This window comes from Micromonospora matsumotoense (assembly GCF_900091525.1).
Classification (GTDB): Bacteria; Actinomycetota; Actinomycetes; order Mycobacteriales; family Micromonosporaceae; genus Micromonospora; species Micromonospora matsumotoensis.
Genome location: NZ_FMCU01000016.1, coordinates 57502 through 114244, shown reverse-complemented (window position 1 = coordinate 114244; position 56743 = coordinate 57502). Strand labels below are relative to the sequence as shown.

Annotated in this window: 51 protein-coding genes, 1 pseudogene and 1 riboswitch (2 of these 53 running past the window's edge); of the genes and pseudogenes, 15 read left to right on the top strand and 37 right to left on the bottom strand. The window is 73.6% G+C overall.

The features are described from left to right. Together GA0070216_RS25565 and GA0070216_RS25560 are read right to left on the bottom strand one after the other, a co-directional pair. Positions 1 to 602, bottom strand: the 5' portion of a protein-coding gene (locus tag GA0070216_RS25565; protein ID WP_091251392.1) for a DNA polymerase domain-containing protein. Its footprint begins 370 nt before the window's first position; the window shows 602 of its 972 coding nt (coding positions 1-602); the start codon lies at positions 600 to 602; its stop codon lies beyond the left edge, outside the window. A 96-nt stretch (positions 603 to 698) separates the two neighbouring features. Next, a complete protein-coding gene (locus GA0070216_RS25560) occupies positions 699 to 935 on the bottom strand; it encodes a GntR family transcriptional regulator (protein WP_091251250.1) in 237 nt (78 codons plus the stop codon). Between the two features lie 183 nt (positions 936 to 1118). On the opposite strand from GA0070216_RS25560, the gene GA0070216_RS25555 reads away from it, so the two are divergent. Further along, positions 1119 to 1319, top strand: a complete 201-nt coding sequence (locus GA0070216_RS25555) for a hypothetical protein (RefSeq protein WP_091251249.1) — start codon at positions 1119 to 1121, stop codon at positions 1317 to 1319. Positions 1320 to 1329: 10 nt separating this feature from the next. Continuing rightward, positions 1330 to 1950: an L-threonylcarbamoyladenylate synthase gene (locus GA0070216_RS25550; RefSeq protein ID WP_091251248.1), complete on the top strand. Its 621-nt coding sequence runs from the start codon at positions 1330 to 1332 to the stop codon at positions 1948 to 1950. A gap of 126 nt (positions 1951 to 2076) precedes the next feature. Here the strand turns inward: GA0070216_RS25550 and GA0070216_RS25545 are convergent, their stop codons facing one another. After that, entirely contained in the window at positions 2077 to 2631 is a 555-nt protein-coding gene (locus tag GA0070216_RS25545; protein WP_176739127.1) for a hypothetical protein, read from the bottom strand. A 458-nt stretch (positions 2632 to 3089) separates the two neighbouring features. Here GA0070216_RS25545 and GA0070216_RS25540 point away from each other — a divergent pair, with 458 nt between their 5' ends. The 4 genes from GA0070216_RS25540 (at position 3090) to GA0070216_RS25525 (ending at position 5734) form a co-directional block, all read left to right on the top strand. Beyond that, complete coding sequence (locus GA0070216_RS25540) at positions 3090 to 3821, top strand: histidine phosphatase family protein (RefSeq protein ID WP_091251247.1); 732 nt, start codon at positions 3090 to 3092, stop codon at positions 3819 to 3821. Continuing rightward, positions 3805 to 4674: an NAD(P)H-hydrate dehydratase gene (locus GA0070216_RS25535; RefSeq protein WP_091251246.1), complete on the top strand. Its 870-nt coding sequence runs from the start codon at positions 3805 to 3807 to the stop codon at positions 4672 to 4674. Before GA0070216_RS25540 ends, GA0070216_RS25535 begins: the two co-directional genes overlap by 17 nt. Before the next feature lie 89 nt (positions 4675 to 4763). After that, positions 4764 to 5273 carry a hemerythrin domain-containing protein gene (locus GA0070216_RS25530; RefSeq protein ID WP_091251245.1) on the top strand — a complete coding sequence of 170 codons (510 nt, stop codon included), beginning with the start codon at positions 4764 to 4766 and terminating at the stop codon, positions 5271 to 5273. Between the two features lie 98 nt (positions 5274 to 5371). Beyond that, the gene (locus tag GA0070216_RS25525) at positions 5372 to 5734 is read left to right on the top strand and encodes a hypothetical protein (protein ID WP_091251244.1); all 363 of its coding nucleotides are present in this window, start codon (positions 5372 to 5374) and stop codon (positions 5732 to 5734) included. Between the two features lie 9 nt (positions 5735 to 5743). Here the strand turns inward: GA0070216_RS25525 and GA0070216_RS25520 are convergent, their stop codons facing one another. Next, positions 5744 to 6613: a metallophosphoesterase family protein gene (locus tag GA0070216_RS25520; protein WP_091251243.1), complete on the bottom strand. Its 870-nt coding sequence runs from the start codon at positions 6611 to 6613 to the stop codon at positions 5744 to 5746. A gap of 177 nt (positions 6614 to 6790) precedes the next feature. Beyond that, positions 6791 to 6880, top strand: a riboswitch (ZMP/ZTP riboswitch). Positions 6881 to 6898: 18 nt separating this feature from the next. Here GA0070216_RS25520 and GA0070216_RS25515 point away from each other — a divergent pair. After that, positions 6899 to 8335 carry a glycine hydroxymethyltransferase gene (locus tag GA0070216_RS25515; protein WP_091251242.1) on the top strand — a complete coding sequence of 479 codons (1437 nt, stop codon included), beginning with the start codon at positions 6899 to 6901 and terminating at the stop codon, positions 8333 to 8335. Positions 8336 to 8517: 182 nt separating this feature from the next. On the opposite strand, the gene GA0070216_RS25510 is transcribed toward GA0070216_RS25515, so the two are convergent. The 6 genes from GA0070216_RS25510 to GA0070216_RS25485 form a co-directional block, all read right to left on the bottom strand. Further along, positions 8518 to 8769, bottom strand: coding sequence for a hypothetical protein (locus GA0070216_RS25510; protein ID WP_091251241.1), 252 nt, complete (start codon positions 8767 to 8769; stop codon positions 8518 to 8520). A 181-nt stretch (positions 8770 to 8950) separates the two neighbouring features. After that, positions 8951 to 10270, bottom strand: coding sequence for an aminotransferase-like domain-containing protein (locus tag GA0070216_RS25505; RefSeq protein WP_245722721.1), 1320 nt, complete (start codon positions 10268 to 10270; stop codon positions 8951 to 8953). A gap of 4 nt (positions 10271 to 10274) precedes the next feature. Further along, a complete protein-coding gene (locus tag GA0070216_RS25500; RefSeq protein WP_091251388.1) occupies positions 10275 to 11342 on the bottom strand; it encodes an alpha-hydroxy acid oxidase in 1068 nt (355 codons plus the stop codon). Between the two features lie 116 nt (positions 11343 to 11458). Next, on the bottom strand, positions 11459 to 12541 hold the full coding sequence (locus GA0070216_RS25495; RefSeq protein ID WP_091251240.1) for an alpha/beta hydrolase: 1083 nt from the start codon (positions 12539 to 12541) through the stop codon (positions 11459 to 11461). 10 nt (positions 12542 to 12551) lie between these two features. Then, the gene (locus GA0070216_RS25490; protein ID WP_091251239.1) at positions 12552 to 13769 is read right to left on the bottom strand and encodes a cytochrome P450; all 1218 of its coding nucleotides are present in this window, start codon (positions 13767 to 13769) and stop codon (positions 12552 to 12554) included. 64 nt (positions 13770 to 13833) lie between these two features. Then, positions 13834 to 15120: an SGNH/GDSL hydrolase family protein gene (locus GA0070216_RS25485; RefSeq protein WP_176739131.1), complete on the bottom strand. Its 1287-nt coding sequence runs from the start codon at positions 15118 to 15120 to the stop codon at positions 13834 to 13836. A gap of 357 nt (positions 15121 to 15477) precedes the next feature. On the opposite strand from GA0070216_RS25485, the gene GA0070216_RS25480 reads away from it, so the two are divergent. The 3 genes from GA0070216_RS25480 (at position 15478) to GA0070216_RS25470 (ending at position 19199) form a co-directional block, all read left to right on the top strand. Beyond that, positions 15478 to 17064 (top strand): class I adenylate-forming enzyme family protein, encoded by a 1587-nt coding sequence (locus GA0070216_RS25480; RefSeq protein WP_091251237.1) that lies wholly within the window; start codon positions 15478 to 15480, stop codon positions 17062 to 17064. Continuing rightward, complete coding sequence (locus GA0070216_RS25475; RefSeq protein ID WP_245722720.1) at positions 17061 to 18368, top strand: MFS transporter; 1308 nt, start codon at positions 17061 to 17063, stop codon at positions 18366 to 18368. Before GA0070216_RS25480 ends, GA0070216_RS25475 begins: the two co-directional genes overlap by 4 nt. Positions 18369 to 18515: 147 nt before the next feature. Next, entirely contained in the window at positions 18516 to 19199 is a 684-nt protein-coding gene (locus GA0070216_RS25470) for an SGNH/GDSL hydrolase family protein (RefSeq protein WP_091251236.1), read from the top strand. 171 nt (positions 19200 to 19370) lie between these two features. Here the strand turns inward: GA0070216_RS25470 and GA0070216_RS25465 are convergent, their stop codons facing one another. The 17 genes from GA0070216_RS25465 to GA0070216_RS25385 all read right to left on the bottom strand — a co-directional run bounded on the left by GA0070216_RS25465 (position 19371) and on the right by GA0070216_RS25385 (position 36977). Beyond that, on the bottom strand, positions 19371 to 20729 hold the full coding sequence (locus tag GA0070216_RS25465; RefSeq protein WP_176739125.1) for an ATP-grasp domain-containing protein: 1359 nt from the start codon (positions 20727 to 20729) through the stop codon (positions 19371 to 19373). Continuing rightward, complete coding sequence (locus tag GA0070216_RS25460) at positions 20726 to 21700, bottom strand: alpha-ketoacid dehydrogenase subunit beta (RefSeq protein WP_091251235.1); 975 nt, start codon at positions 21698 to 21700, stop codon at positions 20726 to 20728. The genes GA0070216_RS25465 and GA0070216_RS25460 overlap by 4 nt, the downstream gene beginning before the upstream one ends. Next, positions 21700 to 22668, bottom strand: coding sequence for a thiamine pyrophosphate-dependent dehydrogenase E1 component subunit alpha (locus GA0070216_RS25455; RefSeq protein ID WP_091251234.1), 969 nt, complete (start codon positions 22666 to 22668; stop codon positions 21700 to 21702). The genes GA0070216_RS25460 and GA0070216_RS25455 overlap by 1 nt, the downstream gene beginning before the upstream one ends. Next, on the bottom strand, positions 22665 to 23462 hold the full coding sequence (locus tag GA0070216_RS25450; RefSeq protein ID WP_091251233.1) for a DUF3050 domain-containing protein: 798 nt from the start codon (positions 23460 to 23462) through the stop codon (positions 22665 to 22667). The genes GA0070216_RS25455 and GA0070216_RS25450 overlap by 4 nt, the downstream gene beginning before the upstream one ends. A gap of 2 nt (positions 23463 to 23464) precedes the next feature. After that, positions 23465 to 24388, bottom strand: coding sequence for a phytanoyl-CoA dioxygenase family protein (locus GA0070216_RS25445; RefSeq protein ID WP_091251232.1), 924 nt, complete (start codon positions 24386 to 24388; stop codon positions 23465 to 23467). Continuing rightward, entirely contained in the window at positions 24385 to 25494 is a 1110-nt protein-coding gene (gene hppD / locus GA0070216_RS25440; protein WP_091251231.1) for a 4-hydroxyphenylpyruvate dioxygenase, read from the bottom strand. The genes GA0070216_RS25445 and hppD overlap by 4 nt, the downstream gene beginning before the upstream one ends. A 70-nt stretch (positions 25495 to 25564) precedes the next feature. Beyond that, the gene (locus GA0070216_RS25435) at positions 25565 to 26824 is read right to left on the bottom strand and encodes a beta-ketoacyl-[acyl-carrier-protein] synthase family protein (RefSeq protein ID WP_091251230.1); all 1260 of its coding nucleotides are present in this window, start codon (positions 26822 to 26824) and stop codon (positions 25565 to 25567) included. Continuing rightward, positions 26821 to 28437: a class I adenylate-forming enzyme family protein gene (locus GA0070216_RS25430; protein ID WP_091251229.1), complete on the bottom strand. Its 1617-nt coding sequence runs from the start codon at positions 28435 to 28437 to the stop codon at positions 26821 to 26823. Before GA0070216_RS25430 ends, GA0070216_RS25435 begins: the two co-directional genes overlap by 4 nt. Beyond that, on the bottom strand, positions 28434 to 28958 hold the full coding sequence (locus tag GA0070216_RS25425; RefSeq protein ID WP_245722735.1) for a beta-ketoacyl synthase chain length factor: 525 nt from the start codon (positions 28956 to 28958) through the stop codon (positions 28434 to 28436). Before GA0070216_RS25425 ends, GA0070216_RS25430 begins: the two co-directional genes overlap by 4 nt. A gap of 26 nt (positions 28959 to 28984) precedes the next feature. Further along, complete coding sequence (locus GA0070216_RS25420) at positions 28985 to 30181, bottom strand: beta-ketoacyl-[acyl-carrier-protein] synthase family protein (RefSeq protein WP_091251228.1); 1197 nt, start codon at positions 30179 to 30181, stop codon at positions 28985 to 28987. After that, positions 30174 to 30419, bottom strand: coding sequence for a hypothetical protein (locus GA0070216_RS25415; RefSeq protein ID WP_091251227.1), 246 nt, complete (start codon positions 30417 to 30419; stop codon positions 30174 to 30176). The genes GA0070216_RS25420 and GA0070216_RS25415 overlap by 8 nt, the downstream gene beginning before the upstream one ends. Beyond that, positions 30419 to 30685, bottom strand: a complete 267-nt coding sequence (locus GA0070216_RS25410) for an acyl carrier protein (RefSeq protein WP_091251226.1) — start codon at positions 30683 to 30685, stop codon at positions 30419 to 30421. Before GA0070216_RS25410 ends, GA0070216_RS25415 begins: the two co-directional genes overlap by 1 nt. Positions 30686 to 30846: 161 nt before the next feature. After that, entirely contained in the window at positions 30847 to 32238 is a 1392-nt protein-coding gene (locus tag GA0070216_RS25405; protein ID WP_091251379.1) for a class I adenylate-forming enzyme family protein, read from the bottom strand. 1083 nt (positions 32239 to 33321) lie between these two features. Further along, positions 33322 to 34611: a beta-ketoacyl synthase N-terminal-like domain-containing protein gene (locus GA0070216_RS25400; protein ID WP_245722719.1), complete on the bottom strand. Its 1290-nt coding sequence runs from the start codon at positions 34609 to 34611 to the stop codon at positions 33322 to 33324. After that, positions 34608 to 35876 (bottom strand): beta-ketoacyl-[acyl-carrier-protein] synthase family protein, encoded by a 1269-nt coding sequence (locus GA0070216_RS25395; RefSeq protein WP_091251225.1) that lies wholly within the window; start codon positions 35874 to 35876, stop codon positions 34608 to 34610. The genes GA0070216_RS25400 and GA0070216_RS25395 overlap by 4 nt, the downstream gene beginning before the upstream one ends. Then, positions 35873 to 36277, bottom strand: a complete 405-nt coding sequence (locus GA0070216_RS25390) for a cupin domain-containing protein (RefSeq protein WP_091251224.1) — start codon at positions 36275 to 36277, stop codon at positions 35873 to 35875. The genes GA0070216_RS25395 and GA0070216_RS25390 overlap by 4 nt, the downstream gene beginning before the upstream one ends. After that, positions 36270 to 36977, bottom strand: a complete 708-nt coding sequence (locus GA0070216_RS25385) for an SRPBCC family protein (protein WP_091251223.1) — start codon at positions 36975 to 36977, stop codon at positions 36270 to 36272. Before GA0070216_RS25385 ends, GA0070216_RS25390 begins: the two co-directional genes overlap by 8 nt. A 372-nt stretch (positions 36978 to 37349) precedes the next feature. On the opposite strand from GA0070216_RS25385, the gene GA0070216_RS25380 reads away from it, so the two are divergent. From GA0070216_RS25380 to GA0070216_RS25365, 4 genes are all read left to right on the top strand, one after another. Continuing rightward, positions 37350 to 38234, top strand: a complete 885-nt coding sequence (locus GA0070216_RS25380; RefSeq protein ID WP_091251222.1) for an AfsR/SARP family transcriptional regulator — start codon at positions 37350 to 37352, stop codon at positions 38232 to 38234. Next, positions 38231 to 38578: a TcmI family type II polyketide cyclase gene (locus GA0070216_RS25375; RefSeq protein WP_091251221.1), complete on the top strand. Its 348-nt coding sequence runs from the start codon at positions 38231 to 38233 to the stop codon at positions 38576 to 38578. Before GA0070216_RS25380 ends, GA0070216_RS25375 begins: the two co-directional genes overlap by 4 nt. A gap of 266 nt (positions 38579 to 38844) precedes the next feature. After that, complete coding sequence (locus GA0070216_RS35765) at positions 38845 to 40125, top strand: hypothetical protein (protein ID WP_245722718.1); 1281 nt, start codon at positions 38845 to 38847, stop codon at positions 40123 to 40125. 346 nt (positions 40126 to 40471) lie between these two features. Beyond that, a complete protein-coding gene (locus tag GA0070216_RS25365) occupies positions 40472 to 40678 on the top strand; it encodes a hypothetical protein (protein ID WP_091251220.1) in 207 nt (68 codons plus the stop codon). A gap of 331 nt (positions 40679 to 41009) precedes the next feature. On the opposite strand, the gene GA0070216_RS25360 is transcribed toward GA0070216_RS25365, so the two are convergent. From GA0070216_RS25360 to GA0070216_RS25340, 5 genes are all read right to left on the bottom strand, one after another. Beyond that, positions 41010 to 43118, bottom strand: coding sequence for an APC family permease (locus GA0070216_RS25360; RefSeq protein WP_245722717.1), 2109 nt, complete (start codon positions 43116 to 43118; stop codon positions 41010 to 41012). A 275-nt stretch (positions 43119 to 43393) separates the two neighbouring features. After that, positions 43394 to 43804 carry a hypothetical protein gene (locus tag GA0070216_RS25355; RefSeq protein WP_091251219.1) on the bottom strand — a complete coding sequence of 137 codons (411 nt, stop codon included), beginning with the start codon at positions 43802 to 43804 and terminating at the stop codon, positions 43394 to 43396. A 124-nt stretch (positions 43805 to 43928) separates the two neighbouring features. After that, positions 43929 to 44678: a phosphotransferase gene (locus tag GA0070216_RS25350; RefSeq protein ID WP_091251218.1), complete on the bottom strand. Its 750-nt coding sequence runs from the start codon at positions 44676 to 44678 to the stop codon at positions 43929 to 43931. 74 nt (positions 44679 to 44752) lie between these two features. Then, complete coding sequence (locus tag GA0070216_RS25345) at positions 44753 to 45523, bottom strand: DUF5995 family protein (protein WP_091251217.1); 771 nt, start codon at positions 45521 to 45523, stop codon at positions 44753 to 44755. Positions 45524 to 45639: 116 nt separating this feature from the next. Then, positions 45640 to 48618: a helix-turn-helix transcriptional regulator gene (locus tag GA0070216_RS25340; protein WP_091251184.1), complete on the bottom strand. Its 2979-nt coding sequence runs from the start codon at positions 48616 to 48618 to the stop codon at positions 45640 to 45642. A 185-nt stretch (positions 48619 to 48803) separates the two neighbouring features. Here GA0070216_RS25340 and GA0070216_RS25335 point away from each other — a divergent pair, with 185 nt between their 5' ends. After that, positions 48804 to 51374, top strand: a complete 2571-nt coding sequence (locus tag GA0070216_RS25335; protein WP_091251181.1) for an AAA family ATPase — start codon at positions 48804 to 48806, stop codon at positions 51372 to 51374. A gap of 89 nt (positions 51375 to 51463) precedes the next feature. Here the strand turns inward: GA0070216_RS25335 and GA0070216_RS25330 are convergent, their stop codons facing one another. The 5 genes and pseudogenes from GA0070216_RS25330 to GA0070216_RS25310 form a co-directional block, all read right to left on the bottom strand. Beyond that, positions 51464 to 52483: an ABC transporter ATP-binding protein gene (locus GA0070216_RS25330; RefSeq protein WP_091251178.1), complete on the bottom strand. Its 1020-nt coding sequence runs from the start codon at positions 52481 to 52483 to the stop codon at positions 51464 to 51466. 110 nt (positions 52484 to 52593) lie between these two features. Then, positions 52594 to 53616, bottom strand: a pseudogene (locus GA0070216_RS25325) (ABC transporter ATP-binding protein); the annotation flags it as partial. Then, complete coding sequence (locus GA0070216_RS25320; protein WP_245722716.1) at positions 53613 to 54626, bottom strand: ABC transporter permease; 1014 nt, start codon at positions 54624 to 54626, stop codon at positions 53613 to 53615. The pseudogene GA0070216_RS25325 and the gene GA0070216_RS25320, both read right to left, overlap by 4 nt. After that, positions 54623 to 55567: an ABC transporter permease gene (locus tag GA0070216_RS25315; RefSeq protein WP_091251171.1), complete on the bottom strand. Its 945-nt coding sequence runs from the start codon at positions 55565 to 55567 to the stop codon at positions 54623 to 54625. Before GA0070216_RS25315 ends, GA0070216_RS25320 begins: the two co-directional genes overlap by 4 nt. 9 nt (positions 55568 to 55576) lie before the next feature. After that, on the bottom strand, positions 55577 to 56743 hold the 3' portion of the coding sequence (locus GA0070216_RS25310) for an ABC transporter substrate-binding protein (RefSeq protein ID WP_091251372.1). It continues 369 nt past the right edge of the window; 1167 of the gene's 1536 nt are visible here — the last part of the coding sequence; its start codon lies beyond the right edge, outside the window; its stop codon occupies positions 55577 to 55579.

Genomic DNA, 56743 nt, shown 5'->3' with positions numbered 1-56743 from the left:
CCGAAGCTCCACCGGGGCTCGATGGACAGATAGACGTGCAGGCCGCGCCCACCGGTGGTCTTGGGGTAGCCGACCATGCCCAGCTCGGCGAGGAAGGCCCGGACCTCGTGCGCCACCGGCACCACCTGGTCGAAGCCGACGCCCGGCATCGGGTCCAGGTCGATCCGGAGCTGGTCGGGGCGCTCCACGTCGGCCGCCGTCACCGGCCAGGGATGGAAGCGCAGGGTGCCGAGGTTGGCCGCCCAGATCACCACCGCCAGCTCGCCCGGCGCGACCTCGTCGGCGGTACGGCCGCTGGGAAAGGTGAGGTGTGCGGTGCGCACCCAGTCGGGAGCACCGGCCGGGAGCCGTTTCTGATAGAAGGCGTCACCCCGGTTGTCCTGCCGGGTGCCGATCTTCGCCCCCTCGAACACGCCGCGCGGCCAGCGCTCCAGCATCGTCGGCCGGTCCCGCAGGGCGCGCAGGATGCCGTCGCCGACGGCCAGGAAGTAGCCGACCACGTCCCGCTTGGTCAGCCCGCGCTCGGGAAAGTAGGGCTTGTCGGGACTGGAGACGCGCACCAGCCGCTCCCCCACCTGGATCTCCTCGGCCGCCGTCGCCACGCTCACACGGTAACGGCCACCCCCGACACCCTGCGGCAGCTCACCCGATCGAGAAGCCGGGTGGGCCATACTGCCCCGCCTCTCGGTGCGGGGTGGTCACGCCTCGGGCTGTCCGACATAGGTCCCGCGCTGCGGCACGGTGTAGACCAACCCGCGCTCCCGAAGCTCCGCGACGGCACGGCGGGCGGTTCCCCGGGCCACCCCGAACTCCTGCACGAGCGCCGCTTCGCTCGGAATCGGCCGGTGCGCCGCAAGATCACCCTTGGCGATCCGCTCGGCCAGGATGTCAGCCACCTGGCGATAGACCGGCACCGGGCCGTCTGGATCGATCATGAGACGACGCTAATCGAGCCAGAACGAGACGGGTTTTTTAGCTACGTTCCTAGACGTTCATGCTTGTATACTTCTACGCTCGGTGTCAGCTCGTGACGCTCAGCGAATCACGGGTTGCCGGTAGCGGTCCGGGTGCCTGATCGGGGATCGGTGCCCGGACCTGCCTGTCAACGGGAGGCCCTCATGCCGATGGACGACGGACCGGCCACCCCCGCCCTGGTCCTCTGGACCGCGCAGCGGGTGCTGGCCCAGCACCACGAGGCAGCGGACGAGCCCCGACCGCTCCGCCGCTGCTTCCAGTGCGGCAACGACGGCTGCCACATGCTGACCTGGGCGCGTGACGTGCTCCGGGCTCACCGGCAACCGCCGCCGCTGCCCCACTAGGCTCGCCGCCATGGCGATCTATCTCGACGTACACCCGGAGAACCCGCAGCCACGGACGATCGCCCGGGTGGTCGACCTGCTGCGCGCCGACGGCCTGATCGCCTATCCGACCGACTCGTGCTTCGCGCTCGGCTGCCAACTGGGCAACCGGGACGGTCTCGACCGGATCCGGGAGATCCGACACCTGGACAGCAAGCACCACTTCACCCTCGTCTGCCGGGACTTCGCGCAGCTCGGCCAGTTCGTGCACATCAACAATGCGGTGTTCCGGTCGCTGAAGGCGGCCACCCCGGGCAGCTACACCTTCATCCTGCCCGCGACCAAGGAGGTGCCGCGCCGACTGCTGCACCCCCGGAAGAAGACCGTCGGGGTACGCATCCCCGACCACCCGGTCGCGCAGGCGCTGCTGGCGGCGCTGGGTGAACCGTTGGTGTCCAGCACCCTGCTGCTGCCCGGCGAGACCGAACCGATGACCCAGGGCTGGGAGATCAAGGAACGACTCGACCACACGATCGACGCGGTGATCGACTCCGGCGAGTGCGGCACGCTGCCCACCACCGTGGTCGACTTCTCCGCCGACGAGCCGGAGATCGTCCGCTACGGCGCGGGCGACCCGACCCGCTTCGAGTAGCCGCGCATCGGCCCGCCGCTGACCCACCGGCTCCGTTGCGTGGTCGGACCGTCCGGGTCGTCCGCGCCTTCTCCGCCAGCCGTCGCCGACCGATGCGGCGGATCGTGGGGCCCCGCCGTTGCCGGGTCAGGAACCGGGTTCGACAGGTGGCAGCGGCAGCGGCTCGACGACCGGGTCGACGTCACGGGCGGAGTGGACGGGTGCCGGCCGGGCCGGACCCGAGGCCCGGCTGTGCCGGCGGCCCGCGCCCGCCGGCCCGGCGTGTCGGGACACCTCGCAGGTGACCAGGTGGATCGGTGCCGGCGGCACGGCGAACCGCCCCGGACCCCAGCGCACCCAGAGGACCACCCGGCCGGCGGCGGCCTCCGCCGTGAGCTTCTCCCAGGTGCGCCGCCGGTCGGTGTGGTCGACCTCGATCACCACGGGCGGGCCGTCCCGGCGGGCACACGCCACGTCCAGCACCGAGTGCCGGTCGGTCATCGGCGGGGGCAGCGGCAGCACGCTCGCCGCCCGACGGTAGGACCGCCAGCCCTGCTCGGCGGCCCAGGCCAGCACGGCGTCGATAATCCGCGCGGTCACCTCGTCGGTGCCCAGGTCGGTGAACTCCAGCCGGGCCAGCCATCCGGTGAGCGATGCCGCCACCCGTTCGCCGCCCGCCCCGCCGCCCGCCCCGCCGTCCACGGGGGCAGGGTATCGGCCCACCGGCGACGGGCCGACCCCGGACCAACGAACACGGCACCCCGACCAGCGGGGCACGACGGGCGCTCCGAGACGACGCCGCCCGGGAATACGGCTGGGCCTTCCTCGTCGAGGCCACCGCATGATCAACTCCATGTCACCGAAACAGCGCTATCCGCCTGCTCCGATACCGCTATCTCAGCGACATTGCGAGCGCCCGCCGCCCGCCCGCTGGCCCACCCGGACCGGCAGGGCAATGGCCGCCCTGCTGCGGCGACACGTGATCGACTCCATGTCACCGATGTAGCGGTATCCGTCGGCCTTTGATACCGCTACATCAGCGATATTGCGGGCACCCCTCCCGCTCGGGGCGGGGCGGGGCGGGGCCGGGCGGGGCGGCAGGGCGCTGCGCCGGTCGGGCGGGCGATTATCCGGGGCGGGGCGGGGGTAGGCATGGGGCCATGGCGGAACTGGGGGCGCTGTGGATCGTCCGGCACGGTGAGAGCACGGCGAACGTCGCCGCCTCGGCGGCCGAGTCGAACGGCGCCGAGCTGATCGACCTGACCCACCGGGACGCCGACGTGCCGCTGTCGGACACCGGCGAGCAGCAGGCACGGGCCACCGCCCGCTGGCTGGCCGGCCTGCCGGCGGACCGCCGACCCGACGTGGCGGTCGTCTCGCCCTACCTGCGCGCGATGCGTACGGCGGAGTTGGCGCTGGCCGACACCGGCATCCCGGCGAGTGTCGACGAACGGCTGCGCGACCGCGAACTGGGCATCCTCGACGGGTTGACCGGGCACGGGGTGGCCCGCCGGTTCCCCGACGAGGCGGCCCGGCGGCACCGGCTCGGCAAGTTCTACTACCGGCCGCCGGGCGGCGAATCCTGGACCGACGTGGCGCTGCGGCTGCGTACCCTCCTCGGCGACCTGCGCCGCGACCACCAGGGGCGGCGGGTGCTGCTGTTCGGGCACGACGCCCTGGTCTTCCTGCTCCGCTACCTGGTGGAAGGGCTGTCCGAGGCGGAGCTGATGGGGCTGACCCGGGAACACGTGATCGCCAACTGCTCGGTGACCGGCTGGTCGGCGGACGCCGCCGGCCGGCTCACCCCGGACATCTTCAACGACGTCACCCACCTGCACGCGCAGGGCGCCCCACCCACCACGGAGGACGAGATCCATGCCGAACCGGTCTGACACCCGGGTCATCACCCCGGGACTGCTGCGCGACTGGGCCCTGCCGGTGCCGACCGGCGGCAAGGACAACCGGGGCACCGTCCTGGTGATCGGCGGCTCCCGGTTCACCCCGGGAGCGGTGCTGCTGGCCGGGGTGGCCGCGCTGCGGGCCGGCGCGGGGGTGCTGCAACTGGCCGCCGCCGAGTCCACCGCCGCCGCGCTGAGCATCCAGGTGCCCGAGGCGATGGTGGTCGGCCTGCCGGAGACCGACGACGGCGCGGTCGCCGGTGACCCGGGCGACCGGCTCGGCGACCTGGTCGCGCAGGCCGACGTGGTCGCCGTCGGGCCGGGCCTCAACGACATCGACCAGACCCGCGCGCTGCTGCGCCTGGTCCTTTCGGCGGCCGGGCCGCGCACGGCGCTGGTCTTCGACGCGTACGCGCTGGGCGCGCTCAGCCACGAACCGGACCTGCTGGTCGGCGCGGACCGGCGGGTGGTGCTGACCCCGAACCTCACCGAGGCCCGGCACCTGCTCGGCCGGGACCCCGGCGACGACCTGGACGCCGACTCCCGCGAACTGGCCCGCCGGTACGAGGCGGTGGTCTCCCTCTACGGCCACATCGCCACCCCCGACGGCCAGGGCTGGCGGGAGGAGAGCGGCGACGCCGGGCTGGGCACCTCCGGCAGCGGCGACGTGCGGGCCGGACTGCTCGCCGGACTGCTCTCCCGGGGCGCGGAACCGGCCCAGGCGGCCTGCTGGGCGGCGTGGGTGCACGCGGTCAGCGGTCAGCGGCTGGTGCCCCGGTTCGGCCGGATCGGGTTCCTCGCCCGCGAACTGCTCGACGAGATCCCGCACACCATCGCCACCGTCTGACGCCCCCGGACATTCGTCGACCGCGATCCGTTTCCGCAGCTCATCCCGGGGTACCGGGATTCCCGTCAGCCGATCAAGGAGGTCTGCCGGTGTCCACCGACGCCATCGTCCTGCTCAAAGAGGACCACAAGGAGATGCGCCGCCTCTTCCGCGAGTTCGAGAAGGCGCAGGAGGGGCCGGAGGGGCCGGCCAGTCGCCGCCGCAAGCTGGTCGACGAGATCGTGGCAGCCCTCACCACGCACACCTACCTCGAGAACGAGGTGATGTACCCGGAGGTCCGCAAGCTCGTCCCGGACCTGGAGGACGACATCCTGGAGTCGTACGAGGAGCACCACGTCGCCGACGTGCTCTGCGCCGAGTTGGCCGCGATGGACGCCTCCGACGACCACTTCGTCGCCAAGACCACGGTGCTGATCGAGAACGTCGAGCACCACATCGAGGAGGAGGAGCAGGAGTGGTTCCCGAAGGTGCGTGAGGCGCTCGGCCGCAACCCGCTCCAGGAGATCGGCGAGCGGATGATCGCGCTGCGCCCGGACGCGCCCCGCTCGCCCAGCGACCCGAAGGCGATCAAGAGCGCCCGGCACGCCATCACCGCCTGACCTGACCGGCGACACCCGCACCGGAGTACGTCAGAGGGGCCCGACCGTCCGGTCGGGCCCCTCTCGATCCCGCCGGGGCGGTCACCCGCAGGTACGGCATGGTCGACGCGCAGTTGCAGGCCGGGCGGGCGAACGACCTGCTCGGGGTGGACTTCGCGGCACGCTCCGGCGCGCGGGCCCGGTACGTGCTCTACCACCCCGGCTTCACCCGCAGCCGCGACCTGTCCACCCTGCCGACACCGATCCGTGGGGTGATCCGGGCGTCGTCGGTCTTCGCCAGGCGGGTCGGGAAATCGGTCCACCCCATCGTGGCGTGGATCGACAAACCGCCGCCGGACGCCCTGACCGCCAGCGACCGGGGCCGACCCGTGCCCCTGTCGACCGGGACGCTCGATCCGGCCGCCGCCCGCCGCCTCGGGGCGGTGACCGACGCGCTACTCACCCGCCTCGACGCCGGCTGAGCCGCTGGTTCACCAGAGGGTCGCCGGTGTGCCCGTCGGCGCGGGCAGGATCTGCCGTACCCGCCCGGGGGCCACGCTGCGCTGCCGCCACTCCCGGGGGTAGCCCACCGACACCTCCTCGAACCGCACCTCGTCCTTCCAGGTGGTGCGGGGGATGTGCAGGTGCCCGTAGACCACTGCGGCGGCGGCGAACCGGCGGTGCCAGTCGGCGGTGGCCTCCGTCCCGCACCACTGCGCGAAGATCGGATAGCGCAGCACCTCGGTCGGGTGGCGGTCCAACGGCCAGTGGTTGACCAGCACGGTGGGCAGCGCCGGGTCGCGGTCGGCCAGCCGGCGGGCGGTTTCCTCCAGCCGGGCCGCGCACCACGCCTGCCGGCTCGGGTACGGGTCGGGGTGCAGCAGGAACTCGTCGGTGCAGACGATCCCGGTCCGGTACGCCTCGGCCAGCGCCGCCTCCCGGGTGTCGAACCCCGGCGGTCGCCAGCTGTAGTCGTACAGCAGGAACAGCGGGGCCACCAGGGCGGGACCGCCCGGCCCCCGCCACACCCGGTAGTCGTCCTCCGGGGTGACCACGCCCAACTCCCGGCAGCGGCGCACCAGCAGCTCGTAGCGGTCCACCCCGCGCAGGGTCACCGGATCGGCCGGCGGGGTCCACAGCTCGTGGTTGCCGGGTGCCCAGATGACGGTGTCGAAGCGTTCCGCGAGCAGGCCGAGCGCCCACTCGATGTCGGCCACGGTGTCCGCCACGTCACCGGCGACGATCAGCCAGTCCCGTGGCGAGGCGGGTCGCAGCGCCTCGACCAGGGCACGATTCTCCGCGTACCCGACGTGCAGGTCGCTGATCGCGACCAGACTGCCCTCGGTGTCCTCCCCCAGCATCCGCCGATCGTACGCAGCCGAGCGCCCCACGTGGGAACACCCCGACGACCGCGCAACGGCGGTGGCCGGCCGCCCGATCCGGTCCAGGGACACCGGATCTCCGCACGATCGGAGAACCGGCCGACGGCGGGCACCGGAGGTACGCACAGGCGGTCCGGACGGCACCCGGTAGGATCGTCGGCGGGCCGTGACTGGCGCGTGGGGATGGATCACCATCGGGAAGCGGCCCCGTCATGAGGACGCACGCCGAGCGCCTGGGCCTTCCGCACGTCACCTGGAGGTCGCATGTCGCTGAACGCCGAATCCACCGCCTTCCGCAGCGCGCTCGAGGTGATCCGGGCCGTCGAGCCCCGGGTGGCCGACGCGATCGGCGCGGAACTGGCCGACCAGCGCGAGTCGTTGAAGCTGATCGCCAGCGAGAACTACGCCTCCCCGGCCACCCTGCTGACCATGGGCAACTGGTTCAGCGACAAGTACGCCGAGGGCACCGTCGGTCGTCGCTTCTACGCCGGTTGCCAGAACGTCGACACCGTCGAGGCGCTCGCCGCCGAGCACGCCAAGGAGCTTTTCGGGGCGTCCCACGCGTACGTGCAGCCGCACTCCGGCATCGACGCCAACCTGGTCGCCTTCTGGGCGATCCTGGCCGACCGGGTGGAGTCCCCGGCGTTGAAGAAGGCCCAGGTACGCCACGTCAACGACCTGACCGAGGCGGACTGGTTCGCGCTGCGCCGCGAGCTGGGCGACCAGCGGATGCTGGGCATGTCGCTGGACGCCGGCGGCCACCTCACCCACGGTTTCCGGCCGAACATCTCCGGCAAGATGTTCGACCAGCGCAGCTACGGCACCGACCCGGCCACCGGCCTGATCGACTACGACCGGGTCGCCGAGGCCGCCCGGGAGTTCAAGCCCCTGATCCTGGTCGCCGGCTACTCGGCGTACCCCCGGAAGGTGAACTTCCGGATCATGCGGGAGATCGCCGACTCGGTCGGGGCCACCTTCATGGTCGACATGGCGCACTTCGCCGGCCTGGTCGCCGGCAAGGTCTTCACCGGCGACTTCGACCCGGTGCCGCACGCGCACATCGTCACCACCACCACCCACAAGTCGCTGCGCGGCCCGCGCGGCGGCATGGTGCTCTGCGGCCCGGAGCTGGCCGACCAGGTCGACCGGGGCTGCCCGATGGTGCTCGGCGGGCCACTGCCGCACGTGATGGCGGCCAAGGCGGTCGCGCTGGCCGAGGCCCGTCGGCCCGACTTCGCCGACTACGCCCAGCGGATCGTCGACAACGCCCAGGCCCTCGCCGAGGGGCTGCTGCGCCGGGGCACCACCCTGGTCACCGGCGGCACCGACAACCACCTGGTGCTGCTCGACGTCTCCAGCTACGGCCTCACCGGCCGGCAGGCCGAGCAGGCGCTGCTCGACTCGGGCATCGTCACCAACCGCAACGCCGTCCCGCAGGACCGCAACGGCGCCTGGTACACCTCGGGCATCCGGATCGGCACCCCCGCGCTGACCACCCGGGGCCTCGGCACCGCCGAGATGGACGTCACCGCCGAGCTGATCCACACCGTGCTCAGCCAGACCACGCCGGGAGCCAACGCCGACGGCACCCCGTCGAAGGCCAAGTACGTCCTCGACCCGGCGACCGCCGACAAGATCAGCAAGCAGGCCACCGACCTCCTCGCCACCTTCCCCCTCTACCCCACCATCACCCTGACCTGACCCCCGCCCCGCCCCGCATCGTCGTGTTGATCAAGAGGTTTAGGTCACGAGAACCTTCACCAGTGACCCAAACCTCTTGATCACCGACCCTCACCAACTCGCCGACCCAGACCGGGGACAGCGGGAGGGTGGGGGCGGGGCGGAGACCGGGGGCCGAGAGGACCGGGGGGACCGGGGGGCGGTCAGGGGAGGGGGCGCTTGAGGTGGTAGCGGTGGACCTCGGTGCTGCCCTGGACGTTGTTGACGTCCTCGGCGGCGGAGACCAACTCCCAGCCCTCCCGACCGACCCGGTTGAGATGGGCTACGGCGGTGTCGCCGTAGGCCGTGACGTCGGTGCGTGAGCCGTCCGGGCCGTACCAGACGAACGAGACGTGGAACTGGCGTCCCTGCCCCTGGTAACGGCGGACCAACAGGGCGTACTCCCAAGCGATCATGCGTCCATTATGGCCACCGGATCTTCCGTCGCACAGCACAGCAGGTGGCGGCTCGGCGACACCGGGTGTCGGTCCCGTCGGAAGTGGGCCGACCACAGAGGCGGCCCAGCGGGTCGGTCCCGACGGCGCCTCCCTCGGCCGGCAGTCCGGCGGGGAGCCGAGCGGCCAGGGTGGCGGGCCGTCAGGGGGTGGGGGCGGGCCGGCGGGTCAACTCGTCGGTGATCAGGGCGGCCAGCCCGTCCAGCCCGAGGTCGATCTGCTCCGGGGTGACGGCGCTGACCGAGAGCCGCAGCGCGTCGACCGGGCGGCCGTCGTCATAGAAGTGCGCCATCGGCGTCCAGAGCACGCCGTAGCGTTCGGCGGAGCGACGCAACAGCACGTCGTCGACCGGGAACGGCACGGTCACCACCACGAAGAAGCCGCCCGCCGGGGCGTTCCAGCGCACCGGCGAGCCGGCCGGAAAACGTCGCCGCAGGCCGGCCAGCAGGTGGTCGCGGTTGCGGGTGTACGCGGCCCGCTCCCGCCGGTTCGCGGCGACCAGCGAGCAGTCGTGCTCCAGCAGCGCCCCGCCGATCACGGCCTGGGCCAGCGGAGAGGTGTTCACCGAGACCATACTCTTGATCTTGGCGAGCTGGTCGGCGAACAGCCCCACCGCCCCGTCCGCACCACCGACCCGCTGGTCGGCCACCAGGTAGCCGATCCGCGCGCCGGGGAGCACCGTCTTGGCGAACGAGCCGAGATAGACCACCCGACGCCGGGTGTCCAGCGCCTTCAGCGTCGGCACCCGGTCGGCGTCCCCGGCCGGGAAGAGGCCGTACGGGTTGTCCTCGATCAGCAGCAGGTCCTCCTCGGCGGCCAGGTCGAGCAGCCGCCGCCGGTCGGCCACCCCGATGCTGGTGCCGGAGGGGTTGGCGAAGTCGGGCATCACGTAGCAGGCCCGGGGCCGCAACCCCTCGTCCCGCGCCTGACGCACCTGGGCCCGCAGGTCGGCCAGGTCGATCCCGGCCGGACCGGCGGCGACCGGCCGGACCGGCAGGTCGACCAGCCGGGCCGCGCCGGTCAGCCCCACGTACGTCGGGGCGACGGCGAGCAGCACGTCGGCCGGGCCCGCCCGCAACGCCCGCAGCACCAGCAGCATCGCCTCCTGGCAGCCGACGGTCACCACCACCGCCTCTGGGTCGACGTGGACGTCCTCGTCGACGGCGAGGTTGCGGGCGATCAGGTGGTGGATGATCCCCTTGGTCCGGCCGTACTGGAACAGGGTGCGCCGGACCTGTTCGGGGTCCTGCCCGAGGTCGTCGGCGAGGTGCCGGCGGAACCGGTCCAGCCAGCGGCCCGGCGCGTCGTCGTCGAAGAACTCCTCGTAGGGCCGGCCGGCGGCCAGCGACACCGCGTCGGGCCAGTGCTGGGAGACCTCGTTGAGGAAATTCATCGAGTTCAGCGCCGGGTCGTCGACCGCCGGGTGCAGGGTCGCCAGGTCCAGGTCCACCAGATGCTCCAACGGGTCAGCCTCCGGTCAGGGTACGCAGCCGCCGGGCCTGCGCCGGGTCGGCGCAGCCGGTCAGGGTCAACGCGTCGCGCAACTCCACGGCGAGCAGGTCGAGGGCGGCCCGCGCGCCCGACCGCCCACCGGCCGCGAGCGCCCAAAGCATCGGGCGGCCGAGCAGCACCCCGGTCGCGCCGAGGGCGAGCGCGCGCAGCACGTCGGTGCCGGACCGTACCCCGCTGTCCAGCAGCACCTCGACCCGGTCGCCGACGGCCGCGACCACCTCGGGCAGCATGGTGGCGGTGGCCGGCGCCCCGTCGAACTGCCGGCCGCCGTGGTTGGACACCACCACGGCGTCCACCCCGACGTCGGCGGCGCGGACCGCGTCGCGCGGATCGAGGATGCCCTTGACCAGCAGCGGCAGTCGGGTGCGCTCCCGCAGCCAGGCCAGGTCCGCCCAGGTCAGCGCGGGGGCGAAGACGGCTTCGGTGTGCGCGGCGATGGCGGACACCCCGGGCGTGCCGGTGTGCGCCAGGTCGTCCCGGCCGGTGGGCAGGTTGGCGGTGGTCACCTCCGGGGGCAACGCGAAGCCGCCGCGCACGTCACGCAGCCGCCGCCCGAGCACCGGCACGTCGACGGTGACCATCAGCGCGGCGCAGCCGGCGGTGTGCGCCCGGTCGAGCAGGTCGGCGACCAGCCCCCGGTCGCGCAGCCAGTAGAGCTGGAACCAGACCGGCCCGTCGGTGGCGGCGATGACCTCGTCGATCGGGGTGCTGCTCAACGTGCTGAGCACGTAGGGCACCCCGGCCGCGCCGGCCGCCGCCGCGAGCGCCGGTTCGCCGTCCGGGTGCAGCAACCGTTGGTACGCCATCGGCGCGACCGCCACCGGCAGGGCCTGTTCCCGGCCGAGCAGCACCGCGTCGGTGCGGGGTCGCTCCACCCCGGTGAGCACCCGGGGCAGCACGGCGACCCGGTCCAGGGCGGCCCGGTTGGCGGTCAGGGTGGTCTCGACGCCGCTGCCCCCGTCGATGAAGTCCCAGATCCCGGGCGGGAGCGTCGCCCGGGCCAGGTCGGCGAAGTCCGCCAGGCTGACCGGTGGCCGGTCCGCCTCCCCGGTCGACCCGGCGGCAGCCGACCCGACAGCGGACGACCCGACGCTGGTCGACCCGACAGCGGTCGACCCGACGGTCCGGGGGGACTCCGTCACCGCTCGCCACCGACCGGGGCGGCGACCGGGGCGGGTAGCCCGAAGACCTCCCGTAGGAAGGCGGCAGCCTCGTCCTGGGCCCGACGGCCGGCGTCGAAGACCCCGGGCATGGCGAAGAACCCGTGGATCATGCCGGGATAGCGGCTGGCCCGCACCGGCACCCCGGCCTCGCGCAGCCGCTGGGCGTACCGCTCCCCCTCGTCGCACAGCGGGTCGTGCTCGGCGGTGACCACCAGGGCCGGCGGCAGGCCGGACAGGTCGTCGGCCAGCAACGGCGACGCCAGCGGATCGGCCGCGTCCGCCGGATCGGCCAGGTAGTGACCGCGGTACCAGTCGACGGAGTGCCGGTTGAACAGCAGCAGGTCCTGCTCGTCGGCGACCCGGCCGGTGTCGGCACGAGGCGCGGCGTCCCTTGCCAGGCCCGCGTCCCTTGCCAGGCCCGCGTCCCTTGCCAGGCCCGCGTCGGTTGCCGGGTAGGCGTCCCGGCCGGGGCGCGGGCGGTCGGCCCGCTGGTCGGTGTTCGGGTAGACCAGCAGTTGCCCGGCCAGCCGGGGGCCACCCTCGGCGCGGGCCAGCAGGGTCACCGCCGCCGCCAGGTTGCCACCGGCGCTGTCCCCGCCCACCACCAGCCGGTCAGGGTCCACCCCGAGGTCGACGGCGTGCTCGGCCAGCCACCGGGTGGCGGCGTGGCAGTCGAGCACGGCGGCCGGGAACGGGTGCTCCGGGGCCAGCCGGTAGCCGACCGTCACCACCTGGCAGGGGGTGGCGTTGGCCAGCCGGCGGCAGATCCCGTCGGCGGTCTCCACGCTGCCCAGCGTCCAACCGCCGCCGAAGAAGTAGACCAGGGTGGGCAGCGGCCCGTCCCCGGCCGGCCGGTGCACCCGTACCCGCAGGTCTCCGGCGGGGCCGGGCACGGTCGTGTCGCGTACCTCGTGGACCGGCTCGACGTTGCCGCCGCCGGCCCGGATCGCGGCCAGGTCGGCGGCGCGGGCCTCGGCGAGGGTCTGGGTGTACAGCGGTGGGATGCCGGCGGCGGCCCGCGCGGCCCGGTACGCCACCACCTGGGGATCGAGGGACATGGGCTGGCTCCTATCCGCCGGTGTTGACGAAGAGCTTGTCGATGCCGCGCAGGAACAGGCTCCCGCTGTAGTCGGCCGGCTGGCTGACCGCGAGCCGGGGGAACCGGGCGAAGAGTCGGGGCAGGCCGATGCGACCCTCCAGCCGGGACACCGCCGAGCCGAGGCAGAAGTGCGGGCCGACGCCGAAGGCCAACGACGGTGGGCCGTCCCGGCGCGGGTCGAACCGCTCCGGCTCGGGAAAGCGGTGCGGGTCCCGGTTGGCGCCCGCGATGATCAGCAGCACGTTCTCGTCCCGGGCGACCGGTACGCCGCCCAGCACGGTGTCCCGGGGCGCGGCGCGGGCCAGGAAGTGCACCGGGCTCTCCAGCCGCAGCACCTCGTCGACGCAGCCCTGCGCCAGGGGCTCGTCGCCCGGCAGCGCGGCCACGGTGTCCGGGTGGGCCAGCAGCACCGGCAGGCCGTTGCTGAACATATAGACGGTGGTAACGAAGCTGGCGTTGAACAGCACGATCAGATTGCTGATCAGCTCCTCCTCGGTCAGGTCGACGTCGCCGGAGTCCAGCGCCTCGACCAGCCCGGAGATCAGGTCCTCGCCGGGGTGGTTCCGGCGGTGCGCGATCAGGTCCCGGTACCACGCCCGCAGCTCCTCGGCGGCCTGGTTGGCCAACGCCAGCCGCTGCGGGGTCTTGCCGGCGACGTCGAGAAACTCGTCGATCCAGTCGACCCGCTGCCGGTACCAGGCCAGCTCGCTCTCGGGCAGGCCGATGAACTCGGCCATCACCAGGGCCGGCACCGGGTAGGCGAAGTCCGCGACGAAGTCGACCTCGCCGCCGTCGGCACCGGCGTCGGCCATCCTGTCCAGCAGGGTGTCGACCACCCGGACGATCACCGGTTCCAGCGCGCCGAGCCGGCGCGGGGTGAACGTCCGGGCGAACACGCCGCGCATCCGACCGTGGTCCGGTGGGTTGACGAACATCATCGACGACTGGAAGGTCCGCAGGATCTCCTGGTCCTGCCAGCCCGGTGGGGCCTGCTTGTACCACTCCGGGTCGCGCAACACCTGGTCGACCAGGTCGTAGCCGACGGCCACCGCGCTGACCGTGCTGTGCTCCGGGCGGTTCGGGATGGTGCTGATCGGGCCGTGCTCGTGCAGGGCCGCGTACCACGGATAGGGGTCCTGCCGGCCGGCCTCGCTGTAGAGACCGGACAGGATCTGGTCGACGTCCACGATGGTGCTTCCTCCCCAGGAATGACCGGTGGGACGGCGGGTCACCCCCGCCGCCCCACCGGTGTCACAGACCGAGCAGTCGAAGTGGTACGGCGTCCGCCAACGCCTGGTTGCCGGCGTCGTTCGGGTGGATGTGGTCACCCGCGTCGTACGCGGGCAGCAGCCGGCTCGGCTGGGCCGGGTCGCGCAGCACCGCGTCGAAGTCGAGCAGCCCGTCGAACTCGGCCGCTCCCGGGCCCCGCAGCCAGGTGTTCACCGCCTGCCGGGTGGTGTCCTTCTCCGGGGTCCACACCCCCGGGTTGCCGTGCCCCTCGTACGGGGTGAGGGTGACCGCGAGGCTACGCAGGCCACGGGCCTTGGCCTGCTTGTTGATCTGCCGCAGCGAGGCGATGATCCGGTCGGCGGAGTCGTCGGACATCCAGATGTCGTTGATGCCGAGGTGGGTCACCAGGGTCTTCACCCCGGTCTGCGGGAAGACGTCCTCGTTGAGCCGGGCCAGCGCGTTCGGGCCCAGCTCGTAGTAGCCGGGGAAACCGCCCGCGCCGGGCTCGGTGCCCTCGTGGTTGAGCCGGTTGCCGGCCAGGCTCAGGTTGAGCACCCCCGGGGTACGCACCTCGGGACGCGCGGCGACCAGTCGCCCGGCCAGCAACTCCGGCCAGCGCTTGTTGGCGTTGACGGTGCTGCCGTTGGCGTCCCCGATCGAGTCGCTGAGCACCACCACCGCACCGGGGCTCTTCGGGCGCAGCACGTCGATGCCGGACAGGAACATCCAGCAGCAGTCCGGACGGATGGTGAAGCCCGCGCCGTCGGCGGCGGTGGTCAGGTCGTTGGCCCCGATGAAGGTGGTGACCTTGGACTGGCCGTGGAAGGTGACCGGCCCGGTGAGCACCGGGAAGTGCAGGGTGACGACCAGGTCCTCCTGCTCGGCCACCTGATAGGTCAGCGGGTCGCTGAGCAGTTCGGCGCCCTTGTTCATGGTCGCCGAGGTGGACCCGCCGAACTTCAGCTCCCGCAGGGTGCCGGGGACGATGTCCGACCGGTCGGTGATGGTGGCCTTGTCGGGGCGGGCGACGGTGGCGTGCCCGACCTGCACCGCCTGCTCACCGTAGAGGTTGCTCAGCCGGACCCGCAGCCGCTCCCCACCCACGGTGGTGCGCACGGTCATCCGGATGCTCTGGTTGTTCAGGCCGGTGTTGGTCAGCCCGGCGGTGTTGCCACGGGTGAGGGCCGCGGCCCACGTACCCGCCCACTGCGGACGGGCGGCTGCCTCGCCGCCGTCGGAGTCGGACGGACCGGCGCTGGCCACCACCGCCGGGGCGCTCACGACCAGCAACACGGCCGCGGACGCTATGACCTGCCATCTCTTCGGAGTCGACATTGAACCTCCAGGTTGGGCCGCCCAGGGCCGGCACCCATTGACGGCACCGCCCGGACGATGGTCCAGAAACCTAGCCGCGACGTCTGACAGGCGTCAATCAACCCGATAGACATGATCAAGTGTCCATGGTGGCTGGTCGTTCGCCGTTCGGCCCTGTCCCCCGGCGACGCCGTCGGCCTAGGCTCGCTAGCGGCGGCGGTGCGGTCGCCCATGGCGCGCACCCCCGTCGCGGGCCGGGCTCTGAACTGCTCGGACGCCAACCCGGCCGGTCGCCACGGCGGGTCCCACCGGGCCGCCGACGACCCGCCGCATCGACCTGGGGGCTGTGCGATGACCGACGGGGCCGACCGACCCACCACCTACGTGCACGACGCGCTGGAGCTGTTCGCCGGGTTCGGCGACCGGGAGGCGCTGGTCGGCGACGGACGCCGGCTGACCTACCCGCAGGTCGCCGCCGAGGTACGCGGGCTGGCCCACGCCCTCACCCGCCACGGGGTACGCCCCGGCGCGGCGGTGCTGGTGATGCTCGGCAACGCCGTGGAGGGCCCGCTGCTCCAGCTCGCCCTGCACCTGATCGGCTGCCGGACGATGTGGATCGCCCCGGTGACCTCCCGGCGGGAGATCGACGAGTTCGCCCGGTTGGCCCGCCCCGACGTGTTCGTGCACCACGCGTACGCTCCCGACGGGCTGGGCGACCAGATCGCCGCCTCGCTGCCCGGGGTGCCGGTGCTGCGGCTGGGCGTCGAACTCACCGCCGACACCCCGCCGGCCGGCGCGGAGCCCACCGCCGACACCCCACGGGCCGGCCTGCCGGCCGAGGTGCCGGTGCCCGAGTCGTTCCTGCAGACCAGCGGCACCACCGGTACCCCCAAGCTGGTGCACCACCGGGAGAGCTTCTACCGGCAGGTGCTGGCGCTGGCGGCGGAGTTCCGCGCCGCCGGGTTCCCGCTGCTGCGGCACCTGTCGCACTCCCCGATGTGGCTGGCCAGCGGGCAGATCACCACCCTGTTCAACCTGTTCACCGGCGGGGTGCTCTTCCTGCGTCAGCAGTGGGACCCGGCCGCGTTCATCGCCACCGTGGACGCCGAGCGGCTCACCTCCACCTTCGTCACCCCGCCGATGCTCTACGAGGTGCTCGACCATCCGGCCCTGCCCGGTGCCGACTTCTCCGCGATGTTCATGTTCAACGTGGGCGCGGGACCGGCCGCGCCCGCCCGGTTGCGCCAGGCCATCGCCCGGTTCGGCCCGTGCCTGCGCATCGTCTACGGCCTCAGCGAGGCGGTGGTGATCTGCGCCCAGCCCGGCCTGACCGAGGACCCGGCGCACCCGGAGCGGCTGGGCTCCTGCGGCCGGCCGTACGGCGACGTGACGGTGGAGATCCGCGACGCCGACGGGCGGGTGCTGCCGGCCGGCGCGGACGGCGAGGTCTGGGTGCGGACCAAACTCAGTTTCCGCGGCTACCACGGTCAGCCCGAACTGACCGCCGAGACGCTTGTCGACGGCTGGGTGCGCACCCGCGACATCGGCCACCTCGACGCCGACGGCTTCCTCTATCTGGTCGACCGGTTGCAGGACCGTATCCTCACCCGGCAGCGCAGCTGGCCGATCTACTCCCGGCCGATCGAGGACGTCCTCGCCGCACATCCGCAGGTGCGGGCGGCGGCGGTGATCGGGGTGCCCGACCCGGTCGCCGGGGAGCTGCCGCACGCGTACGTGGTGCGGACGCCGGGGGCCACGGTGACCGGGGCGGAGCTGATCGGGCTGGTCACCACCGAGCTGAGCGACACCTGGGCGCCGGGTGCGGTGGAGTTCGTCGACGCGCTGCCGCTGAACCGGTCGGCGAAGGTGGACAAGCGGGCGCTGCGCGACCGGTACGCCGCCGGCACCCCCGCCGACCCGGTCGGCACCCCGTCATGACCGCCGACGCCGACACCGGCCCCCGCACGACCACCGGCTCCGACGGCGGGTCGCCGGCCGCGCCACCGGGTCCCGAGCGGCGGGCCGCCCGGCGGGAGCTGGTCACCCTGGTCGCCGCCGACCTGATCTCCAACCTGGGCAGCCGCATCTCGGTGATCGCCATCCCCTGGCTGGTGCTCACCACCACCGGCAGCCCGGCCAAGATGGGCATCGTCGCGGCGGCCGAGTTCCTGCCGTACATGCTGTCCAGCTCGTTGGCGACGCCCTGGGCGGACCGGTTCGGGGTACGACGTACCTCCATCACGGTGGACGCGGCGAGCGCGGCGGTGATCGCGGTGGTGGCGCTGGCCCCGTGGCTCGGCTTCGGGGCGCTGGTCGCCCTCGTCGCGGTGGCCGGCGGGCTGCGCGGCATCGGCGACCGGGTCAAGCACGTGATGTTCCGGCCGGCGGCGCAGCGCGCCGGGGTGGAGCTGATCCGGCTCACCTCCGCCTACGACGGCCTGGCGCGGGGGGTGGCGCTGTTCGGGACGGTGATCGGCGGCCTGCTCATCGACTGGGTGGGGGTGACCCGGGCGATCTGGATCGACGCGGCCACGTTCGCGCTCTGCGCGCTGCTGGTGGGGGTGCTGGTGCGCCCACCCACCCGCGACGCGCCGGCCGCACCCCGGGAGGGCTACTTCCAGGCGCTGCGCACCGGCTTCGGCTATCTGCGCACCGACCGGGTGTTGCTGACCATGCTGGTGGTGGTCTCCGCGTTGAACATGTTCGCCGCCGCCAACACGGCCGTCTGGGTGCCGTTGTGGGTCCGCGACGAGTTCGGCGACCCGGCCGGCTTCGGCCTGGTGCTGGGGGTGTTCGGTGGTGGCGCGCTGCTCGGCAACCTGGTCTTCACGATGCTCGGCCCGCGACTCCCCCGGACCATGGTGTTCGCCGTCGGGGCGGCGCTCAGTGGTGCGCCCCGGCTGCTGGTGCTGGCGCTGACCGACCATCTGGTGGTGGTGCTGGTGGTGACGTTCCTGTCCGGGATCGGGATCGCGGCGGTCAACCCGCTGCTCGGCGCGGCCCTCTATGAACGGGTGCCGGAGGAGTTGCAGACCCGGGTGCTGGGGATCTCCGGGTCGTTGGCGTTCGTCGGGCTGCCCGTGGGGGCGCTGCTCGGCGGCTGGTCGGTGGCGGCCCTCGGGCTGCGGCCGGCGCTGCTGGTGATGGCGGTGGTGTGCGCGGTGCTGACCGTGGCGCCGCTGGTCGTGGGGCCGCTGCGGATGGGCCGGGCCAGGTCCGCGCCGCCCACCGCCGGGGGCTGACCCCGGGCCGGAAAGGCGGCCCCGGCACGGGTCGGCGCGCCGGGCGGGCCGACACCCCGGGCGGGTCGGCGCACCAGGGCGACCATCAGGCGATCCGCCCGGTCAGTGTGATCGACGGCACGGGCCCGGTCGGTTACATTGCCGGCCATGTCATCGATGTTGACCGAGGCCACCGATCCGTACTGCCTGCGTGAGGGGGAGAGTGCCGCACTGCTGCGCGACCATCCGTGGCACCGGTTCGTGGTGGTCGGCGACAGCGTCGCGGAGGGCATGTGCGAGCCGGTCGAGGGCTACCCGGACGTGCAGTGGGCGGACCGGGTCGCGGCCGAGTTGTCGGCGGTACGGCCCGGGTTGGCGTACCTCAACCTGGGTCGGCGCGGGCTGCGGGCGCAACAGGTCCGGGCGGGCCAGCTGGACCGGGCGCTGGCCTTCTCCCCCGATCTGGCGCTGGTGGTGTGCGGCGGCAACGACGCCTTCCGGACGGCGTTCGACCCCGACGCGGTCGACACCGAGCTGACCGCGATCGTCGGCGCGCTGCGCGACGCCGGGGCCGACGTGCTCACGGTGGGCATGTTCGACGTCTCGCACAGCCCGGCGGTGCCGGCGGCGCTGCGTCCCGGGCTCGGTGCCCGGATGCGGCTGCTCTCCTCCCGTACCGGCCGGCTCGCCGACCGGTTGGGCGCGCTGCACGTGCACCTGACCGACCATCCGGCCGGCACCGACCCGTCCATGTACAGCAGCGACGGCCGGCACGGCAGCGCCCGCAGCGACGCCATCGCCGCGGCGGAAACCATCCGCCGCCTCGGCGCCCACCTCGGCAACCACCCCTGACCCCACCCCACCCCTGCGCCCCCAGTCCACCCACCACCCCGCCGGCCTGGCGGAGTGGATCAAGAGGGTTGCGTCATCCGGGGCCGCGAACAGGTGACGCAAACCTCTTGATCACCGGGGCAGGGGCGGGCGGGTGGGAGGCGGGACGGGAAGGGTGGGAGGGGTCGGGGGTCAGTCGGTGAGGAGGATGCCGGTGAGGAGGACGCCTCGGGCCAGATTGAGGACCTCGTCGCAGCCGGGGAAGCCGACCCGGGCCAGTGCGCCGGAGCCGGTGCGGCCGAACAGGTACGGGGCGATGCTGTACGGCACCTCGGCGGTGACCGTCTCGCCGGTCTCGATCTGGACGAAGTCCATCGCGAACCGGTCGGCGGGCATGTAACGCTGGAGGATGTCGCCGCCCCGGTCGAGGGCGGCACGCAGCCCGTCGGCCCACTCCCCCGGGCTCAGCTCCCGGCCGATGAGCACCCCGTGGCCGGCCGAGCCGTCGGCCGGCTTGACGACCAGGCTCTCCCGGTCGGCCAGCGCCCGGTCCAGCTCGGCGGCGGTGAACGCCACGGTGTGCGGCACGTACCGGCGGATCAGGGCCTGGTCGTCGGCGGAGAGCAGGTCCAGGTCCTCGTAGAGCCAGGCAAAGTTGATCTTGTTGCCGAGCAGCCAGGCGGCGGTGCTGACGAACATCGGCAGGGTGCCCGCGTCGAGCGCCCCGGCCACCGCATCCAGCCCGGCGCTCGGGGTGACCCGGTTGGGCACGAAGAGCCGGAACAGCGCGTCCACCGGTGCGCCGCCGACCACCAGCCGCCGGTCGGCGTCCAGGGTGGCCCTGGCGACCGGGGCGATCACCAGGTCGATGCCGAACCGGCGGGCCTGGTCGATCAGCGGCGAGAGAATCTTGATGAAGTCGTCCGGTGTCTCCAGGCCGGGGTAGTCGGCGTCGAAGTCGAGCAGCAGCGCCACCCGGGCCCCGTCGGCCAGGGACAGACCGTCCCGGATCGCCACGAACCTCTGGTCCAGCAGGGACGGGGCCGGCCGCACCGGCAGCCCGTCGAGGATGCCCTGCTCCTGGTAGAGCCGCGCGTAGCGGCGGACCACCGTGTCGGCGTCGAAGCCGCCGCCCAGGCTGCTGTCGATGTTGTATTCGACGATCCTCGGCACCCCACCGGAGATCAGCACGTCGGGCCGGTAGGCGGCGAGCAGCGCCTCGGACAGCTCCTCGGACTCGTCGAGCAGCATCGTCGCACCCTCGGGCACCCCGAGCAGCCGGCGCAGCTCCCCGGCGGTACGGGCCCGCCGCTGGCAGGCCTCCAGGATGAGCTGGGCGAGCCGGTCGCAGACCTCGTTCAACTCGCGGAACGCGTCCGCCGGCATGACCGGGGGCCGGGCCAACCGCCACTGCTTGTTGTACGTCGCGCAGCCGTGGAAGATCTCCCGCCAGGCGGCGGCCCCGCTGGCCACCATCGCCGTACGGGTCGGCTCCGGCAGCTCGCGCCACGCCTGACCCGCCTCGGGCCAGCGGTAGTTCGGATCGATCATCGTCTGTCCTTCATGGTCAGTTGGATGGCGGCGGCGAGTTGCTCGCGGCCCGGCTGCACGGCCCGGTCGAGCACCGGCGCGAAGGGCAGCACCGCGCCGTCCGGCCGGGTGACCCGGCGCGGCGGCGCGGTCAGCGGCACCCGCTCCAGCACCGAGGTGATGATCTCGGCGGCGATGCCGCAGGACCGGTTGGAGTCGTCGATCACCACGAGCCGGCCGGTGCGGGACACCGAGTCGACCAGAGCGTCGAGGTCGAACGGGTAGAGCGTGCGTGGGTCGAACACCTCCACCGACACCTGGTCGGCCAGCTCCTCGGCGACGGCCAGCGCGTCGTGCACCAGGTGCCCGACGGCGACCACGGTGACGTCGTCACCGGCCCGGCGGACCACCCCCCGCCCCAGCGGCACCGGGGCGAGGGTGGCGAAGTCGACATCGTCGCGGACGTCCAGCGCGGCGGCCGGGGCGAAGACCACCACCGGGTCGTCGTGCCGGATCGCCGACACCAGCAGCCCGTACGCGTCGGCCGGCGTGGCCGGCACCACGGTGACGATCCCGACGTGGGCGAAGAGCGAGTACGGGTGGTCGGAGTGCTGCCCCGCCCAGCCCGTCCGGGAACCGGAGCCGGGCACCAGGTAGGTGACCGGCACCGCACACTGCCCGCCGGTCATCATCGGGAACTTGTGCGCGTGGTTGACGATCTGCTCGAAGACCAGGAACAGCAGCGACGGGATCTGGAACTCCACCACCGGCCGCAACCCGGCCAGCGCGGCCCCGGTGGCGAAGCTGGTGAACGCCTGCTCCGACAGCGGGGTGTCCCGCACCCGGTCCGGCCCGAACCGCTTCAGCAGGCCCGGGGTGACGTTGGACGCGCCCACCCGGATGTCCTCGCCGAGCAGGAACACCGCCTCGTCCCGGGTCATCTCGTCGGCCAGCGCCCGGGTCAGCGCCTTGCGGTAGGACAACCGTGGCATCAGGAGCCTCCCCGGGCGGTCAGCCCACTGGCGTACAGGTGGTCCAGCGCACCGGCCGGGTCCGGTTCCGGGCCGGCCAGGGCGAACGCGACGGCCGCGTCGAGGGTGGCTTCCACCTCGGCGTCGATCGCCTCCCGGTCGGCCGGGGACAGCCGGGCCCCCTGGATGTCCACCGGGTCCCGGGACCGGCCGTCGGCCACCTCCTGCGGCGTGCGGTAGTCCAGGCGTACCGCATGCTCGAAGGTGTGGTGGGCGTCGAACCGGTAGGTGCGGGCCTCGACCAGCTCCGGCCCGCCGCCGTCGCGCATCCGCGCGACGGCGGCGGCGGTGACCTGCCGGACCGCCTCCGGGTCCTGTCCGTCGACGACGACGGCCGGGATGCCGAACGCCTCGGCCCGGCCGGTGATGGTGCCGGCGACCGCGCCGGCCACCGGCATGGTGGTGGCGTAGCCGTTGTTCTCGCAGACCAGCAGCACCGGCACCCGCCAGAGCGCGGCCAGGTTGAACGCCTCCAGCAGCATCCCCTCGTTGACCGCGCCGTCACCGAAGAAGCTCGCCCCCAGCACGGGGTTCCCGCGCCGCCGGTGGGCCCACACCGCACCGGTGAGGATGGCCGGGGACGCCCCGACGATGGCGTTGGCGCCGAGCACCCCGATGGACAGGTCCGCCGCGTGCATCGAGCCGCCTCGGCCCCGGTTCAGTCCGGTTTCCCGGCCGCACAGTTCGGCCATCATCCGGGCCGGGTCGGCGCCCTTGGCGAGCACGTGCCCGTGCCCACGGTGGGTGCCGGTGACCAGGTCCCCCTCGCCCAGTGCGGCGCACACGCCGGCGGCGATGCCCTCCTGACCGAGATAGGGGTGGATGCCGCCGACGATGTGCCCGGAGCGGACCAGGGCGATGGCCCGCTCCTCGAACCGACGGATCAGCCGTACCGTGCGGTAGAGCCGGGCCGGGACGGCGTCGATCACCGGTCGCGCCCCTCCTTGACGGCGACGAGGATGTCGTCCCAGAGCTGCGCGCGGGCCGTCAACGCCAGGTTGACCGTGTCGGCGCACTCCTGCCACTTGACGTCGTCGTCGCCGCACAGGTCGGCGAGCATCTGCATCGCCATCGGGGTGTGCTGCTCGCCGTCGACCTCGATGTGCCGCTCCAGGTAGTCGACGAACGTGTGCAGCCGGTTGCTGCGCTCGTTGACCGCGACGACCTGGGTGAACATGTCGGGGATCAGGTCCTCCCGGCCGAACGCGAACGCGGCGGCCTGGCAGTGCACCGGGGTCGACTCGATGATCTTCCAGGTGGTGGCGGCGAAGGCCCGCGACGGCTCCGGCACCCCGGCCTCGACCAGCGCGTCGGTCACCGACGAGCCGGCGCGCAGCAGCGCCACCAGCCGGTCGACGGCGGTGGTGTCCGCGCCCGCCTCGCCCATCCCCCGCACATACAGCTCGAAGTGGCTGATGAAGCCCTCGCCCAGCTCGTCGCTCTCCTCCACCATGACGATGTCGTTGATCAACCGGCGGCTGCCGGTCGGCCCGGTGGGGATCCACGGCACGGTCACGCAGGTGAGCTGCCGCTGCAACGACTTCAGCAGGGACATGAAGTCCCAGACCGCGAAGACGTGGTGCTCCATGAAGGTGACCAGCGACTCGTGGGTGTCCAGATTGGCGTAGAGCGGGTGCTTGACCACCACGTCCCGGCGGTCGGTCACCGCCTGCTCCAGCCGCTCGATGCCCGGGTGTGTCTTACCCCAGTCGTACCGTGACATGTTCAGCCTCCCTGCTGGGCGCGATCGCGCCAGATGACCGGGCAGTAGTCGGGGTCCGCGTAGTCCGGCCGACCCTCGGGGGTACGGCGGACCAGCACGTCGTGGTTGTACGCGGCGAGGGTGCCGTCGGAGAGCGGGAACTCCCGGTGGGCGTTGTCGCCGTCCTGCAGGTGCAGCGAGATGGCCCGACGCGGGCGTCCGCTGACGTTGGCACCGCTGCCGTGGTAGGTGCGGCAGTGGTGGAAGCTCAGGTGTCCCTTGGGGATCACCATCGGGATCTTGCGGATCTGCGCGCCGTTGTGCGCCGCGTTCTCGGCCAGCATCTCCTCCAGCTGGCTGCGGTCCCGCTCGGCGAAGTGCCGGACCACGGTGTCGTCCGCGCCGGTCTCCGACCACCGGTGCGAGCCGTCGACCATGGTGATGGTGCCCATCTCCTCCCCGCAGTCGTGGAGCGGGATGAACGCGGTGAGCATCTTCTCCGACGACGAGGACGACCAGTAGTGCTTGTCGAAGTGCCAGGGCACGATGTTCGACGGCTCACCGGAGATCGGCGGCTTGTAGATCAGCGTGGACTGGAAGATCCGGATCTCGTCGGCCTGGGCCAGCCGGGCGGCGACCGCGCCGATCAGCGGCTTGCGCAGGATCGCGGCGATCCCGTCGTGCTCGACGTGGACGTAGTCGTTGTGCCGCTGCACCGGCCCCTTCGACGGGTCCCAGTAGGCGAGCTTCGGCGGGTGCACCGGCAGGGTGCGGTCCCGCTCGCCGTCGTAGTAGCGGTCGGTGGCCGCGGTCAGGGCGTCCACCTCGTCGTCGGTGAGCAGTTTCTTCGTCAGGTACCAGCCGTGCTCGGCGTAGTGCCGCACGTCCTCGGCGGACGGGAGCAGGGCCTCCTCCTCGGCGGTCAGCGCCGGATGTGTCGTGGTCATGCCCCTGCTCCTTGTGCCGTGCCGACCGCGACGGCGGGGGCCGCCCCCGCCGCGGCCAGCTCCCGTTCCTTGGCCTCGTAGAGCGCCCGGATGTTGCCGCTGCCGAAGGTGCGCGCCCCCCGCCGCTCGATCAGCTCGAGGAACAGGGTGCGGCGGACGTGCATCGACTCGGTGAAGATCTGCAACAGCTGCCCGCCGTGGTCGGCGTCGACCAGGATGCTCAGGTCCCGCAGCCGGTCCAGCGGCGCGTCCACCTTGCCGACCCGCTGCTCCAGGTCGTCGTAGTAGGCGGCCGGGGTGCCGGCGAACCGCACCCCGCGCGCACCGAGCGCGCCGACCGCGCCGACGATGTCGTCGGTGCGCAACCCCAGGTGCTGCACCCCGGCGCCGTGGTGTTCGGTGAGGAACGCGTCGATCTGACCGGGCCGCCGACCGGCGTCCGGCTCCAGCAGCACCAGGGTGACCCGCCCGGAGGCGTCCTGCACCACCTTGGAGTTCATCGCCTGACCGGCGACCTCGATGTGCTCCTCGAAGATCTGTGCGAAGCCGAACACCCGCTCGTAGAGCGCGACGGTGTCGTCGAGCTGACCGGGCGGCACGCAGACCGCCAGGTGGTCGATCTCGGCGAGCAGTTGCGGGTCGACCCCGCCGGCCGGGGCCGCCTCGATCGCGCCGGGCAGGAAGTCGTCCCGGTCGCCGCGCCGCTCCACCAGCCGGTGCAGCACGTCACCGAAGCCGCCCACCTCGGCGGTCACCACCTCGGCGTCCGCGCCGGTCCAGGTGCGCGGTGGGGTCACCGGTGTCGCACCCCGGTCCACCAGCTCCGCGTACGCCCCGGCGGCGTCGCCGACCTCCACCGCCACCACCGCGATCCCGTCACCGTGCCGGGACACGTACGTCGAGGCCGGATGGTCGGCGGTGAGCCCGGAGGTCAGCACCATCCGGACGTCGGCCTGGCCCAGCAGCAGGGAGCGCTGCCCGACCAGCCCGGTCTCCGGGCCGCCCTGCCCGCGCAGTGTGAAGCCGACGGCGGTACCGAAGTAGAAGGCCGCCTGTCGGGCGTCTCCCACGTACAGTTCGATGTGGTCTATTCCACGAATATCCATCTCTCCAGCCCTTCCCCATGTCCCCCCGTGACTGCCGTCCGGGCACGTGCGGCCCGGGTCGCAGCACCGATCACCTCCCCGGGTCGGCGGGCCGGGCGCCAGCCCCGGAGGTACGCCGCAGCAGCAGGCTCACGTTCTGCCCGCCGAATCCGAAGGAGTTGGTGAGCGCGTGGTCGGCCCGGGCCACCCGGGGCTCGTCCCGGATGTGATCCGCCGGGCAGTCCGGGTCCGGATCGTCCAGGTGGTACGTCGGCGGCAGCAGACCGGCGCGCAGCGCCAACGCGCAGGCCGCCGTCTCCACCACCCCGGACGCGCCGAGCAGGTGCCCGGTGAGCGCCTTGGTGGAGCTGACCGGCACCCCGCCGACCCCGAAGACCTTTCCCAGCGCGGTGCTCTCGGCGATGTCACCGAGTTTGGTGCCGGTGCCGTGGGCGTTGACGTAGCCGACCTCGGCCGGCGGGACGTCCGCCCGGGCCAGGGCCTGACGCATGCAGTCGGCCGCCCCCTCGCCGTCGGGCCGGGGCATGGTCGGGTGGTGGGCGTCGGTGGTGCTGCCGTAACCGGCCACCTCCGCGTACGTCCGGGCGCCCCGGGCGGCGGCGTGCCCGGCGCGTTCCAGCACCAGCAGGGCGGCCCCCTCGGCGAGCACGAACCCGTTGCGTCGCCGGTCGAAGGGGCGGCTCGCCTCGGTCGGGTCGGCCCAGCCCCGGGCCAGCGCACGGGCGTTGCCGAAGGTGTCGGCGAAGGTAGGAAAGAGCGGGGCCTCGCTGGCCCCGCAGAGCACCACGTCGGCCTCGCCGGCCCGGATCAGCCGGGCCGCGTCGGCGACCGCCTGGGCGCCGGAGGCGCAGGCCGTGCCGACCGCCGAGCTGTAGCCCCGGATGCCGTGGGCGATGGCGATCCGCGCCGAGGCCATGTTGGGCAGGATGCCGGTCAGCAGGTACGGGCTGACCGCCGCCCGGCCCCGCTCGGTCCGGGCGATCACCTGCTGCTCCAGGGTGGACATCCCGCCGACCCCGCCGACGATGACGCCGATCCGCCCCGGGTCGACGTCCCGGCCCACCTCGATGCCCGCGTCGGCGAGCGCGTCGGCGGCGGTGAGCAGGGCGAACAGCACGACCCGGTCGAGCACCCTGGTTTCCGGGCCGGTGGCGACGGTGCGCGGGTCGATCGGCGGGAGCACCCCGGCGACCTCCAGCGACTCCCGGGCGGGGTGACCCTCGGGCGGTCGGGCCAGCCCGGACCTCCCACTGGTCAACGCGGCGAAGGTGGCCTCCACCCCCCGCCCGACGGGGCTGAACAGGCCCATCCCGGTGATCACGACGGTCATGACGACGATTCCGCGAGGTAGCGTTCGCGCAGCGCCACCTTGCGGACCTTGCCGGTGACGGTGACCGGGATGTCGTCGGCGCTCACCGGCACCACCCGGCGCAGGGTCTCCCCCACGTCCGCCCCGAGCGCGGCCCGGATCGTCGCGGTCCGGTCGGCGGCCGGGTCGGCCCCGGCGGCCAACTCCAGCAGCACGTCGGTGGTGACCGTGTCGCCGTCGGCGACGATCAGCACCGTGCAGTCGGTGACGTCGGGGCAGGCGGCGAGGATCCGCTCCTCGGACAGGGCGGTGAAGTACCGCCGCCCGTCGGGCAGCGTCACCGAGTCGACCGCCCGGTCCAGGTGGTAGTAGCGGCCGTCGGCGTCGGCGTGGACCAGGTCGCCGGTGAGGTACCAGCCGCGCAGCCGGAACCGGTAGCTGGTGACCGAGTCGTTCCAGTAGCCCCGGAACAGCGACGGCGAGTCGATGCCGAGGAAGCCGACCTGACCGGGGGGCAGCTCGTTGCCCTCGGCGTCGAGGACGGCCACCCTGGCGAACCGGTAGGGGCGGCCCACGCAGCGGCCGTACCGGTCGGTGTCGACGGTGTGCGTGATGTGGAACATCGAGTGCCCCATCTCGCTGGAGCCCAGGCCGTCGATGAAGACCGAACCGGGGACCCGGGTGACGCCCTGCCGGGTGAACACGTCCCGCGAGCCGACCGCGACGAGCCGGCGTACGTGGGGCTCGTGCGAGCAGTCCCCGGTGTTGAACCACAGCCGCACCGAGTCCAGGTCGTACCCGCTCAGGTCGAAACGGGCCAGCTCGGCCCAGGTCATCGAGAAGCCGAAGACCCCGTCGGGCCGCCACTGCTGGATGGCGTCGAGGACCCGCTCGCCCCCCTGCTCGGACAGCAGGAACATCTCCGCCTGGTTGCCCAACGCCTGGTTGACCATGAGCACCGTCGCGGTGTGCGGGGCGGGCAGCGCGTTGAGGATCCGCCGGGTGCCCTGCGCCTGCGGCATGGACAGCAGGTGCCGGGTGGCGGCGAAGAGGCTGGCGTGCGAGTGCAGCACCGCCTTCGGCACCCCGGTGGTGCCGGAGGTGTGGGTGATGACGATCGGGTCGTCGGGGTGGTGCCGGTAGTCGGCGGGGGCCTGCGCCGGATCGCCGCTGCCGGCCTCCTGCGGGGTCCCCAGCAGGGGTACGCCCAGGTCGTGCCCGGCCAGCAGTTCGGTGTGCGCGGCATCGGCGAGCACCCCGGCACCGCGCAGCCGGCGGATGTACTCGGCGGCGATCTCCGGGCGCAGCTTGCCGTTCATCAGCGCCGGGATCGCGCCGAGCCGGGTCAACGCCAGGAAACTCAGCACCATGTCGGCGGCGGCGGTGGCCCAGACGGCGACCGGGTCACGGGGCCGCACCCCCCGGTCGTGCAGCCAGGCCACCCGCGCGGCGACCCGCTCGTCGAGCTGGCCCAGGGTGAGCGGCTGCCCGGCGGGGTGCCCGTCGACCGGGGTGTCGAAGGTCAGGCCCGGCCCCTGCGGGTCCGCGCCGTGGGCCAGCACCCGGGCCAGCACGTTCCCGGCACCGAGTTGCGGATCGGCGGCGAGCGCACCCCGCAGTCCCTTCGTCCTCATTGACTGTCTCCTCCCCCCAGCAGCACCGCGACCGCACCGGTGGGCGTCGCGTCGGGTGCCTCTTCGATCAGGACCAGCAACGCCTCGTCGGCGTCGCCGTCGTACAGCAGCAGTTCCCCCTCGGCGGTGGCGTCGGCCCGTGGGTCGCCGGTCGGGCTCAGGCACACCACCGGACCGGTCAGTCCCCAACGGGCGGCGACCTGCCCGGCCACGCTGTTGGGCACCGACTGGAAGAAGAACAGTGGACCGACCCGCCCCCCGGCGGCGACGGTCGACCGGACGTGCGTGGCACTGGGCCGGTCCCCGGCGGCGCTGACCAGCACCACCGCGCACCGCGCCCCGGCCGGAGCCGGGGTCGGACGACGTTCCAGGCAGCGCCCGGCCGCCGCCGCGACCAGCGGCGCGAACGCCGAGTGCACGAACCCGGGCAGCGGCGGTGGTGGCCCGTCGCCCGGCTCCGGCCAGCGCGCCTGCGCCAGCACCCGGGGTGCGCCGTGGCCGGCCGGACGGCCCGGGACGATCCCGTGCCCCGGGCCGCGCGTGCCGGTCACGGCGCACCCACCAGCAGTGCGGTGTTCGCGCCGCCGAAGGCGGCGTTGAGGCTGAGCGCGTACCGGCTGGTCACCGGGCGGGGCGCGGCGGTGACCACGTCCAGCGGGCAGGCCGGGTCGGGGCCGAGCCAGCCGGCGTTGACCGGTAGTTTCCCGTGCCCCAGCGCCGCCACGGTGACCACCAGTTCGAGCAGGCCGGACGCCTCCAGCGCGTGCCCGTGCAGCGCCTTGGTGGAGCTGACCGGCACCTGGCCGGCCCGCTCACCCAGGGCCAGCCGCAGCGCCGCCGCCTCGGAGGCGTCACTGAAGCCGGTGCCGGTGGCGTTCGCGTTGACGTAGCCGACCGCCCCGGCGGGCAACCCGGCGCGGTGCAGCGCCGCGCCGACCGCCCGGGCCAGTCCCCCGCCCTGCGGGTCGGGCTGGCAGGGGTGGTGGGCGTCGCCGGCCCGCCCCCATCCGACCAGCGTCGCCACCGGGCTGCCACCCCGGGCGCGCAGCGCGGCGGTGGACTCCAGCACCACCGCGGCCACCCCGTCGCCGAGCAGCAACCCCTGCCGCCCGGCGCTGAACGGGCGGACCGCCCCGTCGGCGGCGAGTGCCCGGCCGGCGTCGAAGAGCGCGAACTGGTCCGGCTCCACCAGGTAGCCGGCGACCACCACGACCCGCTCGGTGTCCCCCCGGCGGATCATCGCGGCGGCGTCGGCCACCGCGCTGCTCGCCGAGACGCAGGCGGTGGTGTAGACCCGGGTCGGGCCGCCGAGCCCGCACCGCCGAGCCAGCCGGCCGGCCAGCGTCGGCAGCTCCGGCCAGGCCGGACCGCCGTCGGCCTGCTCGCCGTCGGCCCACCACGGGTCGTCGGTGTCCACGACCGGCAGGTCGTCGACGTACGGGCCGGGCAGGGTGGCCGGGCCGCCGTGGGTGGCCAGGAACAGCGCCGACCCGGCCCGCTGCGCCGGGTCGAGCCCGGCCGCGCCGCAGGCCGCGTCGCAGGCGTCGGCAAGCTCCTGCGGCAGGGTCGCCACGTCGGGCCGGGTGGCCGCGACGGTCACCCGGCGACCGGTGGTGGCGAAGCGACGGACCGGCCGGAACGCCGGTACGCCGGACAGGACCCCGGCCAGCAGGGCGTCCACGCCCCTGCCGAAGGCGCTGACCGCGTACGTGCCGGAGATCGTGACGGGTGCCCGCTCAACCATCGGCGGAGGCGGGCAGGCAGGTGTGGAACACGGTCAGCGCGTCGTCGACGGTACGGATGCCGGCGAGCTGGTCGTCGGTGAGGTCCATCTGGGTGCCGTAGCGCTGTTCGACGAGGTGCACCAGCCAGGCCAGCTCCATCGAGCCGACCCGGTGCGGGACCTGCTCTACGGGTTTGCCGGTCAGTTCGGCGAGCATGCTCACCAGGTCAGCTCGCCCCAGGTCGGGCTGACCGGACATCAGCGGTTGTCGGTGGTCGCCCCGGCGACCCGGTCGGCGACCATGGTGGTGAACTCCCCCACCGTCATCAGGGCCAGCTTCTCCGACTCGTCGTCGGCGAACCGCAGCCCGTACCGGTCCTCCACCCGGACGGACAGGTCGGACAGGGCGAGGGACTCCAGGTCCACCCCGGAGGGGCCGAGGGTGGTGTCGTCGTCGATCTCGTCGACGTCGTAGTTCATGTCCTGGAGCTGGTCGATGACGAAGGTACGGACCTCGTCTCGCATGACGGTAACCTCTCTCGATGGGCGAGTTGCCGGCGTCCGGTCGGGGCACCGTGCGGGGATGGTTCGGGCGTACCGCCGACGGTCGGCCGGTGGTGACGCGGTGGTGACGCCCCGGCGGCGGCCCTCGGGGACCGGCCGGTGGGCGGGGTGGAGCGGACCGGTCACGGGGCCGCCGTTCGCAGCACGTCCAGCGAGCGGACCAGTTTGCCGGTGGTGGTACGTGGCAGTTGCGCCACCAGGTGCAGGGTGCGGGGACGCTTGTAACCGGCCAGCCGTTCGGCGAGCAGCCTGTCCAGCGCATCCCCGGACAGCGGCCCGTCGGGCTGCACGTAGGCGGTGATCCCGTCGTCGTAGGTGACCACGGCGGCGGCCACCCCGGGCAGCCCGGTGAGGGTGGCCTCGACCTCGGTCAGGTCGACCTTCAGGCCCCCCACGGAGACCTGCGAGTCGAGCCGGCCCCGGACGGTGACCAGGCCGGTGACCGGGTCGACGGTGCCGGCGTCGCGGGTACGCAGCCAGCCGTCGGCCCAGCGGTCGGGGTCGCTGAGCCCGACGTACGGCGAGGCGGGGCAGCTGATCAGCAGTTCACCGTCGGACTCGCGGACCTCGATGCCGGGGGCGGGCGCGATGGCCGGCCGGTGGCTGCCGTGCAGGTCGGTGCCGATGACACCGACCTCGGTCATCCCGTACATGTTGCCCAGGGGTACGCCGTGCCGGTCGGTGAACGCCTGCACGACGGCCGGTGGGACCAGCTCCCCGCCGGTGGTCATCCGGGTGAACTGCGGCAGCGGCCGGTCGGGGCGGGTGGAGGCGAGCAGACCAATGTGGAAGGGCACGCCGAGCACGGTGGCCGGGGTGTCCTGGGCGGCGATGGCGGCCAGCACGGCGTCGCCACCGAGCCGCTCCGGCGGGACCAGCTCGACCCGGGCGTGCAGACCATAGAGCAGCCCACCGACGAGGCCGAGCACGTGCACCATGGACGGCAACAGGATGATCCGCTCGCCGGGCAGCGCCACCCCGTCGATCCGGGTGTAACGCTCCACCTCGGCGACCAGGTCGGCGGCGGTACGTCCGATCACCTTGGACGGTCCGGTGGAGCCGGAGCTGAGCTGGATCACCGCGTGGCCACTGACCGCCGGACGGTCCGCGTAGCCGGTGACGCGCTCGGTGACGTCGACGAAGACCTTCAGCGCGCCGCCGCCGGTGCGGACCGGGGCCACGACCACCTGCGGGGTGAGCCGACGCAGCGCCCGGTCGACCTCGTGGTCGGTGAGCCGGTGGTCGAGCAGCACGGCCTGGCCCCCGCTGCGCCAGGTCGCCAGCAGGTTGACCACATAGGACAATGAGGGGGGCAGACGCAGCGCGGCAGCCCCGCCGGGGCGTAGTCCGGCGGCCACCAACCGGGCCTGCGCCTCGGTGACCAGGCGGTGCAGGGTGGCCCGGTCCACCGGCTCGGGTAGCCGGAGACAAACATCGGTCGGACGGCCGGCGAACAACACGTCGTCCACCCAACCGGGGTCTTGCGCAGCAGGATCTTTCGTTTGGCGATACATGGTCACCGCCGGCCACCGTCCAGCATAGAATCGGGCAAAAGCGCCCAAAGATGATGTCTCTTGGCGTGCTCACGGCACCCTACGACAGCCCGGAAGACCATTACTAGATGCGAATGGCTAGATCATAAAAGGCGGCCGGCCGGATTGCCGCCGCTCGATCGGCCGGGCAGGATCGGGCGCGTACGCCGGCCCGCGACACCACCGGCGGCTCTGCCGTGCCCGGCGATCCCGTGTGGAACTGACCGACCGTCGGACGGGTCGGAGGCACCCCGACCCTGGTCGGCACCCCCCACTGACCACCGGGGACACCCCCGGCGACGCATCGCCCGGCCGGTGCCGCCCCGTGGGCCGGCGCGTCCGGCCCCGGCATGGGCCATCGGCCCGGGCCCCCGCCCAGCACGGACCCGGTCGGACCGGGCACCCACCCCAGCGGGGTCGCGCGCGCACGCTCGGTGACCACTGTCGTGCCAGTGCGGTGGGTTCGACGTCGGCCGCGCGCGGCAACGCGGCGGGGTCGAGGTCGGCCCCGCGCGCATCAGCGCGGCAACGCGGCAACGCGGCTGGCCCGGCCCCGGCTCGCCCGGCCTCGGGTGGTCGGCGGCCCCACCCACCCGATGTCCCCAGACGGATATGCCGAGCTGGCATAAAGATGCCAGCTCGGCATACACCTCCCGCCGAACACACACCGATCCTGCGACATGCCGGCCACCGGCAGCCCGGCCGATCCCCGGGACGCCAGCCCGGCACGATCCGATCGGGTGGCCCAGCCACGCCAGCGACGACCTGCGACCCGGTCAGGGCACACGAGCAGTCGGCCGGGGCCGAGTCGGGCTACCCGAGGCAGGACAGGACGGCGAAGGACCGGGAAGCGCCAGGCAAGGAGGGTACGCAAGAGGGGTCGGGCAAGAAGGGACCAGGCGGAAAGGCACCAGGCACGAGGAGTCGGGCAAGAAAGGGCCGGGCGGGAAGGCACCAGGCAGAAAGAGGCCAGGCACGAGGGGTCGGGCAAGGAGTGCGCCAGGCACCACGAACCGGGCAGAAGCCGGATGGGGAAGGGGTGGATCGGACGGGGTGGGTGGATGGTCAGTCCGGGGCGCTCCGGGGCGCCGGGGGCGCCCCGCGCAGGACCACCGCGCTGTTGAACCCGTCGAAGCCGCGTGCACAGACCAGCGCCACCCGGTGGCGGGGTTGCCGGGGGGCACGCAGGAAGCCCAGCTCGCAGCCGGGAGCCGGGTCGGTCGGCCCGGCCGAGGCGGGCAGCGTGTCGTGGTGGAGGGCGAGCAGGGCGGTCGCCGCGTCCAACGCCGACCCGCCCTGGTGGGCCCGGCCGGTCAACGACTTGTGGGTGCTCACCGGCGGCGGCCGGTCGCCGAAGACCGCCCGCAGCGCCGTCGCCTCACTGCGGTCGTAGCGGGGCACCCCGAGCGCGTCGGGGACGACCATGTCCACCTCGTCGGCGGTGCTCCCCGAGCGCTCCAGCGCCAGCCGCATCGCCCGGGCGTACATCGCCGGGTCGCCGGCGGTGTCCGGGCCGGTGTGCACGGCGTCGTGGGTGGCCGCCCAGCCGGTCACCTCCCCGTAGATCCGGGCACCCCGGGCCAGGGCGTGCCCCCGCTCCTCCACCACGAAGACCGCGCCCCCCTCGGCAGGCACGTATCCGCCGGCCGCCCGGTCGAACGGCCGGTACGCCGCCGCCGGCTCGTCGATGTCGCTGAGCAGCCCGGAGCGGAGCTGACAGGCCAGCGCGTACGGGCTCAGTGGGCACTCGGTCGCCCCGGCGATCACCACCGACGTGCCCCGCCGGATGGTCCGCACCGCGTGCGCGAGGCTGTCCAGCCCTCCGGCGGCCTCGGCGGCCAGCACCCCCGACGGCCCCTTGAACTGGTGGTGGATGGAGAGCTGCCCGACGCTCGCCGCATAGAACCAGGCGATCGACTGGTACGCCCCGACGGTGCGGCTCGACCCGCCCCAGAGCCGTTGCAGCTCCCGCTGCCCGAACAGGTTCCCGCCGGACGAGCTGGCCAGGATGACCGCCCAGGCGTACGGGTCGGGGGCACGGTCGGGGAGCCCGGCGTCGGCGAGCGCCAACGCGGTCGCGGCGAACCCGAGCTGGGTCCACCGGTCGGTCTGCACGAGTTGTCGGGTGTCGACGTACGCGGCCGGGTGGAAGTCGGGGACCTCGCCGCCGACCCGGGTGGGGTAGCCGGTCGGATCGAACAGCGTGATGGGGCCGGTCCGCCGGATGCCCCCGGTCACCGTCCGCCAGTGCGCGTCGACGCCGATGCCGCTGGGCGCGACCACCCCGATCCCGGTCACCACCGCCCGTACCCGATCCCCGTCCGGGTCGGCGGTCAGCGCCTCCGAGGCCGTCACGGCGTCACCGCCAGTCGGCGGAACAGCATCGCGGACTGGAAGCCACCGAACCCGCTGCCCACCGACAACGCCACGTCCACCGGGGTCTCCCGGGCCACGTTCGGCACGTAGTCCAGGTCGCACTCCGGGTCCCGGGTGGTCCAGTTGGCCGTCGGCGGCACCACCCCGTACTCGATGGCCAGGGCGCAGGCGGCCATCTCGATGGCGCCGATCGCGCCCAGCGAGTGCCCGACCATCGACTTGATCGAGCTGACCGGCACCCGGTACGCCGTCGGGCCGAGCGCCCGCTTGAACGCCGCCGTCTCGTGCCGGTCGTTCTGCCGGGTCCCGGACCCGTGCGCGCTGACGTAGGAGACCGTCGACGGGTCGAGCCGGGCCTGCCGCAACGCCGCCGCGATGGCCAACCCCATCTCCACGCCGTCGGGTCGCAGCCCGGTCATGTGGAAGCCGTTGCTGCGGCTGCCGTAACCGGCGACCTCGCAGTAGACGTGCGCGCCGCGCCGCCGGGCGTGCTCCCACTCCTCCAGCACCAGCACCGCCGCCCCCTCGGCGAGCACGAAGCCCTGCCGGTGGGCGTCGAAGGGCCGGCTGGCGTGCGCCGGGTCGTCGTTGTCCGGGCTGGTGGCCCGGATCGCGTCGAACGAGGCGACGGTGACCGGGGAGATCGGCGAGTCGGCGGCGCCGGCCAGCACGATGTCCGCCTCCCCGTCGGCGACGAGTTGGTGGGCGTATCCGATGGCGTCGATGCCGGAGGTGCAGCCGGTGGAGACCACCTGCGCCGGGCCGCGCAGTCCGTGCCGGCAGGCCACGTCGGCGGCGAGGCTGCTCGGCACCAGCGCCTGATAGAGGTACGGCCCGCCGAGGGCGTGGTCGACCAGCCAGTGTCGACCCGAGTCGCTGACCCGGACGTACTCCTGTTCCAGGGCGGTGGTGCCGCCGACGGCGGTGCCCAGCACCACCCCGGTGACGTCCCGGTCGGCGTCGGTCAGGTCGAGCCCGCTGTCGGCCAGCGCCTCGGCGGCACAGGCCAGCGCGAACTGCGCGTACCGGTCGGAGCGTTGCCGCTCGGCGGGGGTGAGCCCGGCGGCGTCCGGGTCGAAGTCGCACTCGGCGGCGATCTGCGACCGGTACGGCGACGGGTCGAAGAAGCTGATCCGCCGGGTGGCCGTGCGCCCCTCCGTGAGGGTCTTCCAGAACCGGTCCCGGGTGACGCCGCCCGGGGCGACCACCCCGATCCCGGTCACCACCGCGCGGCGGCCGGTCACGACGGGCCCCGCTGTTCGACCAGCTCGGTGTCGACATGGCCGAGTTCCGGGCGGGGGGCGAGCGGGCCGAGGTGGAAGACCACCTCGGCGGCGGTGTCGCCGGTGTTGCGCAACCGGTGCCGGACGTTGCGGGGCACGAACAGCGCCTCCCCGGCGGCCAACGGCACCGGCACGTCGTCCAGGTCGACGGTGATCGCGCCCCGGACGAGATAGAGGAACTCCTCGCTGTACGGGTGGTAGTGCTCGGCCACCCGGTCGCCGGGGGCCACCGTCACCACCCCCATGAACCCCGAGGTGCTGCCGACGGTACGCGGGCCGAGCAGCACCCGCAGTTCCCCGCCGCGCCGCCGGTCGGCCGTTACGTCCCGGGCGGCGACCAGTCCGGTGGTGACGTCACTCATCGCCGCCTCCCGCGTACGCCCGCTCGATCCGCTCCTTGATCACGGCCAGTTGCACCCGGCTGTTGGTGTTGATCCGCGCGGTCATCGCCGCGTCGTCCACCGGGGCGGTCGGCTTCATCGCGAAGTCCTGCACCCAGGTCATCCGGGTGCCCTCCGGTTCGGTGTCGTAGTGCCAGTGGATCCGCATGTACTCGAACGGACCGGTCTCCACCCGGCGGGCCCGCACCTGCCACGTCGCCGGGTCGGCCGTGCGTTCGCTGACCCAGCTCCACGCCACGCCGTTCTCGTCGGGGCGCATGGTGAGCCGGAACCGCACCGTGTCCCCGTCGCGGTGCAGGATCTCCACCACGGCGTACTCGGTGAACAGGTCGGTCCAGCGCGCCACGTCGTTGGTGATCTCCCAGACCAGCGGCAGCGGGGCGGCGATGACGATGCTGTTCTCGGTGTGCCCGGCCGGCCCGGCGGCGGCCACCAGGTCGGCGACACCGCCGATGCTGAGCTGCCCGGCCTGCTCGGGGATGTGGACCCGCCAGCGGTCGGCCACCACGGCGGACAGTTCCAGCAGGGCCAGCGAGTCCATGCCCAGCTCTTCCAGACTGGCGGCGGGCGCGCGGGCGGCGGCGTCGGCGTCGAGGCCGCACCGGGTCACCAGGATCTCGGTGATCTCACTGGTGAGCGGCGTGCCATGGGTGACGGTCATCTCGGGTCCTCCTCCACCGGGCGACTCACCCCGGTAGCCGTCACCTTCCGGCCGGGCCCGTCTCCCGGACGTCACCCGGCGGCCCGCCATACCCCTCATGGTGGTGACGTTGCGTTGACGCTGACTGTGTATCAGCTATGTGCCGGCTGTCCATCGTGATGGCAGTTCGCAGTTCAGAGGCAATATCGTCCAGTCACGATACCTACAGCCTCGTTGACTGAGAGTAATCGCATTGGTAGTGTTCGTGCCGGCCGGTCCGGCGGGAACGGCGGGTCCGGCACCACAGCGGAGCGACCCGGCCACCGCGTCACGGCCGACCGCGTCGGGACACCGGACGATCTGGACCCAGGTTTGCGTGCAGGGGGTGCGCCCGTGACCGGTCATGCCAGCACGCCGACCAGTGACGTTCCGGACGGCCCGCCGGTGCGCCTGCACCTGCTCGGCGGTTTCCGACTGCTGCACGGCGACAACCCCGTGGTGGTGCCCCGGGGGCTGCAACGGGTGCTCGCCGTGATCGGGCTACGTCCCGGCGCCACCCGCAGTAACCTGGCCGGCCTGCTCTGGCCGGAGGTGCCCGAGGAGCGGGCGTTGTCGTCGCTGCGCACCGCGCTGTGGCGGCTGCGCCAGGACCCCTACTGCCCGCTGCTGTCCAGCGGTGACACCGTCCGCCTCGACCCGACGGTCCGCCTCGACGTGGACGACCTCGTCGCCACCGCGGCCCGGGTCCGCGACGGGGGTGACCCGCGCGCCACCGCCGTAGCGCTCACCGCCGGCAGCCGTGACCTGCTCCCCGGCTGGTACGACGACTGGGTGCTGCTGGACCGGGAACGGCTCCGCCAGCTCCGCCTGCACATGCTGGAACAGCTCGCCGTCGACCACCTCGACGCGGGCCGGCACGGCGAGGCGTTGCAGGCCGCCCTGGCGGCGATGGCCGCCGAGCCGCTCCGGGAGACCCCGCACCGCCTGGTGGTACGCATCCACCTCGCCGAGGGCAACGCGTTCGAGGCGGTGCACGCCTTCTACGTCTACCGGGACCTGCTCATGCGGGAACTGCGGCTGGAGCCCTCCCCCGCGATGTGCGCCCTGGTCGACGAGACCCTCGCCCCGATCCGGCAGGCCACCCGCCGCACCCCGGCAGCCCGCCGTCACGATCCGCACGAGCGGCGTGACGAGCAGGTGACAGCTCCTGCGCCAGGGTGGACCCACCGAGAGCCCTGGACCGATCGGGGCGCACCACCGGCGAGAGGGGTCCGATGAGCCGCTTGGTGATCGTCAGCAGAATCATTCCCGGCGCGGAGGGGCGGGTCGCCCAGATCTTCGCCGAATCCGATGCCACCGAACTGCCCGGTCTCACCGGGCTACGTCACCGCTCCCTGTACCGCCTGCACGACCTGTGCGTACATCTGATGGAGACCACCGAGGTGGATCTCGACACCCTGGTCACCGCGCACAACCACCCGCTCTATCAGCGGACCAACGAGCGGCTGTCGGCACACACCTCGGCGTACCTGCCGACCTGGCGCTCCCCCAGGGACGCGCCGGCCGGCTGTTTCTACAGCTGGGACGTCTCCGACGCGCCCAGCCCGGAGGCCCTGCGCTGAGCCTGGAGGCCCTGCGCTGAGCCTGGAAGCGCGGCGCCGGGCCTGAAAGCGCGGCGCCGAGCGCCACCACGGGGAGTGGCCACCACCACCCGAGAGTACGGCGACGATGACAACCCGTTGCGGTGCCGCCACCGCCCGACACCGGGCATTTCACCTGCGCAACGAGGGGCGATCCTCCCTGTCGTCCGACATTCGCGTATGCAAAGCTGCGGCGGGTCTTCGCGTTTTCTCGCGACTTCAACGACATACGCAATAGGGAGGTAGCCGTGCCGTCGACTTTCGGGCAATGGCTGATCGTGATCCTGGCCCTGCTGGTGGGCCTGGCTGGAGGCTGGGCGCTGTGGGGACGGCAGAAGCCGACCACCGGGGCACCCATCGTGGAGGGTGACCCGGTCGTCGGGCTCTCCGCCGAGGAGAAGGCCGCCGCCGCCACGATCGACGCCCCGCGCCCGGTGGCCACGGTCGACAACTCCCCGGCCCCCGCCGCCGTCGTGGACGAACTCACCCCGCACGCCGCGCCGGACGCCGACCACACCACCCCGACCGCCGCCTCGACCGCCGACGACAGCTCCGCCGCCGCGCACGCCACCGCCGTCGACGGCACGCCCACCACGCTCGCCGCCGAGCGGTCCACCCCGCTGACCGGCAGCGACGACGAGCCGACCACCGCCGACCTGACCGGTCGTACCGGCTCGGACGAGACGCCCGCGAGCACCGACGCCGGCGAGAGCACCGCGCCCGTCCCCGCGCCGCGGGCGACCGTCGAGGACACCCCTGACATCCCGGGTACGGAGACCGGGCTGCCGGAACCGACCACGGTCGACCCGGAGCCCGTCGCCACCGACGCCGGTCCGGCCGCGAGCGGCACGGAGACCGGGACCGACCCGCTCGCGGCGCCGAGCGCCGAGACCACGCAGCCCGCCGAGCCGGCCACCATCGAGCCGGTCGCCGCCGAGCCCGACACCGAGCCGGTCACCAGCGAGCCTGCTGCCGCCGAGCCGGTCACCGCCGAGCCGGTCGCCGCTGAGCCTGCCGCCGCTGAGCCTGCCGCCGAGCCGGTCACCGCTGAGTCGACCACGCAGGTCTCCACCGTGCCGGACCTGGAGTCGACGACGCCGGAGACCCTGCCGGACCCGGACCAGCCGGTCACGGACGAGGTGGACACCGCTCCCGTCGCCGTCGCGCCGGTGGTCCCGGCGCAGCGCACCTCCGTCGAGGACACCATCCCCGCCGCAGACGCTCCGGTCCCGGCGGCCGCCCCGCTTTCGGACGCCTCCCCCGCCCAGGACGGGCCGGCGGACGACTTCCGCCGCATCCAGGGTGTCGGCCCGAAGATGGCCGCCGCCCTCCAGGCCGCCGGCATTCAGACCTACCGGCAGCTCGCCGCGTTGGACGAGTCGGGCCTGCGGGAGACGATCCGGGCCGCCGGGCTGCGCGCCACCGCGAGCCTGGCCACCTGGCCGCAGCAGGCGAAGGTGCTGGCCGGCGCGGGTGCCGAGGCCGAGCGGGTGCTGCCCACGCCGACCGGCGGCGACACCCAGGACTGATCAGCTGACCCCGGTCAGGGCCGGTGGGCGCGCGCCACGCGCACCCACCGGCCCTTTCGCATTCTCGGCCGGAACCCCACGCCTGCGGTCACGCAATCGCACCCGGCCCGGCACCGCGAGGAGCCTCGGTGGGCCTTCCTCCAGTGCCCGGCCGAACGGGCGTCCCAGGTGCCGGGTCGCCCTCAGGGGCGGTTCGGCGGGGGTCACCGGCCGCCGCCGCGTCGGGGTGGACCACCGGAGAATCCGGCATCGGCGCACTGACCGTTCCGGAATACCGTTTACCCGGTCCCGGCCCCTGGGTACATGGGCGTCACCTCGAATACACCACAAGCCGGGAGGCACCCCCATGCGCGGTTCGTCGATCCTCGGAGTCATCGTCGTCATCTGGCTGGTCATCGGCGCCGTCGCCGCCGGTCAGCGCGGGTATTACGGAAACGATGACACCAACTGTGCCGAGGCCGGCACCATCCTGGTGACCATCGTGGCCGGGCCGCTCAACTACATCGGCGCCAACCCGAAGATCGACTGCAAGCTCCCCGAGCCGTCGAAGTAAACCGCCTCACCCCGGCCCGCGCCCACCCCTCGGGGCGCGGGCCGCCTCATGTCCGCTCCAGATCACCCCGCCCACCCCAACCCCCGTGACCCCCCACACCACCCCTAAATCATCCTAGGAGACCACCCCGCTCTCCCTCCGCCGCACCCCACCTCCTCCAGGGGGCCCGCCCCCTACCCCCGCCCCTACCCCCTCCCCTGGTCGCCCCTGGTCGGTGATCAAGAGGTTTACGTCACCCCGAGGGGGTTTTCTGACGTAAAGCTCTTGATCACCTGACGCAAAGCTCTTGATCACCGGGAACGGGGGGAGGGGAAGGGGAGGGAGAGGGGGGTCAGCCGCCTACGTGGATGCCGGGGCGGCGGGAGGGGTCGGGTTCGCTCTTGCGGATGATCTCGCGGACCACCGGTGGGGTGTCGCCCCGGCCGAGGATCAGATAGCGGAGCAGGTGGGCGATGGGGTTGCCCTCGGACCACTCGAAGTGGGCGTGTGGCCGCACCCCGGTGCCGTCGCGCAGGGCCAGCAGGATGGCGGCGATCGCGTTCGGCACCGCCGGGCTGCTGGCCCGCAGCACCCGGAATCCGCCCACCTCGACCCCGTGCACCCACAGCACCTGGCTGAACTCCGACGGATCCACCACGTCGATCTCCAGGAAGAGCACGTCGGAGGCGCCCGGCACCGGGTTCATGCCCCGCTGGGCCCGCTCCTTGACCCGGTACTCCTTGAGCGCGCCGCCGTCCCGCTTGTTGGCGATCAGGTGCAGCCGACCGTCATGGGCCAGTGATTCGGCGACGAACCGCCGGGCCGGCTCGTCGAACTCGATCCGCTCGGCCCGCAGTTCGGTGGTGCGGGTGATCCGGGAGACCAGCGAGACCGTGACGATGCCGGCGATGAACAGCCCGGAGATGGCGATCCCGTCCGGCTTCTCGATGACGTTCTCGATCAGCGCATAGAGCAGCACCGCGGTCAGCACGGCGAAGCCGAGCGCGGCGAACCGGTGCCGGGCCCGGAGGGTCGCGATGGTCACCGCCACCGCCCCGGAGACCATCATCGCCAGGATGCCGGTGGCGTACGCCCCGGCCTGGGCGTTGACGTCGGCCCGGAAGGCGACGGTGATGACGATGCTGATCAGGGTGTAGACCAGCACCACCGGCCGGACCGCCCGACCCCACTCCGGCGCCATCCCGTACGACGGCAGGTAGCGCGGCACGATGTTGATCAGGCCGGCCATCGCCGACGCACCGGCGAACCAGAGGATCAGCACGCTGCTGATGTCGTAGACCGTGCCGAACCCCTCACCGAGGTGGGCGTGGGCCAGCCAGGCCAGCGCCCGGCCGTTCGCCGCGCCGCCCGGTTGGAACTCCTGCGGCGGGATCAGCAGGGTGGTGACGAACGCGGTGGCCAGCAGGTACACCGACATGATCAGCGCGGCGGCGGTGAGCAGCCGACGGGTGTTGCGGATCCGGGCGGCCAGCCGCTGCTCGCGGTCCGCGCCCGCCCCGCGTACCAGCGGCATCATGCTCACCCCGGTCTCGAAACCGGACAGGCCCAGGACCAGCAGCGGGAAGGCCAGCACCGCCGGACCGAGCAGGTCGCCGACGCCGGCGCCCCCGGCGGCCAGGGCAGCCGTCCACTCCCGCACCGTGCCCGGGTCCGCGGCGATCTCGGCCAGACCGGCGGCCACGACCACCGCGTTGAGACCGAGAAAGACCACGACCAGCGGTACGGCCACCAGCACCGCCTCGCTGAACCCGAGCAGGAAGACCCCGCCGAGGACGAGCAGCAGCGCCACCGTCACCAGCACGGCGACCCCGGCGCTGTGCGGTGCCGACGACGGCAGGTAGGGGTTCTCCAGCAGGTGCACCGTCGCGTCGGCGGCGGAGAGCGTGATCGTGATGATCCACGAGGTGGCGACGAAACCGAGCAGCACCAGCACGAAGAGTTTGCCCCGCCAGAACGGCAGCAGCCGCTCCAGCATCGCCACCGAACCCTGTCCGTGCGGGCTCTCCCGGGCCACCCGCCGGTACATCGGCAGCATCCCGAGCAGGGTGAGCGCCACGATCAGCAGGGTGGCCAGCGGGGAGAGCGCCCCGGCGGCCAGTGCCGCGATGCCCGGCAGGTAGGACAGCGTCGAAAAGTAGTCGACGCCGGTCAGGCACATCACCTGCCACCAGGGGTGCCGCCGCTGGCTGCCCTCCTCGGCCTCCGGCCCGACCGGCTGCACCCGGTGTGCGAAGAGCCACCGGCGCAGCGCACCCCCGGGCCGCGCCGGCCGGGCGTGGCTCTCCACGCACTCCGGCAACCCCACCGGCCCCGGCCGGGTGCGCTCACCCTGTCCAGCGTCCCGGGCCTCCCGCAGCGCCCGCCCGTGCCCCGGCGGCGGCGTGCTCCCCCGTCGTTCCCGGGTCCGCCGTTCCCGACCCCCGTCCCGCCCGTCCGCCATCCCCCGACCGCCCTCGTAGCCCCTGTCCCGACGGTAGGCGTTGAACCCGGCCCCACCGGCCGGAACAGGGGAAGCCGGACGGAACAGGGGAAGCCGGACGGAGCAGCCCAGGCGGGGTCGACCCGCCTGGGACCGACCCGGACGGGACCGACCCCGGCGCGACCAACCCCGGGCGGGACCGACCCCGGCGGCCGGCGAAGACGGAACGACGCCGGGGTGGGCGGCGCGGGCAGGACGGCGCAGTGCAGGCGGGACGACGGGTCCGGCGGCGGGGGTCAGGCGGGACGGGTGTGGCCGGCCGGCGCAGGGTGCAGGGCCGCCAGCAGGGCCGCCGGGTCGGTCACCGTCACCGTGGCCGCCGGATGGCGCAGCCACCGGCCGGGGGCCAGCCCCGGCACCGGCGTACCGAACCGCAGACACACCCCGGCCGTGGTGCCGGTGCCGAAGGTCACCCCCCGATCGGCCAGGGACAGGTGCGGCCCGACCGCCCGCCACCAGCGGTACGGCCCACCCTGCTGGGCCCCGACCACGTTCGCCCGCGCGGTACGCAGCCCCCAGCGGCCGAACCGGATCACCAGTTCCTCGTCGTCGAGCAGCACGACGCAGGTCTGCGGGCGGATGCCGAGCAGCGCCAACGGGACCCGGAAGGTCGGGTCGAACCGGAACGCGAACCGTTGTACGGGCATGACCGACGGGTACCCCGAGCGCGCCGCCCGACACCCGACCGGGCCGGGCCGAACGCGCCACCCGACACCCGCCCGGGCCGGGCCGAACGCACCGCCCGACACCCGACCGGGCCGGGCCGCCGGGTCAGGTCAGGGCACGGGTCCAGTCGTCGACGTGTGCGGTCAGGTGGTCGGCGACGGACCGCCAGTAGGGGCCGTCCTCGGCGTGGATCCTGGCCCAGGGTTGCACGCCGTCCCGGGCCCCGGCGCACAGCAGGTCGTACATCGACCGGGCCCGGGGGCCGAGGGTCGCGGCGAGCGCGGGACGCTCCGCCGCCGGTAGGTCGTACCCGTCGACGAGGGTGCGCAGCCGGTGGGCCGACTCCCCGACCGGCCGGTCGGGGCGCATCCCGGCCATCGCCTGGGCGGCGTACGCCAACTCCCAGCGGCGGGTGCCGGGGCCGGCGCCGTCCCAGTCGATCAGCACCCAGCCGCGTGGCGCGCGGACCAGGTTCCACGGCGCCGCGTCGTGGTGGCAGAGCAGATCCGTGCCGTCGGGCCGGATCGGCACCTGCCAGCGGGCCGCCGCCGGGGGCACGAAGTCCGCGACCGCGCGGTGCAGGTCGGCCAGCAGCCGGCCGATCGAGGCCAGTTCCGCCGTCCGGTACAGACCCGAGGGGTGGCCGCACTCCCCCGGCACGTACTCCAGCACCTGGCGGCCCTGGTCGTCGCGGCCCAGCGGCCGGGGCGCACCGTCGAAGCCGACCGCGTGCAGGTGGGTCAGCAGCGCGTCGACGGCGTCGGTCCACGGGCCGACCGGCCGGCGGACGGTGTCGCCGACCCGGACCACACCGGTGGTGACGTTGCCGGGCAGTGGCTGTTCGTCGGGGCTCACCCCGCCATCCTGGCCGAACGGACGCGTCCCCGCGCGCCGGTTTCCCGGCGCGCGGGGACCCCCCGTCCCGGCTGCTACTGCAGGAACGCCCCCAGCGGTGAGAGCAGCAGCCGGCCGAGCGCCGCGGCGTTGTCGTCCAGCCGGGTGCGCTCGCCGTCGCGGGCCTGCGGGTCGTGCCGGCAGCGCCAGATCTTCTGCGCGTTGCGCCAGGCCACGTCCCGGGTGTACTCGACCAGTTCGCCCTGGTACCAGTCGTCGATGTCGCCGTTGAGCATGTCGAGGAGGAGTTGCCACCGCTCCAGGTAGCCCCGCCGCAGCGACGGGATCTTGTCGGCGAAGATGTCGTTGATCTTGAGGTAGTCGCGGTGCTGCTCGGTGCCGTCCACCGGCTCGGACTCCAGGTGGTCGAACGTGGTCACCAGGGCGAACGGCAGGTCGAAGTTGATGTGCGCGTTCACCCCCGCCGCCGCCGACGGCAACGGCCGGGCGTCCGGGCCCTTCATCCGCTTGAACAGGCAGGACCAGGCGCGCGGCGTGGTCGGGCTCGACTCGGTCCACAACCGCATCGCGTCGAAGTAGCGGGCGGCGAACTCCACGTCCAGCCGGGACAGGAACACCGGGTCGGCGAAGTAGTCGTCGTAGAGCCCCTCCAACACCCGGCTGGTGATGGTCAGGTAGAGCCGGTTGAAGTCGGCCAGCGGGCAGCTGCGCTCCAACGGCGGCAGCCGGACCAGCAGGTCCTGGAGTTTGGTGAGGTGGTCGACCACCGCCGGCACGTCCTCCGGATGATCGGCGAGCAGATCGACGATGTCCGCGTGGACGGGGCCCCAGACCGGTTCCGTCATGTCTCCTCCACAGTGGTCGGGGCAGCGCCGCGCCGTCGTTTCCGAGGGACAGCCTGTCAGCGTCGACCGCGCACGGGATCAGTAGAACGACGTATTCGACCGCGCCGTACGTACGCTCACTCGCCCCGGTTACGCAGGTGAATGGCGCTGGCCTGCACCCGGGTCCGCACCTGGAGCTTGTCGAAGATGTGCGACACGTGTACGCCGATGGTCCGTTCGCTGATGAACAGCCGCTGGCCGATCTCCCTGTTGGTCAGCCCCTCGGCCACCGCGGTGAGCACCTCGCGTTCCCGCGCGGTCAGCGTGACCAGCTCGTCGGCGACCGGCTCGCCGGTGGCGGTGGCCGGAGCGGCCCCGGCGGACTGACGGCCCACCCCGGTCGACCGGGTACGACCCGGACGGCGGCCGGTGGGCTGGGCACGCTCGGTCAACTCCACCCGGGCCCGGCCGGCCAGCGTCCTGATCTCGCTGGTCAGCGGCACCGCCCCCAGGCTCAACGCCATCTCGTGGGCCTGGCGCAGCAGCTTGCTGGCGGTGCTGCTGCGACTGCGTCGGGCCAGCAACGCCTCGGCCTGCCGCAGCCGCGAGTACGCCGCCGGATAGGGGTGGTGCCGCTTGTCCCACTCGGCCGCCGAGCGGGCCCAGGCGTCCGGGTCGCCCCGGCCGTCGAGCCGGGTCAGCTCGGCCGTGCACAGCGCCAGGAACCCGTCGGCGTTGAGCCGGACCGGGCCGGCCGCCGTCACGCTCTTGGCGGTCACCCGGTCGACCGCGTCGCGCAGCCGGCGGACCGCCGTGGGGTCCACCGCCACGGTACGGCTGGCGTGCGCCTCCGCCTCCGCCCGTAGCCCGTGCCAGGCCAGCGCGCCCAGCAGCACCACGTCGTCGGAGCGGCTCTCGGTCAGCCCACGCTGCACCGCCTGCCGGGCCACATCGTGCCGGCCCTGCCACATCGCCAGGCCGGCCCGCAGGATCAGCATCGGCAGCACGTGCCGGGGCGCACCACCACCGGCGAGCATGGTCGCCACCGCCTCCAGGTCCCGGTCGGACGCCTCGACGTCGCCGTAGCCGACGGAGAGCCGGCAGCGGGCCAGCAGCAGCTCCACCGCGTCGGCCCCGGAGGGGCGGTGCCGCAGCGCCGCCGCGACCACCTTCTCCGCCTCCGCCCACTGGCCGACCCGGAACAGCCCGTTGGTGGCGATGGCCAGCAGCCGCGTCTCGTAGGTGCGGCCCAGGCCCAGCTCGGCGACCCGCTCGGCACCCCGGCGGGCCACCACCACCCCCTCCTCCAGGATGTTCAGCGGTCCGGTCAGCAACTCCGCCAGATGCAGGTAAGCGCAGGCCACGTCCTCCGGGCCGCCGGAACGTTCGGCGGTCTCCAGGGCCCGGCGGACCACGGCCAGACCCGCGTCCGGGTCCTCCAGGAACGCCTCGCTGAAGCCCAGCGCGGAGCTGGCCAGCACCACCTCGGTGGTGCTGCCGTCGACCGTCGCGGCCAGTTCGAGGGCCTCCCGGGCGCGCTGCCCGGCGTCGGCGTACCGGCCCAGGTGCAGCAGCAGCTCGGCCAGTCGGGCGGCGGCGGCGGCCCGGTCCCGGGCGGTGCAGTCGACGGACTCCAGCACCCCCCGGTACTCCGCCTCGGCGGGAGCGGACCGGCCGGCGGCAGCCAGGTAGCGGGCCCGTCGGATGCGCAAGCCGCAGGACGGATCGAGCGGTTCACCCCCGGTCAACTCGGCCAGCAGGGACAGCGCACGGGCGTGCTCGCCGCTCTGGTGGGCCGTCTCGGCGGCCTGCTCGAGCAGCACCGCCCGGTCCACCTCGGGCGGTGCGCCCGACCGACCGCTGGTCGGGGTCGCCGCCAGTTGCAACGCCGCCGACCAGTGCCGGTGCGCCTCGGCGAAACCGTGCAGCCGTTGCGCCTCCCGGGCGGCGGCCATCGCCGCCGGCAGGGCCCGTCCGGGCTCGCCGGCCAGCCGCCAGTGATGCGCCAGCCGGGCCTGGTGCAGCTCCGCCGGGGCCTGGGTCAGCGCCTCGGCGTAGCGGCGGTGCAGGCCGGCGCGCTCCGCCGGGAGCAGTTCGTGGGCGAGCACCTCGGCGACCAGCCGGTGCCGCAGCCGGTAGCCGTCGTCCGCGCCGACGAGCAGCCGGTGGGCGACCGCCTCCCGGAGTGCCCCGATCAGCTCCGGCTCGGGCAGCCCGAGCACCTCGGCCAGCAGCCAGTGCTCGACCGGCTCGACACCGGCGGCCACCGCGTGCACCGCCGCGTGCGCCTGTCGGGGCAGCACGTCCACCCGGGACAGGAAGATCTCCCGCAGCGTGTCGGACAGCCCGTCGTGGCCGTCGCGCAGGTCACGGGCCAACTCCTCGACCACGAACGGGTTGCCGCCGCTGCGCTGCCAGACCTGGTCGGCGGCTTCCGGGGCCAGGGGTGTGCCGACGATCTCGCCCGCCAACCGGTCGGTGTCGGCCCGGTCGAGCGGGGCCAGGTCGAGCACCCGCACCGACCGTAGCCGGCGCAGCTCGGTGAGCACCCGGCGCAGCGGATGGGCCCCCTGCAACGACTCGGCCCGGACCGCCGCCAGCACCGACAGTTGCAGCCCTCCCAGGCCGGCGAGCAGATAGAGCAGCAGTTGCCGGGTGGTCCGGTCCACCCACTGGAGGTCGTCGAGGACGAGCACCAGCGGACGCCCCTCGGCGATCAGGCTCAGCCCTGCGGAGACCCGTTCCAGCAGCGCCCCGGCGCTGTCCGCGCCGCCGCTCTCCTCGGCGAAGGTCCGCAGCAGTCCGCGTACCGCCGAGGAGGTGCGGGCCTGGCCGGCGGCGAGATCGGCGTCGAAACGGCGCAGCGCCTGGAGCACCGGGTGCAGCGGGGAGGCGTCGCCGATGTCCAGGCAGGAACCGGTGAGCACCACCGCTCCCGCGTCCCGCAACCGCGCCGCCGCCTCGGTCAGCAGCCGGGTCTTACCCACCCCGCTCTCACCGGTGACGAAGACGGCGGCGGTCTGCCCGGGGCCGATGTCGTCGTGGAGCGCGGCGCGCAGCGCCGCCAGCTGGTCGGCACGGCCGACGAGCGGCGCGCTGTCCACATCGCTGGCCATGTCCGCAGCCTAGTCACAGGTCCCCGCACCGTTCTACGGGCTAGATCCGTCTCTGGTACCTCTCGCGTCGAGTTTGCGACTAAAGGACCTCGCCCGCCGACATACGTCGTTCGGCAGATCCCCCGTCAGACCGGTGGTGACAGTCTCCGAAGTCATCAGACCACTGCGGAGGAAGGGTGGGTGGGATGCCACTGTCCACGGTCGGTACCGGTCGGGAAGACGTCACCACGACGCCCTGGCCGGTCCCGCAGGAACGACGCACGCTGACCGTGCTCTTCGCCGACATCGTCGGCTCGACCGCGTTGACCGAACGGCTCGACCCGGAGGACGTCCGGGCGGTGCAGTTCGCCTACTTCGACACCGTCGCCGGTGTGCTGCGCCGCTGGCAGGGCACGGTGGAGAAGTACGTCGGCGACGCGGTGATGGCGTTGTTCGGGGCGCGTACCTCCGACGGGCTGGACGGCTACCGGGCGGCGCGGGCCGCCCTGGAGATCCAGGATGCGCTGGACCGGCGGAAGTTGCCCGGCGGGGTGACGCTGCGGGTCCGGGTCGGCGTCGCCACCGGCGAGGCGGTGGTCGACCTGGCCGCCGTCCGCGACGGCGGCCACGGGATGGCCTCCGGCGCGGTCCTCACCACCGCCGCCCGCATCCAGGAGTACGCCCCGCCGGGTGGCGTGGTCGTCTGCGCGGCCACCCACCGGGCCACCGCCGGCCTGATCGACCAGCACGCCCTCGCCCCGGCCGCCCTCACCGGCAAGGCACGGCCGGTCGACGTCTGGCGGGTCACCGGCCCGACACACCCGCGCCCGGCCCGGCACCACGGCCCGCTGATCGGCCGCCGCCGTGAGGTCGCGACCGCCGTGGAACAGCTCACCCGGGTGGCCCGGGAACACCGTCCACGGTGGGTGGCCCTGGTCGGCCCGGACGGCATCGGCCGCAGTCGTCTGCTGACCGAGCTGCGTCACCGGCTACCGGAGGTCGACGGCACGCCGGTGCGCTGGGCGGTGGTGCACTGCCCGCCGTACCCGGAGCGGGTGTTCGGGCCGGTCGCGGAGTTGCTGCGGGACCTGCTGGGCCTGTCCGCCACCGAGGGGACGGACACCGTCCGGGCCCGGCTGGCCGCCCTGGTCGACGGCCTGGTCCCGCCGGGTCAGGGCGCGGCGACGGTGGCGGCGCTCGCCGCGCTGCTGGACGCGCCGGACCGGTCGGCGGTCGCCGGGGCGGCGGCGGTACGCCGGGTGCTGCTCGCCCTGGCCGCCCGTCGACCGGTGGTGGTCGGCGTGGACGACCTGGACCGGGCAGCCCCCGAACTGGGTCACTTCCTGCACTCGCTGTTCGCCGCCGCGACCGCCCGGGGGTTGCCGCTGGCGGTGCTGGCCACCCACCGGCCGGATCGGGCGGACCCGCACCCCACGCCGACGGACCGGTACCACCGGGTGGAGTTGACCCCGTTGAGCACCCTCCACACCGGCCGGTTGCTGCGCCGGCTACTCACCCGCGCCGGCCAGTCGGTCGCGTCCGCCACCCGGCTGGCGCCGCTGGTCACCGGCCGTCCCGGTTACGCCGCCGCCTACGTCCACGCGTCGGTGCGCCCGACCGGCCCGAGCGCGGTGGGCGGTGTGGCCGACACCGGGGCGCGGGTCACGCCGGGCCCGCTCACCGGCCGGCCGGTCGAGCCGCCACTGCCCGAGCCGCTCCGCCGTCGCGTCGCCGCCCTGCTGGACCGGTGCGACGGCCCGCACCGGGCGGTCCTGATGGCCGCCGCGACGCTCGACGTCGAGTTCGCCGCGTCGACCGTCGACGTGCTGCTCGGCTGGGCGGCGGGCCGGGCGGCGCAGGCGCTGCGCCGGCTCATCGACGCCGGACTGGTCCGGTCCGGTTCCCGGGGCGGCCACGTCATCGTCGATCCCGCCCTGCGCCGTTGCGCGTACGACCGACTGCCACGGACGCTGCGCGCCGAGTTCACCCGGCGGGCCGGGGCCAGCCGTCCCGCCGAGAGCACCCGACGCACGGACCCCGGCCACCGGACCGGGACCGCCCGCCAGGCCGGGACCGCCCGCCAGGCCGGGACCGCGCCTCAGACGGGGACCAGCCACCGGACCGGGACCGGTCGGTCGGTCCTGGCCATCCGACCGGGCACCAACCCCGAGCCGGGCCCGGCCACGGGCAGCTCGCCGCACCGCGGGGGAACTGGGCAGCGGACGGCCGCCAGGGGGGTGGACCCCTGCAGCCGTGATCCACGCCGCTCCGCAGCCGGGATCGATGAGCCACGCCGGTCTGCCGCGGCGGGGATCGACGATCCACCCCGCTGCGGAGCCGGGCGGGACGGGTTGCTCCCGGTGTTCCCCCTCCCCGGGGTCGAGGAGCCGCGCCCGACGTTCGCGGTCTGCGACGCCGACGGGCCGGGCCGGGTGGTCGCCCTCCCCGCCTCCCCCGGCCCACATCGGGAGTTCGTCGCTGCCGGGGGAGGTGGAAACGCCCCGACCGGTCCGGGGTCGACCGGTCCGGTTCCGGGCGCAGCCGCCGGGCGCCCGCGCGCCGGGTCGACACCGGACGGCCGGTGGGCGGGGGCGCGCGGCGGGTACCGTCCCCGGCCCGTCGACCCCGGGTCAGCCCGTACGCGCGGCGTCGTCGTGCCGCTACCGTCGCGCGGGGCCGGCGTACCGACCGGTCACGGGCCGCTGGCCGGCGGCCGGCGGCGACGCGGGGAAGGCGTGCCCCGCCCCGCCGTGCCGTTACCGGCGCGGGCCGCCTGACCCGTGCCCCGCCGGTCGTCGCCCCGCGCACCGGGTGTGCCCGGCCGGTCGTTGCACGTTCCCGCAGGCCGGTGTCCGCCCACCGGGGGTCAGCGGGGTCCCCCGGTGACCGGCGCGGGCGGATCGGCCCGCATGGCGCGGACCGCCTCCCCGGCGTAGAGGCACGCGGCACGGTGGCCGGGGGCCACCTCGACCGCGGGCGGATCGGTCTCAGCGCAGTCCGGACGGGCCTGCGGGCAGCGGGTCCGGAACCGGCAGCCGCTCGGCGGGTCGGTCGGGCTGGGCAGCTCACCGCTGAGGATGATCCGTCGGCGGTCGCGCTCCACCCGTGGGTCGGCCACCGGGATCGCCGACAGCAACGCCGCCGTGTACGGGTGGGCCGGCTCCCGCCAGAGCTGCGTCGGGGTGCCCGTCTCGACGATCCGCCCCAGGTACATCACCGCGATCCGGTCACTGAGGTGTTCCACCGCGGCCAGGTCGTGCGCGATGAACAGGTAGGTCAACCCGAGGTCCCGTTGCAGCCGGCGCAGCAGGTTCAAGATCTGCGCCTGGACGCTCAGGTCGAGCGACGCGATCGGTTCGTCGAGGACGATCAGGTCGGGTTCACCGGCCAGCGCGCGGGCGATCCCGACCCGTTGGCGCTGGCCGCCGGAGAGTTCGTGCGGGTGCCGACCGGCCGTCTCCGGTCGCAGCCCGACCAGGTCGAGCAGCTCGGCGACCCGGCGTCGGCGGGCGTCGGCGGAACCCGCCAGCCGGTGCACGACCAGCGGTTCGGCGATGCTGGCGCCGACGGTCCGGCGCGGGTCCAGCGACGCCTGTGGGTCCTGGAACACCATCGCCACCCGGCGGCGCAGCCCGCGCAGCCGGCGACGCGACCAACCGGTGACGTCCTCGCCACCGACCCTGATCCGCCCGGTGGTCGGGTCGACCAGCCGCAGCAGCGCCAGGCCGGTGGTCGACTTGCCGCTGCCGGACTCCCCCACCAGGCCGAGGGTCTCGCCGGCCCGCACGGTCAGCGACACCCCGTCCACCGCGCGCACCGGCGGGCCACCGGGGCTGGGAAACCAGACCGTGAGGTCGTCGATTTCGGCGACGGCTGCGGTGCTCATCGATCCTCCGGGCGGAGCTGATGGCGGTCCTCGGCGGTGGCGCCGCCGTCGGCGGTGGTGGGGTCGGCGGTGGCGCCGCCGTCGGCGGTGGTGGGGTCGGCGGTGGCGCCGCCGTCGGCGGTGGTGGGATAGAAGGTGCGGACCCGGTGCCCGGGGGCGATCGGGACCAGCGGTGGCAGTTCGTGTGCGCAGCGGGCGTCGCCCCGCACCGGGCAGCGGGGCCAGAACGCGCAACCGGCCGGCAGGTCGAGCGGGCTGGGAGGCGCGCCGGGGATCGCGGCCAGCTCCTCCCCCGCCGCGCCGGGCCGGGGCCGGGCGGCCAGCAGGGCCCGGGTGTACGGGTGCCCCGGCGCGGCGAACACCGCGTCGACCGGCCCCTGCTCGACGATCCGCCCCCCGTACATCACCGCGACGGTGTCGGCGATCCCGGCCACCACCCCGAGGTCGTGGGTGATCCAGACGACGGCGGTGCCGAGCCGGCGGCGCAGGTCGGCGACGAGTTCGACGATCTGCGCCTGGGTGGTGACGTCCAACGCGGTGGTCGGTTCGTCGGCGATGAGCAACTCCGGTTCGCAGGCCAGCGCCATCGCGATGACGACCCGTTGGCGCATCCCGCCGGAGAACTGGTGCGGGTGCGCGTCCACCCGACGTTCGGGTGCCGGGATGCCGACCAGGTCGAGCAACTCGACGGCGCGGGACCGGGCCTGCCGCCGGCTCATCCCGAGGTGTTCCTCGCACGCCTCGGTGACCTGGCGGCCGACGGTCAGCACCGGGTTGAGGGTGGTCATCGGGTCCTGGAAGACGAAACCGACGTGTCGGCCGCGCCACCGGCGACGGTCCGTCTCGGACATCGTGGTCAGCTCCCGGCCGAGCAGCCGGACCCGGCCGGTGACCGTGGCGGAGCGTGGCGCCAGGCCGGTGGCCGCGAGCACGGTCATGCTCTTGCCGCTGCCGGACTCGCCGACCAGGGCCAGGGTCCGACCGGGGGCCACCGACCAGTCCACGCCGGCGACCGCCCGGGCGGGACCGTTGCGGGTGCCGAGGGTGACCGTTAGGTCGTCGATGGCCAGCACCGGCTCGCCACCGGGCGGTTCCCCGCCGGCCCGGGGCGACGGTACGACGGGCGCGCTCATCGGGTGCTCCTGCGGGCCTCGCTGACGGTGAGCTGACGCGGGTCGAGCACGTCCCGCAGCGCGTCACCGACCAGGTTGAAGGCGAGTACGGTCACAAAGATCGCCGCGCCGGGGAAGAACCCCAACCACCAGGCGTCGGTGATGAACCCGCGCCCGTCGTAGAGCATCCGGCCCCAGGCCGGCGCGGGTGGCTGGACGCCGAGCCCGAGGAAGGACAGCGCCGCCTCGGACAGGATCGCGAAGGCCAGCGACAGCGAGGTCTGGACGATCAGCGGGGCGGCGATGTTCGGCAGCACGTGCCGGCGCAGGATGCGCAGGTCGGAGGTGCCGATGGAGACGGCCGCCCGGACGAAGACCTGTTCCCGGACGGCGAGCACGCTGGCCCGGGTCACCCGGGCGAAGATCGGGGTGTAGACCACGCCGATGGCGACCATCGCGGTGACCAGCCCCGGGCCGAGCACCGCGACGATCGCCACGGCGAGCAGCAGCACCGGAAACGCGAACAGCACGTCCATGCCGCGCATCAGGAGGTTGTCCGCCCAGCCGCCGTACCAGCCGGCGAGCAGGCCGACGGTCACCCCGACGGCCAGGGCGATGCCGACGCTGACCAGGCCCACCTGCAACGACACCCGGGCCGCCACCAGCACCCGGCTGAGCACGTCGCGGCCCAACTCGTCGGTGCCGAACGGGTGTGCGCCACTGGGCGGGCGGAGCATCTGGTCGACGTCCACGTCGTTGATCCCGGCCGGCGCGAGCCACTGCCCGGCCAGCCCGACGACCAGCAGGGCCAGCAGCACCACCGTGCCGGCGACGGCGGGCGGGTCGTGCCGCAGCGCGGTCAGCGTACGCCGCAGGGTGCCCGCCTCGGCGGCCCGCGTCGGCGGGTGGTCGTCCACCGGACGCGGCGACGTCAGGTCGGCGCGCGTCGGCGGGTGCGGCGCGGTGGACGGGTCGGCCGCGCCGCCCGGCGTGCCGGCGTCCGCCGACGCCCGGTCCCCGGCCGCGCTCATCGCAGCGTGATCCTCGGGTCGAGGCGGGCGTAGAGGACGTCCACCAGCAGGTTCATCAACAGGAAGAGGGTGGCCACGAAGAGCACCGCGCCCTGGAGCACCGGATAGTCCCGGGCCTGGACGGCGTCGTAGGTGAGCCGACCGACGCCGGGCCAGGCGAAGAGCACCTCGATCACGATCACCCCACCGACCAGGCTGGCCAACTGCACCGCCACCACGGTGACCACCGGGATCAGCGCGTTGCGCAGCACGTGCCGGACGATCACCACCCGGCGGCGCAGCCCCTTGGCCTCGGCGGTGCGCACGTAGTCCTCGGCGAGCACCTCGAGCACCGAGGAGCGGATGAACCGGGTGAGGATGGAGGCGGTGACCAGGCCGACGGCGGCGGCGGGCAGGGCCACGTGGGACGCCCAGCCCGCCGGGTCGTCGGTGAGCGCCACGTAGCCCGACGGTGGCAGCCAGCCGAGCACCCCGGCGAAGAGCAGGATGCCCATGATGCCCATCCAGAAATCCGGGACGGAGACCCCGAACTGGCTGAACACCCGGGCGGCGTGGTCGACGAACGAGCCGCTGCGCATCGCGGAGAGCACGCCGAGCGGGAAGGCGACCAGCAGCGCGAACAGCACGGCGGTCACCGACAGCGATCCGGTGGCGGGGAGTCGTTCCAGCACGATCGAGGTGACCGGCTGGCCGCTGCGGAAGCTGACCCCCAGGTCGCCGGTGAGCGCGTGGCCGACATAGCTGAGGTACTGCACCACCAGCGGCCGGTCCAGCCCGGAGCGTTCCCGCAGCGCGTCGTAGGTCTGCTGGTCGAAGCGGGTGCCGAGGGCGACCCGGACCGGGTCGCCGGGGACCAGTTGCAGCAGCAGGAAGACCACCAGGGTCACCCCGAGCAGGACGACGACCGACTGGAGCAGCCGCCGCAGGACGAAGCGTCCCACGCCGCCGCCTCAGCGAGCCAGGGCGACGTCGCGGAACCGGATCGCCCGGTCGGTGCGCACCTGGTAGCCGGTGACCTTCTTGGACCAGCCCTGCACCACGTCCGGGTTGTAGAGGTAGATGTAGCTGGCGTCGTCGACGATCTGCTTCGCCGCCCGCTCGTAGGTCTGCTTGCGTACGCCCTCGTCGGTCTGGGTGCGGGCCTGGTCGAGCAGGGTGTCGACGGTGGGGTTGCTGTACTTGTGGAAGTTGAACGTGCCGCCGGTGCGGTGCTGGGCGTAGTAGAACTCGTCCGGGTCGATGTTGCCCAGCCAGCCGAGCAGGAATCCGCCGAAGTTTCCCTTGCCCTGCTCGTCGAGCCACTGGGCGAAGTCCAGGGTACGGATCTTCACGGTGATCCCGACCTCCTTGAGCTGGGCGGCGATCACCTGGGCGGCGCTGACCGTCTCCGGGTACTCACTGGTCACCATGAGGTCCAGGGTGAGGCCCTTGACGCCGGCCTGGCCGAGCAACTGCCGGGCCTGGTCCGGGTCGTGCCGGTAGGGCGAGTAGTCGTAGTACCAGGAGCTGCCCTGGGGGATGGCGGTCTGGTTGGCGGTGGCCTGCCCGAACTTGGCGGCCTTGGTGATCGCCTCCCGGTCCAGGGCGAACGCGACGGCCCGGCGGACGTTCACGTCGTCGTACGGCTCGCGCCCCTCGTTGAGGGCGAGGTACCAGTAGTCGGTCGAGGGGGTGGTGGTGACGGCCACCTCGCCGGCCTCCTTCAACGCCGGCACCTGCTGCGGGGGCAGGTTGTCGGTCCACTGCACCTCACCGCCGCGCAGATTCTGCAACGCCACCGTCGGGTCCTTGACGAAGGTGAAGGTGACCCCGTCGAGCTTGGGCTTCTGCCCCCAGTAGGCGTCGTTGCGGGTCAGCTTGATGGTGTCGCCGGAGGTGTAGGAGGCCACCGTGAAAGGGCCGCTGCCCACCGGCCTGGTTTTGATCGCGCCGGACTCCACGTTGGACTTCTCGACGATCGCGACGCCCTTGAAGCCGCCGAGGTTGGCCAGCAGGTTGGGCGTGGGCGCGGTCAGCGTGACCACCACCGTGGCCGGGTCGGGCGCGGTCACCGACTTGACGGTGGCGAACTTGTACGCCGCGTTCAGCTTCTCCCTGATGATCCGCTGGTACGAGTA

Coding starts and splice junctions, on each gene's coding strand:
- GA0070216_RS25560 (WP_091251250.1), bottom strand. CDS start 935: ATGATCGATCCAGACGGCCCGGTGCCGGTCTATCGCCAGGTGGCTGAC.
- GA0070216_RS25555 (WP_091251249.1), top strand. CDS start 1,119: ATGCCGATGGACGACGGACCGGCCACCCCCGCCCTGGTCCTCTGGACC.
- GA0070216_RS25550 (WP_091251248.1), top strand. CDS start 1,330: ATGGCGATCTATCTCGACGTACACCCGGAGAACCCGCAGCCACGGACG.
- GA0070216_RS25540 (WP_091251247.1), top strand. CDS start 3,090: ATGGCGGAACTGGGGGCGCTGTGGATCGTCCGGCACGGTGAGAGCACG.
- GA0070216_RS25535 (WP_091251246.1), top strand. CDS start 3,805: ATGCCGAACCGGTCTGACACCCGGGTCATCACCCCGGGACTGCTGCGC.
- GA0070216_RS25525 (WP_091251244.1), top strand. CDS start 5,372: ATGGTCGACGCGCAGTTGCAGGCCGGGCGGGCGAACGACCTGCTCGGG.
- GA0070216_RS25520 (WP_091251243.1), bottom strand. CDS start 6,613: ATGCTGGGGGAGGACACCGAGGGCAGTCTGGTCGCGATCAGCGACCTG.
- GA0070216_RS25515 (WP_091251242.1), top strand. CDS start 6,899: ATGTCGCTGAACGCCGAATCCACCGCCTTCCGCAGCGCGCTCGAGGTG.
- GA0070216_RS25510 (WP_091251241.1), bottom strand. CDS start 8,769: ATGATCGCTTGGGAGTACGCCCTGTTGGTCCGCCGTTACCAGGGGCAG.
- GA0070216_RS25495 (WP_091251240.1), bottom strand. CDS start 12,541: ATGTCCCTCGATCCCCAGGTGGTGGCGTACCGGGCCGCGCGGGCCGCC.
- GA0070216_RS25480 (WP_091251237.1), top strand. CDS start 15,478: ATGACCGACGGGGCCGACCGACCCACCACCTACGTGCACGACGCGCTG.
- GA0070216_RS25475 (WP_245722720.1), top strand. CDS start 17,061: ATGACCGCCGACGCCGACACCGGCCCCCGCACGACCACCGGCTCCGAC.
- GA0070216_RS25470 (WP_091251236.1), top strand. CDS start 18,516: ATGTCATCGATGTTGACCGAGGCCACCGATCCGTACTGCCTGCGTGAG.
- GA0070216_RS25465 (WP_176739125.1), bottom strand. CDS start 20,729: ATGATCGATCCGAACTACCGCTGGCCCGAGGCGGGTCAGGCGTGGCGC.
- GA0070216_RS25460 (WP_091251235.1), bottom strand. CDS start 21,700: ATGCCACGGTTGTCCTACCGCAAGGCGCTGACCCGGGCGCTGGCCGAC.
- GA0070216_RS25450 (WP_091251233.1), bottom strand. CDS start 23,462: ATGTCACGGTACGACTGGGGTAAGACACACCCGGGCATCGAGCGGCTG.
- GA0070216_RS25445 (WP_091251232.1), bottom strand. CDS start 24,388: ATGACCACGACACATCCGGCGCTGACCGCCGAGGAGGAGGCCCTGCTC.
- hppD (WP_091251231.1), bottom strand. CDS start 25,494: ATGGATATTCGTGGAATAGACCACATCGAACTGTACGTGGGAGACGCC.
- GA0070216_RS25435 (WP_091251230.1), bottom strand. CDS start 26,824: ATGACCGTCGTGATCACCGGGATGGGCCTGTTCAGCCCCGTCGGGCGG.
- GA0070216_RS25430 (WP_091251229.1), bottom strand. CDS start 28,437: ATGAGGACGAAGGGACTGCGGGGTGCGCTCGCCGCCGATCCGCAACTC.
- GA0070216_RS25420 (WP_091251228.1), bottom strand. CDS start 30,181: ATGGTTGAGCGGGCACCCGTCACGATCTCCGGCACGTACGCGGTCAGC.
- GA0070216_RS25415 (WP_091251227.1), bottom strand. CDS start 30,419: ATGTCCGGTCAGCCCGACCTGGGGCGAGCTGACCTGGTGAGCATGCTC.
- GA0070216_RS25410 (WP_091251226.1), bottom strand. CDS start 30,685: ATGCGAGACGAGGTCCGTACCTTCGTCATCGACCAGCTCCAGGACATG.
- GA0070216_RS25405 (WP_091251379.1), bottom strand. CDS start 32,238: ATGTATCGCCAAACGAAAGATCCTGCTGCGCAAGACCCCGGTTGGGTG.
- GA0070216_RS25390 (WP_091251224.1), bottom strand. CDS start 36,277: ATGAGTGACGTCACCACCGGACTGGTCGCCGCCCGGGACGTAACGGCC.
- GA0070216_RS25385 (WP_091251223.1), bottom strand. CDS start 36,977: ATGACCGTCACCCATGGCACGCCGCTCACCAGTGAGATCACCGAGATC.
- GA0070216_RS25375 (WP_091251221.1), top strand. CDS start 38,231: ATGAGCCGCTTGGTGATCGTCAGCAGAATCATTCCCGGCGCGGAGGGG.
- GA0070216_RS25365 (WP_091251220.1), top strand. CDS start 40,472: ATGCGCGGTTCGTCGATCCTCGGAGTCATCGTCGTCATCTGGCTGGTC.
- GA0070216_RS25360 (WP_245722717.1), bottom strand. CDS start 43,118: ATGGCGGACGGGCGGGACGGGGGTCGGGAACGGCGGACCCGGGAACGA.
- GA0070216_RS25355 (WP_091251219.1), bottom strand. CDS start 43,804: ATGCCCGTACAACGGTTCGCGTTCCGGTTCGACCCGACCTTCCGGGTC.
- GA0070216_RS25345 (WP_091251217.1), bottom strand. CDS start 45,523: ATGACGGAACCGGTCTGGGGCCCCGTCCACGCGGACATCGTCGATCTG.
- GA0070216_RS25340 (WP_091251184.1), bottom strand. CDS start 48,618: ATGGCCAGCGATGTGGACAGCGCGCCGCTCGTCGGCCGTGCCGACCAG.
- GA0070216_RS25335 (WP_091251181.1), top strand. CDS start 48,804: ATGCCACTGTCCACGGTCGGTACCGGTCGGGAAGACGTCACCACGACG.
- GA0070216_RS25330 (WP_091251178.1), bottom strand. CDS start 52,483: ATGAGCACCGCAGCCGTCGCCGAAATCGACGACCTCACGGTCTGGTTT.
- GA0070216_RS25320 (WP_245722716.1), bottom strand. CDS start 54,626: ATGAGCGCGGCCGGGGACCGGGCGTCGGCGGACGCCGGCACGCCGGGC.